Here is a 57,671-nt window from a genome sequence, read left to right as displayed (position 1 = left end):
GATTACCTGTTGAAGCCTTTTTCCTACGAGCGATTTCTGAAGGCTATCTCCAAAATAAAAACAACTGAGGAAAATGATCCTGTCCGCAGTTATTTCTTTGTCGACAATAACCGCAGTACGGAAAAGATCTACCATGACGACATCCGTTATATAGAAGCGGTGGGCGACTATATGAAAATCTACCTGGAAGACAGGTATATACTGCAGCGTAGTACTTTAAAGGCGCTGGAAGAGCAGTTGCCGGCCGGGGACTTTGTGCGGGTACATAAGTCGTATATTGTTCCGGTGAAGAAAATTGTTGCTATAAAAAAAGACACCGTGTATCTTTCCAAAACGCAGACGGTGCCGGTCAGCCAGTCTTACAGGGAGCAGCTGATCCGCAGGTTTAAAGCATAAAAAAAGCAGCCGGGGTACGGCTGCTTTCCATATGTGAATTTAACCAAGAAAATTGTCGAGAAAAGACTTTAATCTTGCGAGCGACTGTTCTTCGCTCTCTGTAGCAGTATCGATCACAACGGAGGGATTCAGCGGCTCCTGAAACTCATCCGAAATACCTGTGAAGTTCTGAATCTTACCGCTTCTGGCGGCCTTATACAATCCTTTTACGTCTCTATGCTCACATATATCAACGGGCACCTGACAAACACCTCAATAAAAATATCGTCCTTAAAGCACCTTCTGGCCGCGGTTCTGTCTTCCGCATAAGGTGAAATGGCTGCTACAATAGGGATAATTCCCGATCGCAAAAAAAGGCGGGCAACTTCCGCCATCCGCCGAAGGCTTTCCCGGCGGTCTTCGCGTGAAAATCCAAGATCGGCATTTAGCCCGCTGCGAATGGCGTCGCCGTCTAAAATGATGGAAGCGGTTTGTAAAAAGTCAAAATGCTTTTTGAGTCCTGCCGCAAGTGTAGATTTCCCTGCACCGGACAGCCCTGTTAACCAGACAACAAATTTATCAGCCATAACGATGACAGGTATATGCTATAGGTCCATTAATTTCATTCTGATGGAATCCAGCGGGCTATTCACATTTAAGATGGTTCCATCGCTGTTTAGGAGAAAGGAATAAGGCACTGTAGTAATGTTAAACTGTTTAATATTTTCGGTCCCTTTCAGTTCCAATAGATGGCTGGCCTTAAATTTATTTGTTTTAATAGCCTTTAACCAGCTATCCCTGTTTTCGTCTATCGACACCGCAATTAAGTTGAATCCTTTCCCACGGTATTTATCATAAAGTTGATTCAGTTCCGGGACTTCTCTTATGCAGGAGCCGCACCAGGACGCCCAGAAAACAACCAGCGTATATTTGGAATGACGGAAGGCCGTAGGGGCGTCTATCTCCTTTCCATTATCGTCCTTCCCATAAAGCCGGGCAACCTTATTTCCGGTTTTTTCGGCCGCCGACCGGTACCGCAGCAGCTCCTTATTGAGCAATTCGCCATATTCACTGCTACGAAGATCCGCCGGCAGCTGCCTGTAAACTGAAAAACCAGTTTGAGGGTCCCACCTGGCTATTTTTGCCTCGAGCGCCGCATAAACGGAAATCAACGAAAAAGGTGTATCTGAAAGGAAACGCTTCGCTGCGTCGATTTCATAAAACCGGAACCGGTGTTCGAAGTTGTTGACGATATCAGATAGCGAATCAATCAATTTTCTGTCGTCGTTTTCTATCGCCCGGACCAGCTCCTCCCTGACTTTCGTTCTTCGATCGTAAAACAGCTTTCGGGTGCTATCTCTCAGATACATATAGGACGAGAGTTGCTTTTGTAAAGGCGAAGAGGAAGCCACGGCAGGATAAGCTGGCAACCCCGGCGTTTTAGCGTTTCGTATATCGGCATTTATATAAGTAGAATCGGCTTTCCCGTCGACATAAATGACGATCGGCCAATTTGTCCTGTCCGACAGGTTATAAATATCAACGTTTAGCAACCCTGGCTTCAACAAGTCACCTTTAACAATAACGGTTTGTTCATCTGTTTCCAGCCGGATGTCCGATGGTACAACTTTAATTGCGGCATAAGCATTGCTTGCCGTAATCCTTGTCTTTCCAAATCCCTTAAGCGAAATTTTTAAACTAAAAACCAGTTGTTGTTCAGACGGGCGTTTTATTCCGTCCCTGCAGGAGAACAATCCTAAAAGTCCAATTAAAATCACAACTACGGGCACCGTGAAAATTCGCATACTATAAAGTATTAACAACTTGGTTGGATTGCAAAATCCGGTTTATATAATTCTTTGATAAGGTCCAGGTGTTCTTTCGAGTCAATTTCAAATCGCGTCTCCGTTCTGTTTGACCGCTCTTTCCTGAATGGTATGCTGTACCGGTGGAGAAAGTCATTTAGTCCGGAAATAGGAACAATATGGTCCACGGCACCAGGAGAATAAAAGTCCGACTGTCTCCTGATATGCTCATCCTGTGACAGGGGATCTTTTTTCCCTAATTCAAAAGTGGCAAACTCCAGGAATCGCCCGAAGCCACAGTCTGTATGCAAATTTAAATAATGAAAATAGGTCCTGTATTCCTTTTCAATACAAAAATACTTATAGGTTGAGACAAACCGCTCCACGGGATCTCTCCAAACTGTAAATTTTATTAACTTTCCATTTTCCTTCTCATAATTGTCTATCTCATTTACGGGAACCAGGTATCCCGATTTATCGGTAAAGCCAATCGTCTTGTGCGTCTGTTCCACCGATTCCATCCAGTCGCCCGTTTTGTTAAAAATGGCTACTTTTTTAAGAAAAGAGCAGGAGTTTTTGGATACGACAACAAAGGCGAAGTTTGTATTGGGTATAAGACAAAAAAAGTTACCCATAAAAAGACCAGGCAAAACGGCGCCGTCGGGGATTTTCATAGTGTCACATTGTATAAATCAGTAAAAAAATGTAAGGATACAGCAGGATCCGGGCCTGCTTCAACCCTTACTATGCACCTGAAGTTATATCAGGATGCAGAGGCGGCTATGAACAAACTCAAGCGCGCTCTGCATCCTGGATTAAAGGCAGTTTATTATGCCCTTCTTATTACCAATCGCATCTTACTCCTGTAGAACCATTGTTAATGCACCACTGGGTAGCTTCTTCACAATCTTCCTTACCGGAGTTTGTGCCATCAGCACATTTCCATCCGTTGGAACATGTTTCAGTTCCATCACAATACGGATTGGTCAAAGGGGCAGTACCGCCTAAAATATTCCTCAATTGTTCCCTTGACAGGAATTCACCGGGATACTGGTTCGTTTCCTCTAATTTAAACTTTTCCATAACGATTTTTTTTGTTTAATAAAAAAACGCTCTCAATTTTAGCCTGTGACGCAGTAACGGCTGCAGGATTAAGAGGAGCTCACTCTATACACCCGCTTAGCGCTAATATTTTAAGGGACTATCCTACCAGGCAGTATTCGCCCCAATTTTCGATACAAAATCCACCGTTCCCGACGGAGGCCGATAAAACTCCCAGGCAATGCATGGGAGAGCTGAACAGATGGGCATGCGACTCCAGCGCCAACTGATAATATTCTTCGCCGATCAAATTATCTTTATATAGTTTACAAACAAGCGACAAATCCATGTCAGCAACCGGCGTCGAAGAAGAACGTATTGAGATGTATTGCCTTGACTGTTCCATCCAGCTATCAAGATTTAAAATACTTCCTGCATAAAACCGCGCATAAGCTAACTGTATAAGCGGACCTGACAACCGTGAGGAAGTGTCGTTATACTTCTTCAACAGATTATCTGCAACATCGATACACCTGTATATTAACCGTTCAACTGTTTCGATATTCAATTTATACTGCCATACCTTACCGCTATAAATGATCATCTGACTAAGGTTTATTATCGCAGCCGCATCATATTCATGCTCCAATGCACCTAATTTCGTCTCCATTTCATCCGTTAAGACGACCAGACACTCCTGATGCGACAAGGTTTTTAGCCTCGGCGTCAAATGATTTTTGCTACGGTATCTGCTCAACAGGTACAGTGACAGCCCCAGTATTCCGCTATCGAGCCGCAGGCTTTTACCTGGCTCATACATCACCGTCCGATACACTCTTGTGTCAAGTTCTTCCAGTATTTCGTCGGTATTGATTTGGAGATATTTATTCTGAGACAGCCATTCTATGGCCCATCCAATACCAGTAAGCCCGTCTCCAAAATAAACAGTGCCCACCTTTGATATATTACTTCCCAACTCCTTCAGCAACCAATCCGCTTTCGATGCAAAAATGTCGTTTCCGGTATATGAATGAAGTGTGTAACACAAAGCAATCAACCCTGCTTTACCGGAATACAATCCATAACCTTGTGTACTGTCAGCATTTAATGCTCCATAGTATCTTATGGCATTTTCTATGAAAACATCTGTACTCATATTTCCATTTTTGGGGATAACAACCAATCCCATGATTGAATATATTCTTCCAGTTCAGCCTTTCGCATATTGCAGACTTTCACATACTCTTCCATATATTTTATACGCCGCTCTCTACAAACATAACCAGAGTTTGTTCCTCTCGGATGAGGCAAATGGTACACTGGTCCGGAAAGATGCATCACCCTGAAACGTAAGATGGTCATCCTTTTACGTCGCTCCATATCTTCCGGCCCCCAGCTTTCAATAAATTCGTTTTCCATTCCCGCGCTTACATAAGCTGCTTTTTTCAGAAATACCAACCCACCCACGCCTCTTTTAGTAGCCGGAAAAAACTTCTTTCTGTTCAGCGACAGTAAGGAAATGTCCTGCAGTTTCTCAAACATCTTTTTAAACAAAGGGTCTACCGCGAGTACTTCTCCATCGTATGGGATCACCATATCGGCCTGCCCTTGCCTGAGGAGTGCCACCGCGGCAGTCACCTGATCCTGATGCACTACGATATCGGTATCGCACAAAACAACAAACGGTGTTTTGGCAGCGGAGATCATCGCATTATTATACCTTGTACGGTGCAGGAACTTATTACTATCCTGCACAAAAACATACCGGCAACACGAAGGCAGTTTACCTGACTCAAGTCCTGGTACTTCGTCGGCTTCCAGCACAAGAATATTTGTATTGAAGTGCGTACTGATAAACTTAACGACAATAAGCAGGTTCTCCCGTCGTTCCATGGAGTCAATCTTCAGGGGAATAACAAATGTTACATCTTTCAGGTCCGGTAGCCCGTGAGATCTTTCCGCCAAAAAGAGTTTCATACACTCCACAACCGCATAGCCACAAAAGTCGCCGCTAAGGCCACTATGATCCGCATAATAAGGTGGGTAATGGATATAATCCGTTTTGCAGAACATCTTTCCCTCCTGATTATTACGTACTCCTGAATAATGAAGAATTTTCCGGTCGTACCATTTGGACATACGGTCGCCTGCCCAGCAAAAATCAAGATCATGGTGGATTCTCGGCTTATATCCGAACAAGAGCGCGTTGTATAGCATGGCCCACATATCAGCACACCATACCTGTATGCCCCGGTATCTGCTTGCAGCTTGTCCTGTGTCTTTATAATATTGCGCCGCTTTTTTGTTATGGAAGTCTTCCAATAACGCATATAATCCTTCACAGTCTTTCTCCAGTTTTTCCCAGAAAGCAACCTGTACATTACTGATCAGATACTGCGCTCCTCCCGCATGCTGGTCATGCGCGATGACTACATCGGGACTTATTCCAACAAGCGCGCACATACCATAAAACAGGTCAGTATCAGCCGTACTACGAACATAATTACTGTCCAGGTATGTCCGGGTATCAGACAAATACCAGCAACCTTCGCTGTTCATCTGAGAAAAATCAGGCAATTCGCGGAACAGGATATCGGAGTCGTGATAAAAAACAACCTCATCGCACAATTCGGGGAACTTCGTAAAATGCTGTTTGATCAGATGCGGCCTGAGAGAAGACAAGTAACGTTTTTTTATCCTCACATCCGGGTAAGTATAGAAGGTCGCCGCAGTGTTTTCCTGCATCAATTTTGCAAATTCCTCACTCAGTCCCAATTGCGGGTCATACCCTATCAGCACATGTATTTTCTCTGCGGGTATACCTAATTGTCTGAAATTAAAAACCTGCAATTCCAATTGCCACAAAAAGTAATAATTACAGGGTTGAGCTGAAAGAAATATCATAAAGTGGAATTAATTGGCTAAAATCAGGCTGACAAAAGGTACTTCAGATCGTCTACCTGGTAAGACGGCGGTAGTTGCCGACCATTGAAGAATATTGTGGGTGTATACCTGATATCCATTTTTGTACACCACTCTCTCATATCTTTTAATTTATCCCCGTGCTCCGGCAGGTCAGGCGTAACAGGAAACCGGGTGGAAAAAAGCCGATAATCCTTCTCTTTAGCGCTATACCACTCATCCAGCGCCCGATTCAGCAATGTCTTATCAGCGAGCTCAGACAGCGCCATAAAATGGCGCACAGGTAACGCCGCTTTGTCATTATCCGTTGCAGTAAAAATGATCTGTACCTGCAGGTCATCCGGATACTGACGAACCAGATGTTCTATTTCAGGATGTATCTCAGCACAAGGGCCGCAATATGGATTACATACTTTAATAAGCCTATTGGCGGCCTGTGGATTACCAAGAAGGATACCGAGACCCTGCGTATTCTCTGTAACGGCTTTCTGCCCGGACGACAATACTTCAAAAACGGCCTCGTTTAATTTGAGCTGCTTAAATGCAACTTTATACTGTGCCGCTTCCTTCTCCGTTTTCAGTAAAACCCTGACGACAACAACCAGGAAAAAAGACAATGCATAATTTACAGACAACGAAATCAACAGCGTAGGTGGAATATCTGATACCCCTGCACCGGAGAGCCATTCGTCAGACATCGCTATAAACGCTTGCAACAACAGGATAACCTGAACGGATACACATAACGAGCACCACTTTTTAAGCACCCGCCACTGATAATAAAAAGAATATATCGTAAAAGCAGATGCGGCCAAACTGAGTAACGACAAGATAAGCAGCGACAATTTTCCAGTCACCCCATTCGTCAGCATAAAGGCGGCGGTACCTGTAAAGTAGGCAATACCCAAGGCGCTCCAGCTTACGCCCGCAACACCATTACCGGCACTGGTATGCACGCTACCGCAGTTATTGCTTCTACAAAATTTTTTGAGCGCAACGTTGAAATTGCCCAGCTCCAACATCAATAACATAGTTGAGACAATTGCACCTATAAGCGATAAAACCAGGAAAGTCAATGGGAACAATGCCGGGCGCCCGTCCTGAAATATTACGGCAATACCCGACACCAGCGTCAGCAAAGGAAAGAAAACTGCCCCGGCCAAAATAAAAATATTGCGCCTCCTTTCAACTTTCTGATTTTCATTATATCCTTTCTCTATCGCATTTTCCTTCGAGGTAACAACCAATACAATGCCTGTCCAAACAGCAGCAAAATCATCAAGATGAATGCGTACCCAATTGCCTTTATCTGTGTCGTAACAGGTAACGTATCCTGCATCCATTTCACGTACAACTGAAAAGGTATATCCGGAGATTGACGTCGATCCGGATTGTACAATAAATGGTGATCTGATCGTCAACAATGTGCTGACATTAGTTTTCATTACATAGTTCACAACACCATATTCGCGCAGCACTTCGCTGATGCTAAGCAGACTGGGATAGTCGGGATGTTCTTCCAGTTTTAATTTCAGGTTCGTATATGTATAAGAGATATTCAGGCATTTCAGGAGTTTCAACACGGACGTAATAACATCACCTTGTTCGGCGAAAACTTGTGGAATATTCATGGATAATAATTATTGTTCTGTTATATTTTAACAGCTAATCATCGAATGGCATAGATAAAATACGGGTCACACAAAATGGCGTCTAACTTCCATTGTTCCTTGAAAATACAGGCTTTTCCTCCTTCAGTACGGCTGACATGCCAATGATGATCAGACTGAATGTTGGCCAACCAGAAGTCCTCTTACTGGAATAAAATATCAGGTGGAAATATCAGGTTAACATTTCCTGGTTATTTATAAGAGAAATCAACTATGGTCATTTTTCGGGCTAATGAGTTTTCAAATGGTTTTTCTGACAGTTCTCTATTGAACTCACAGGCTAACTAAAGATAAAATGAAAAAATAATTTTACAAATTTTTTTGCGCTATATACTTTGGAAAATAAAATTTATATTAAATGAATAATCGTATCTAGTTAACCATACTAACCAGATACGACTATTCTGGTATCATCGCCAGTAGTAAGGCTCAACACCTCGTATTATACGACGAAGGTAGTTGAGCCTTAAAAATTTGATTTGTTGTTTGAAGTTTTCTACATCGGACAGCACCTGCTAATCTATCAGCGGCATTTGTGCCACCCATTGCCTGATGAGGGCTACGCCTTCCTTATGGATCACGGTGCGGGCCAGTTCCGGCATGGCGGTACCTGGTTCGGCACTGTTCATGCGGTGAACCAGGATGGAGTGCAGCGGGTCGCCGGGAATGACGTCGTAGTTGAGTCCTCCTGCGCCGCCGCCGGCGGATACCGGTTGTTTCATGATGCCGAGGTGGTCGTTGCCTTTCTGTTCATATTCGAGGAAGAGGCCTGTATTAAACGCATCGCCGCCTTTGGTGTGGCAATGGGCGCAGTTGACATCGAGGTAGGCGCGTGCGCGTTCGTTGACCGTGTAATGCACGCTGTCTTTCCAGTCCGGCAGTTGCGGGATGGCCGTTGCCGGCAGCCCCTGTAACATACCGGCGGAGGCCCATTGCTGCAGCTGGCCGGTGGTTTGTCCTGCCAGTGTGAAATTGAGGTTGCGTGCTTTCGGGCCGATGGGCGTCAGTACGCTGTTGTTGATATGGCAACGTTTACAATCGTTGGTATTGGGCATCTGGTATACGGTGGAGATTTTTTCTCCGCTGTCGTCCAGCAGGGTGATGGGGATCTTTTTGCCCAGTATCCATTTTACGGCTTCGGTCTGCTGATCGTTCCAGAGGTAGTTCATCACCTTCCAGTTTTTATCTGCCGGATCTTTGAACAACAGGCGGGTTTCTATCATCACCTTTTTGTGTTCCGGGCTGGTGTAGGCGAAGTTTTTAATGATGAAGGTGGAGTCCGGGAAGTCCAGCGGCCCCTGGGCCGTGTATTGTGCCGCTTTGCCGTCGGGCAGCACTACAAAGCGGTCTTTCACCGCGTAGTCGGTAAACAGCGGCGTTGACAGGTCATAACGCACTACGCCTTTTCGGGGCGTCAGTGTCTTCAGATCGCCGGTAAAAAATCCGTAGTCAGACAGTTTTTCTTTAAACTGAAAGCCGGCATTGCCCTGCCGGTCAGGTTGCTGCTGGCAGCTGTTGAACCATGCCAGCAAAAAAACAAACATCAGTAACAGCAAACAAGGCTTCCTCATCTCGCTAAAAAATTAAACAAAAAAAATTACTTGCATAAGAACGGTGTCACCACTGTATCGGGGCGCCATTCTTTGGAGCCCATCTGTAAGGCATGCACATTCACAAACAGGTTGGACTGTTTTTGACTGATGCATAGGGAGTCGGGGTTGGCGGCGGTACCTTTTGTCAGCACGTTACTGGTAATACCGTCGTAGGTAATGAAAGGCAGGCGGGCATTTTTACGGGCAGGGTCCTGCGCGTTGAGCTGTTGCTCGAGCGCTACCAGTATTTTACCGGTATGGTGCTCATAGACAGCTGGTGGAAAGCTGTCACCCACCTGCATTTCATTGTCATGGATGCGAATGTTCCTGGGTATAGGGTCATAGTGATCATTTATTTTAGCGCCCGCGTTGGCGTCAATAAAAAAGCCGGACACCACGGAGATGGCGCTGGAGTTGTTATTGATAATACGGTTGTTGTACAGTTCAATATCGGAAGCCGCCAGTATCACCACTCCGCTGCCGGGAGCAGCGTTGCCCACGCCCCAGGTGGAACCGAAGCTGCCTGCTTTGGCGAAGTTGCGTTCGTTGTTGTCGTGCAGGTGGTTGTTATAGGCCTTCACATGGCCGCCGCGCTGTGACAGGTCGGGCAGATCAAAAATGAGGAAGCCGGCGGTGTTGCCGTAAAAGTCGTTGTCGTACACCTGTGCGTTGGAGGTATTTTCAATTTCGCAGCCAGCCACGTTTTTATAGGCTTTGCAGTTACGCACGATGGCGCTGTCGGTCTGTCCTACGTAGATGCCTGCATCGGAAGCCCCTTCCGCGTAGCAGTGTTCTATCAGCACATTTTTACACATCACCGGGTAGATGGCGTAGCCGCCGCTGGTGGAATCTGCTTTTGACCATATGGCATTCAGGTGGGTGATGACCACCTTTTCACTTTTATTTATTTTGATGAGGTCTCCTTTGGAATCCTTCAGCGTCATGTTGTGGATAGAGAAACCTTTCACGTCCGTTACGCGGATACCTTCGCCGCCCTGGCTCTGGGAGGAGAAGTCGAGCACCGTTTTATCTGGGCCGGCGCCCTCTATGCGGATGTGGTTTACCTGGGCAATGCTGAGGTTATCGAATTTATAGGTGCCTTCTTTCAGGTAGATGCTGCTGCTGTCTTTAATGGAGAGGAAGGCTTCGGCTATTTTGGTTTCTTCACCGGGGCCGAAGGTGAGTTTGGTCTTGTATCCGTCCTTGTCTTCCTGCGACGAGTGGCATGCCGCCAGCAGGCCCGTCAGGGCGAGGGTCAGGATAGCATAACTGATGTGTCGTTTCATATGATTTCCATTTTTAAAAATGATTAAAATACGTTGTAGGCAAAGCTGATATAGTACATCGCGCCTATGGCCGGGCTGCCGAAGCCGTTGCGGTAATACACATTGGTGATATTGGTGCCGCCCAGTTTGATCCTGCAATGTGCCTGCAGCAGCCGGTAGCTGATCTGCGCATCGACCACGGAAGAGGCTGGCACATTGCCGCTGCCGAATCCTATCTGATAGAAATAACCCGGGCGGTAACGGAAAGTTGTGCTGAAAGCAAAACGTTCTTTTTTGCCAAAGCCGGTATTGCCAAAGTCGATATTGAATTTATAGTTGGGCGTATTGAAATTGTTGACCTGACTGTTGTTCCTGTTTTTGAGGAAGTCGGACGAGAAGTTCACTTTCGCCATGAAGTTGCGCGACATGTCTACCGCCACGCTGGCGGCATAGCCGTAGGTGTTTACCTTCTCTGCGCCGTTGTACGCGATGTTATAGGCCATATAGGTGCTATGGTCTTTAAAGGCGGCCGGATCGTCGGTACCGGGGGTATTGGCCACGTTGACGTAGCCGATGAAATTTTTCCAGGTGGCGTAGTAGCCCAGCACATCTATCAGCACCCGTTTGGCGATCAGGGAGGAGTAACCTAACTCGAAGGCGTCTACCGACTGCGGTTTGATATCGCTGAGGGTAAATTTCTGCAGGTCAGCAGGGTTGTTGCTCTGCTGGTATTTGGTGACGCTTTCCAGGGTATAGGCCGGGTAGCGGTCGAACTGGTAAACGCCGTTGAGCAGCCTGGAAGAGCCGCCGGAGGCGAAGCTGTTATAATCCACCGGGGTGCTTTGCAGCGCCTGGATATTGGAGGGGAAGCTATAGGCGTTTTGGTAGGAGAAGCGGATGAAGCTTTCCCTGTTCACCTCTGCTACTGCCGATGCGCGGGTGGTGATGCGGGGTTTTTCGAAGAGGGTGTTTTTATCGTAGCGGAAGGCGGCGCTGAGGCTCAGCTTTTCCTTCAGCACTTTTTTGGTAGCGTGGACATAGGCGCTGTATTCCGCTACGTCGATGGGACCGTCGCTATCGGGGAACAGCGTGCCTTTGGAGTCGAGGCGGTACAGGCGGTAGTTGAGGCCGGCGATCAGTTCCGCGAACTTCACGAGGTGGGTGAAGTTGTATTGACCTTCCACGTTATACAGTTTGCTTTTATCGAGGAAGAGCGTACCTCCTTTGGAGGTAGGCAGGGAAGAGATGCTGTCTTTCAGGTGTTGGAACAGGGGGCTGGAGGCGTCGGGACGGCCCTGGTCCGCGAAGGCGCGGGCGATGTTGCCGGCGTCGGCGTAGCTTTTACCGCCGGCCATGGCTTCCAGCAGGGCGCCGGTGTACTGCGGATACCATCCGTCGCCGGTGGCTGGGTTGAAGCTGGGTTTCCAGGCTTCGTTGATCAGTTGGGCCGTTGGGCTGGCGATGATGGTGTTACCGGAGTTTTCGCGGGTGGTATAGCCTCTCAGGAACCAGTGTTCCGCTTTCAGCTCCGCACGGTACTGGCCCAGCTGGAAATTGGTGAGGGCGTAGCGGGTGTCGTTGCTGTATACCGCGTTGCCTTTCCCGAAGGTGCCGGAGATGATGGCTTCCAGCTGTGGCCGGATCTTATACCGCAACTCCACGTTGGCCTTCAGTAATTTGGCGTCGTTGCTCAGATAGCCGTATTCCGGGTAACCGGTGCGGGCCACATAGTTGCTGCCTTTTTCCAGCAGCGGGTTGATGATGGGCGCCAGCTCCGGTGTCTGGGCGAGGGCAGCCTGGAGGAACGGGTTGATGTCTACGGATGTTTTGCTGCCGTACATATTCACGCCGTTGTAGTTGGGGTCGGTGAGCGGGCCGCCGGGACCGTTGGTATTGGTGGTATCGGTGGCCATCCATTCTTTGGCCTGTATGTACTGCATGTTGATTTTAAAAGCGAATTTATCGTTCACTTTTTTGGCCCAGCGGATGGTCCAGTCGTAGTAAGGGGAAGGCCCGAAAGGGTCGTTGGATTTGCCTTTACTGACATGGTTCACCCCCTGGGTGATCTGGGCGCTGAGGCCCTGATATTTGAACGGGTCTTTGCCGGTCATGACGAGGGTACCATTGAGGCCGCGGGAGCCGTAGAGGGCGGAAGAGGCGCCGGACAGCACTTCCAGGTTGTCCACATCCAGTTCGGTGAGGCCGATGGCGGTGCCGAGGGGAAAGTTGAGGCCGGGGGCCTGGTTGTCCATCCCGTCCACGATCTGGGTGAAATTGGTATTACCGCTGGTATTGAAGCCGCGGGTGGTGATGGTGGTGAAGGTGAGGCTGGAGGTGGTCACGTCTACCCCTTTGAGGCCCTGTATCATATTAAAATAGCTGGGCTGGGGGGAGTTGATGATTTCCTTGGTGCTGATCCGTTCGATGGTGACCGGCGATTCGATCTTTTTCTGGGTAAAGCGGCTGGCGGAGACCACCACTTCGCGGCCGAGCACTGATACGGGGGTGAGTTCTATTTTCAGTGGCCCGGCGCCGGTGACGGTGACTTCTTTGGTTTCAAAGCCAAGGGATGAAAAAATCAGGGTGACGGGGTACTGTTTTTTGGCGGAAAAGCGGAAGTTGCCCTGGTCGTTGGTGTAGTCGCCGTTAGGCGCTTCTTTCATGGTGACGGATACGGCGGGGACCACCTCTTTAGTGTCCGCATTGCGCACGTTGCCCGAGACCGTGATCTGGGCCTGCGCCAGATGGAAAAAACCCATCAGACAAATAATGGTTGATAATAAGACTTTGATCATCAGGGTGGAATTTAGACAGGTTGACAAAGGCGATATTACCAAAAACACCCGTGGCAACATGACCACAGCGGCGGGTTTGGGGCGAAATCGGGCACATATGGGGCGAAATGAGATTTTTGGAATTGGGTTATTTCGAGATTTTGGAATTTCGGGATTTGATGGCTATTGAGCAACAGGCCGCTGGTAACGATTAGTGGCTATTGGCTATTGTGTATTATTTACCGGAATATCTTCGAGGGGGTCATTTGTTTCGCAGCCGGACATCAGCCGAAGGCTGACTGAAATACCGGCAGGTAGGTCCCGGATACGGGAACGGGCGTATCTTCCATTCCTTCCACCTGTAAAAAGTAACCTTTTGAATTTTTCTTAAAAAGTACCACTTTCGACAGGTTGACCAGGTAGGAACGGTGTGCCCGGGCGAAGCCACTGGCGGTGAGTTGTGTTTCCATTTTTTTGAGCGGTACCCTTACCAGTTCTTTACTGACGGCGGTACCGTTGCGGTAAAACACCTGTACGTAGTTATCTTCCGCTTTGATCATGAGTAGTTTGGCCGGATGTACCGACAGGGCGGTTTTGCCCTGTTCGTCTTTGATCTGCAGGCAGTTGTCCGGTAACATTACAGGAGCTGCCGCCGGCATGCTGACTACCGGGGCCACTGGTCCCGCTATTTGTGATACCCTGTTTTCCAGTGATTTCAGCTGCCGGTATTTCTCACGGGAGAAAAACCAGAGCAGGGAGATCATATACGGGAGAGGCATGATCAGCGCGGTATACCGCAGGGTGCTGACAAACTCGTTCCAGGTAAAGAAGAAGGTATCGGTGAGCAGTACGTCCACGAGGGTAACGATGGAGGCTACCAGCACAATTTCGCCCAGCAGCCAGCAGAGGTAGGTGGCGTTGGTGAGGCGGCGGCGTATTTTCCAGCCTGCCAGCAGGAACTGGGAGATGGCGAGCCCCACTATGCCGCAACCGGTAAAAATGCCGAAGAAGGTCACCAGTGGCAGGTGCTGTCCTTCATACCACATATTGATATTAAAGGGCAGGAAAATATACATGAAGCAAAAACTGAAAACACTGCAGAATATGATCAGTTCAATCCTGTTCCGCACCGGGTCCAGTAGACTGAAGCGGGGCTGGTCTGCGATCAGCGGGAGTGTTGGCAAGCTTTTCATACCATGATGGATTTCGAAAATTAAGATACGAAATTGCACGCAAAGAAAATAAGGAGCGCAAAGAAAACAAAGGACAACATTTTAAAGTTTTGGGATGATGACTCAGGCCGAGAAAAACAGGAAAACTTTATTTTCTTTGTAAGGAATCTTCTATATGCAGGAAACATTTACCCTTCCCAGGTGGTTCCGGACCTTTTGTTATGTGGCCGCCATCTTGATGATATGTATGGGCGCAGAAATGGTTTACCTGGAGTTTACCGAGATCAAAGGGCAGAACATTATTTTCATGGGTTTTGCGTTTTTTTTCCTGGCCTGGTCCATGTATGCCTATACGCGGCTGAAGCTGGTCCTTGGTCCGAACACCGTGCGTTTTAGCGGCGGCTGGCGGCCGCATCATTTTAGCTGGACCGACGTTACCAGTATCGACATGGCGCGCGTAGGGCGTTACCGTGAAGCGCAGTTAACCATTTGTTATGGTGACCGTAAATTGCGGCTGGACCGCAGTTTCTTTCGTAAAAAGCCTTTCGCCGACATCCTTGACAGGGTGGAACGTTATGCGCCGGCAGGTGTTTTTACCGCGGGCTACAGGCAGATAACAGCGGAACTACGGGCTTAGAAGACGGGCTCCTCTCCTGCTTTCAGCTCCTTTCCCTTTTGTAGTACCGCTTTGGCAAATACCGCTTCCGGCAGTGCTTTGAAGCCTTTTGGCGCTTTATGGGCCGGCCCTTCATAGATGCCGACAAAACGTTTGTTGTAAGTACGGCGGCTCACGGGGTCGGTCATACGAAAAAACTGCGGGAACCATCCTTTCACGGCCCGTGTATCCTTTACCGGTTGTTGCCTGCCAGCCAGCAGTTGAGCCAGCGTTATCTTCTCCACGGCTGCCGGCGAAAAGAAATAGATCTTTTTCCCTTTCAGCGTGTTGCCGGCTTTGAATACGCCGGCGTGGTGCCATTCCGTAGCGAAAGGCGCCAGTTCCTTCGCCGATATTTTCTCGTTGAATTTCTTCGTCAGCATACGGGCCACGTCACCGGCTTTCAGCAGCCCTTTTTCTTCCGCATCCTGGTAGTTTTCGGATTTCCCCTGCCGCAGATATTGGCTCATTTTCATGGCGGCAAGGTACGATTTATTTGATCGGGTAACCAGCCCTGTAACGGCCTTTGCGCACTTTTTCGAGTTTGCCGGCCAACAGTTTCCGTTGCAGGGGTGACAGGAGATCGAGATAAAGACGGCCTTCCAGGTGGTCATATTCATGCTGTATCATCCGTGCGGTGAGGCCCGCACAGGTCCGCCGCCGCGGGCGCAGGTCCGCGTCCTGATATTCGATGGTAATGCTCCATGGACGGCGCACCGGCGCCCACAGGCCGGGGATGCTGAGGCAGCCTTCTTCGTCCTCCCAGTCCTCCGCGGAGACGGCCGTTATCCGCGGGTTGATGAATGTTTCCCGGATGCCGGCGCCGTCAGGGAAAAGCCGGGCGCGTTCTTCCGGACCGAGTTGGTTGAAGGTGGACCGGCTTTCCACGATAAACAGCCGCAGCGGCTGATTGACCTGCGGCGCGGCCAGTCCCACCCCGCGGGCACCCGCCAGCGTCTGCCACATATTTTCCACCAGTTCAGCCAGCCCGGGGAAATCCGCCGGCACCTCCGTACAGGGTGTTCGCAGTATCGTGTGGCCATAGGCCATAACAGGGAGTATCATGTTTTTAACCGCAAAAATGCCATCGTGCCGCGTAACTGTGTAGTAAAAATTAGACATTAATTTATTTCCCAGGCCGACGTTCCGCCTTTACTTTTGCACTATGCCCGTAACGCTGTACCAATACATGCAAAGCCTGGAGATGATCCGCCCGTCCGCCGCACTGTCACGGCTGATCACCGGCTTTTATGTACTGCCCGCCGCGCGCCTGGAAGACAGCTGCCTCGCCGTCAGCGACGGTATGCCCGCCGTTGCGTTTCTTCCTCATCCCGAAGACCGCATCACGTTCACCACCGGCAACCGCACCGTTACCCTTGCCGGCGCCTGGATCAGCAGCCAGTACCTGGAAAAGACCACGCTGCAGCTGCAACGGCCGGAGGGCGAACTGCTCATCGTCCGGTTCAACCCCGTGCTCTTCTACCAGCGCTGGCCCCTGCTACCCGCCCGCCTGCAACAGGGCGCCGCCGGGAGCTTGCCGGCACTGCTGGGCCCCGAGAGCACCACACTGCTACAGCAGCTGGCCTCAGCTACCTCCACAACGGCTAAGATACACGCCACAGAAGCCTGGATGGCCACACAGCTGCCGGAACAGCCGGGGCATAACAGCCTGCTGGAAACCGCCTTTTCGTATATCTGTCAGCGTAAGGGCCTCACGACCGTTAAAGAATTAACCGCTTTCCTGGGCGTTAACTACAAATGGCTGGAACGGAACTTCCGCTATTATACCGGCCTGCCTCCCAAGCTATTCCTGCGGCAGCACCGTTTCGTGCAGGCCTGCCTGGCGCTGCTGTACGCCCGCCCGGTGGACTTTATGGCGGTCGCACTGGAACATGGATACTATGATCAAAATCACCTCATCAAGGAGTTCAAACAGTTTACCGGCATGGCGCCGGGGCGTTTCCGGGAGGGGCTTCCTGAGCGCCGGTGATGGCAGGGAGGCTTGCCATTTTGAGGTTTCCCCGGCAAAAAAAAATTGGATTTTTAAAAAAATCGTGTTTACTTTGTGGCCCCGAACAAAAACGGGATGTAGCGCAGCCCGGTAGCGCGCTTCGTTCGGGACGAAGAGGCCGCTGGTTCGAATCCAGTCATCCCGACTTTCCGCTTCTCAACGAAGCTCAAAGCCTGTAAAATCAATGATTTTACAGGCTTTTCCTTTTTAATTCGCCTCAAAAGCCCTTTTTATTGAATTCATGTGCGACCCAAAAGGTACAAATACGAAATGTAATTTTGGTATCCTTTGTCATTGCCACACATTCTATTTCAGGGCGTTGCAAGATGCTCAAATGAACTCAAAATCCCTCATTTGATGTCACTTTTTGCTTGACAAGTAGCAAGGATTTAGAGCGATTGACTAACGCAAAAAAACTGACAAAAAATGCAAAGCAATCACGGCTTTGGGGTATACTTCTACCTAAGAAAAAACCATGGTAAAAAACAAACCGGCCTCCCTCCTCTTTATGTCCGGATCAGCGTCAACAAACAGCGCACTGTTCTGGCGTTGAAAGAAGAATTATAGAAGAATAGAATTGCCTTTGTCAGTCTCAAATCTCCTTCACCCCTAATTGCTGTAAAAGCGTCATTGCGTCGGCCACCGCCCAATGCTCTACTATTTTTCCATCCTTCAGTCGCAGAATAACTACTTCCTCGTAAGCGATTTTATTGCCGGTTGGGGGTATGTTCATAAATTCCCCTTTGTGGGTGCCGGTGGCTGTAAATTTAATCATCACCTTGTCACCCTCGGCAATCATGTCATTGTGAATGAGCTTAAGGTCGGGAAACGCATTGCGAAATATCGTCATGGTACTGCGAACCCCTTCTGAGCCCGAAGGTTGGCCAGGAAACGGGTCGTGTGAAATGACATTGGGATCAACCAATTCTTCTATGATGTTGAAGTTGCCTTTGTCATGGAGCTCACTGAAGAACCGTTGGCAGATTTCCTTGTTTTCTGTGATTGTAGCCATATCTGAAAATTTTCTTTGATTTCAGACAAAGTTGGCATTTGCCGGCGGCGCAAAATTGTATCGAAACGACAATTTACCGTAGGAAGGTATCGGCGTATCTTTTAGGCGAGACTCCTGTAAACTCCTTAAAATCTCTATTAAGATGTGCTTGATCGTAGTAGCCGAACTGGTAGGCCGCCTGAGTAAAACTTGAGGTTAGTTGATTGGATTGAATCGCCTGGAAGAAAAGTTCAAACCTTTTGAGCCTGGAAAACTTCCTGACTGAAAACCCTGTCAGGGTTTTAAAGTCTCGCTCAAATTGCCTTCGGGATAGAAAGAAGGAGCCCAATTGGTTGCTAATTTCGGAGGGTTCGGCCAGAAAATCAACGGATGCAATTAACTTTTCGAGCGCACGAAATTTAGTTTGTACTTCTCGTTGTTGCCCTTTCAAAAAGCGTGTAAAAGTGTCCGCTTTTTCCTCCATCGAATGTGAAGAAAGTATGAGTTCTGTCAATCTATCGCCGCTACAGCCCAATAGGGTACGTAAGTCAACTTGGTGCCCGGTGATTTCGGAAGCCGGGACTCGCAGCATATGGAACACGAAAGACGACTTCAACTTTATACCAAAAATTGTAGCTTGTTTCGATGTTGTGCTGTACCTGTTGAATGATGCTTTTTGACCGTAGATGATTCCATTTTGAGCAATTGTCTTTTCAGACAAGCTATCTTTGAAATAGCCCTTATTAAAAAAGATCAAATCTACTGCCGTTGATGCAGGTGCGAGGTATTCAAAACTCGTTTGGCGGGTTGAATCAAGACACACCTCACCCTCCCAAAAGTAATCTACAAGTCCCCGGATCTCAGTGTCTGGCCTGGTTATTTTATAGCTACTCCTGTTCATTACTTTGTTGTTGCCGTTGCCTGTTAAGAAAGATCCACTTAAATCCGCGGTTGTTGTTCAAATGCCCCAGAGTTAGTCTCGAAAAGTGATAGTTGAGATCCCTGAGCTTGTGTTCAATCCTGGACACGGTAAACCAGAGATTGGGGGCGTTTTTATGTCTTTCAGACATTCCTTCCGGAAACTACCATTGAACGATTTGGATTTTTTCATGGCAATTACCTCCATTTTAAAGTTATCAATAATTGCCTATTTTCTCTAATTTTAAACTACCCGATTTTACAGTACAAGCTCAAGAAATACCTTATGGCTCAACCGTTGGTTTTCACAGTTGAGCCATAAGGTATAATCTATTTAAGATCCAACTATCTATGATACCTGCTCTCAGTTTAAATGAAACAACTGCTTAATTTGAGGGTCAAGCAGTAGCACTTCTATAAGCTGATCTCCAACTTTAGTATCCGCATAGGCCTGACTGGTAAAGAAATGAAGGTATTTGGACTCCATAAGGTCATCTAGTTCCTTATTTTTAGCACCCGAAACGGAAAGAATAGATTGGTGATATTCCGATTTGAAGGTTTGGGTTTTGGCATCTATTTTCCCTTCATTCATAAATCCCTTGGCTTTCTTAAAACAACGGCATGGATTTTCCGGATTTATTAACCCACACTTATGGTCCATAAATTGAAAAAGATCAGCCTTAGCCCGGGACAATTGCTTTCTGAAATTCTCCGGCGTAATATCAAGTAACACAGATGCAACGGATGATTTAAGGTTAAATATACCACCAAGTATGAAGACAATCCGCTGCTGCCTGTCCAGGCATAGCAACATGCCGGATATACAATTGTTGCGCACGTCCGTAATGTAATCACTATATTGTTCCTGTTCTTCTACGCTCATATCGTCACCATCGCGTACTTCATCGATATAGACGCCAAGTTGATTAAAAGAAATCACTTCCTTCTCTACCTTTTTGCGCTTACAACTGATAAAATGATTCATGACCATGCGATACAACCAAGTGCGAAAACTGCTTTTACCATTGAATAAACTAAGCCTGGTGACCATTTTAATGAGAACCTCCTGTGTCAGATCAGCGGCATCATCAGCATCCTTTACCAGTTTGAGCGCAACGTTATAAATGAACCGCTGGTGACGGCCAACCAGTTTTTCCATGGCTTGTCTTGAGCCTTCACAAGCCTGCTGCACGGTGATGATGTCCTGGCTCTCATCGTACTTTTCGATAAATGGATGCATGTCAAATATTTACGGTGAAACATTTCAGAATAACCACAAGTTATTCAATAAAAATTAACTTCGGCCTGCAGCCAATCCGCCATCAATATCCAGGACAGTGCCTGTAATCCATGCCGCTTCATCAGACAATAAAAACACGATCGCATTAGCGACATCCTTTGGTTGGCCGTTTCGGCCTAACGGGTGGATACTGTTAAATCCCTTATAGGCTTCTTTCACACCTTCTTCCGACCCCATCAGTTCGTCTAAAACACCGGTTTCAACAATCCCCGGAGCGATAGCGTTTACGCGGATCTTATCATCCGACAACTCCATGGCCGCATGTCGTGTAAAAGCCTGCAAAGCTGCTTTGGCCATTGAGTAAGCTGATGTAGGCATTCCTTTGACCGCATGTTCTGCCCAGTATGAACCAATGTTAACAATGGAACCACCACCGTTTGTTTTCATTTTCTTTGCGACTGCCTGCGTAATAAAATAAAATCCACGATTGATATCCAGGAGAGCGTCATAATCCTCGCGGGTGCTATCCAAGAATGGTTTAGGTGCAAAAATGCCGGAAGCATTAACCAGATAGTTAATTGATCGACCATCTTTTTCAAGTATAGAAATGTAATTAGCCACCTCTATGTCTGAGGTAAGATTAAGTCTTACTCCGGAAACTTCGCCGAATGCACTCAATTCGGTTAGTGCTGCATCAACACTCGCCTGGCTTTTACTAATGACAATCACTTTAGCGCCATGCTCCAATAATAACTTTGCTGTGGCTTTGCCCATGCCGCTTGTTCCGCCGATTACAATGGCTGTTTTTGAATCGAAAGATGACTTTTTCATATTTGCTTTTCTAATTTGTTTGTCTCTTAGACGCAAATTGTGAATACTGTGACAACCTGAACGACATATTGACATTCAGGTTACTCTGTTATTCCCAGTCGCGTCAATCCTCCACTATGGATTACAAACTCTCCCAAAGCCTCCAGACATTGTAAAAATGGGTTCGATAATTGTCCACCTCGCCCGACTTTAATTAGCTATTTTTAAAATAGTAATGGGTTATTGATTTTCCGAACCATCACAACTGCTCCAAAACACGCTTCAATTTGTTTTTTTATCTCCGCCGCGATCTTGTGTAAGTCTTTATTTAGTACAGCCTTCATAGATACGATTGGGTTTATGGCTGACACTTCAATCGTACCTGGCTTTTTTTCCTGAACAATTATATTACAGGGAAGCATAGCACCAATTTTGTCTTCTGCTAACAATACCTGATAGGCAAACGGCGGGTTACATGCACCTAATATTTTATAGTTGTAAAAATCTTCACCAAGCTTTCCCTTTATAGGGATAATGATACCTTTGCAGAACAATAGGGCATGCATTATGCGGATCAAAATATTAGGGGCCATAGGCGAGATCGCTGTAAGCCAGCCGGCATACCAAAAACATTCCGGCATCATGGTTGACGGCCAAATCTTGTGCGACATGGGAGAGAAAGAATACCTGTCATATGCTCCCTCATTTGTGCTGCTGACCCATCTGCATCCTGATCATGCCTATTTTATTAATGAAAAAGCGAGTTTTGATTTTCCGATGCTTGTTTTTGCGCCGGAGCCCTGGCAGGAATCAAACATTCGTGTAATATCTGATCCTTTTGTTCAAAACGGCTATAAGATAACCCCTATTCCGACCATTCACAGTACCAGGGTTAAATCGCAGGGCTATCTGATAGAAAAAGGGAACTGCCGGCTCTTTTATACAGGCGATATGATCAGCATTCCCTCATCATACCACCGCTTTCTGACAGGATTGGACGCTGTAATAACGGAAGCCAGCTATTTCAGGCGGGGCGGAATGGTAAGAAAAAACAGCGATGGCCGCCTGTTTGGTCACACAGGCGTTCCCGATCTCGTTGATTTCTTCAGAAAATATACCAAACACCTGATCTTCACACATTTTGGATCCTGGTTCGTAAAAGATCCCACAGCAGGAAAAAAGAAGATCTCCGGGTTGGCTGATGATAGTCTTACACTTGATGTGGCCGCTGATGGGAAAGAATTTATGATCTAAAAATCATTATTTATCTGACATCCGTCATTTATAATTCTGACGACCGTCATTTATAATAATGAGGCGCTTTGATACATTTGAATATGGACCGTTTTAATGAAATAGTAAAAATCCCGGTAGACAATAAATTGTTGGAAGGTGAGCTGGTAATTCCTGAAACGGCGAACTCCATTATCATTTTTTGTCACGGAAGCGGCAGCAGCAGATTTAGTCCGCGAAACAAAACGGTGGCGTCCAAATTGCGGGAATATAATTTTGGAACATTACTATTCGATTTGCTGACAAAAGAAGAGGAGGCAGCAGATTATTACACGCGATTCAATATACAACTACTTGGTAACAGGCTCATCAGTGTTACAAAATGGCTGGAGAATTTGCCGCATGCCCATCATTGCCAATTAGGATACTTTGGTGCGAGTACCGGAGCGGCAGCCGCGCTAACTGCCGCCTCCGCTTTACCACAAATCCGAGCAATCGTCAGCCGGGGTGGAAGACCGGATCTTGCCGCTAACATACTATCAACAATAACAGCACCCACGCTGCTTATTGTAGGCAGCCTTGATCATGATGTGATAGCATATAACCATTTCGCCTATGAACGACTGCAGGGACCTAAAAAACTACTTATCATAGAAGGTGCCGGCCACTTATTCGAGGAAGGAAATGCTATGGATAAAGTAGCTGAAGATGCCGCGATATGGTTCAATCTCTATCTTCAGGTACATATATAACCTCGTCTCAACTAAATGTTAAATTATGTTTAGTAACAGGATTACAGCCGCTCAGCAATTAGCTCCTTTGCTAAAAAAATATAAAGAACAACCAGGAGGATTGGTATTGGCGGTACCCCGCGGAGGAGTCCCCATTGCCTATGTAATTGCTAAAAATCTGCATCTCCCCCTCAGTCTTGTGCTTACTAAAAAAATTGGCCATCCTGCCAATGAAGAATATGCGATTGGCGCTGTTAGCCTGACAGACCGCTATCTTGTATCGCACAAAGAAGTTTCCCCTGCCTATATCGATGAAGCTACCACGCGCATCCGCAAGCGCCTGCGGGAAATGTATCATATGTACCTGGGCGACCGCCAGCCAGAACCGATCAACGGAAAAACAGTCATCGTTGTAGATGATGGCATCGCCACAGGAAATACACTATTGGCCACAGTCAAGATGTTACGAAAAGAAAACCCAGCCAAAATAATAGTGGCGGCTCCGGTAGCTTCACAAAATGCCTACGCCATGTTATCAAAAGTGGTTGATGAATTGATAATATTACATATACCAACGCTTTTCCGGGGAGTCGGGGCGTTTTATGATGACTTCGCACAAGTAACAAATGAGGAAGTAATTTATTACCTGGCAAAAGAACGCACATAAGGACCGCGTCCAGGCACACTTATGTCACTTACAATATCTTTCACTATTAAACTCCAAATGGAAATGTTTCCGGCATCTGATGGCCGTCCGGTTGAATATGCAAAGGATGCAAAGCCGAAGTTTCGTCCAGGTAAATAAAAGCATCATACCGTAACGGGAGTATGGTAGGAACATAATTTCCATATTGTTCATATTGCGGATGATAAACTACGCCAATGGCCCGATGCCCAAAATGATTTTCCAAAAAGACATCCTGATTAAATTCATTCATTATCAATAACTTGTTATCATTATTGGCAGTATGTAACAAATGTTCCCATGATCCTCCGAAAGCAGGCGGAACTTCGATTTTTCGCATAGATGCTCCCCAACTGCTACCTGCGATTACATCCCCTTTATAAGAACCAAAACCTACTAACACGACCTTATCGTCACCATATTTCAACCTGGCCAGCTCCCCGATATTAAACATTCCTTCCCAACTCATACTAGTTGCCCGTGCATCTCCCACATGGGTATTATGCGCCCATATAATGGCTTTGGCTTTTTCACCATGAAACTTCAGGAGCCGGTCAAGGGTCTGAGCCATATGATCATCACGGATATTCCAGGCATGAGCTCCGCCATGAATCATTGCGCGGTAATATCTTTCCGCGTCTACCATCACCAAAGCATTTTGTTCAGCATTAAATACATTTTCGTGATCTGTATTATAAGAGGGAAGCTTAGCGCGGATCTCTTTCAGCAAACGAACTACTTCATTTTCGCATGATTCCGGTACGAATTGCGTTGCTCTTGCATATGACTGACCTTCCTGGTACCGATAAGGTTCAAAACACTTAAATACCTCTTCGGCAATTTTCAGCGTCTGAGGATCTTTTTTCCCCAGGTATTGCATAATACTCTCCATACTTTCCCAAAGGCTATAGACATCCAGCCCGTAGAATCCTGCCTTTTTGTTTAAAGGCAACGCCAGGTTATATTGTTGCAACCAGTCTGCCAATGCTACAACTTCCCAATTGGCCCACATCCAGGTTGGCCACCGGTTAAAGGAATGAAGCACTTTGAATGCACCCTTTCCTTCATCTGCATAATTTTTTATATACCTGTTAAGGCGGTAACAATCAGGCCAATCTCCTTCTACTGCGATAAAATTGAACCCTTTTTCTTCGATCAGCCGTCTCGAAATATAACTACGCCAGTTATAGTAGTCGTGTGTTCCATGAGATGCTTCACCGAGCATCACAATCCGTGCGTCGCCAATCCTTTTAAACAAAGGGTCAAGGCTTCCCTTATCTGTTAAAGGATAAGCCCGTTGCTTAATGATACCGGTTACCTCCTCTGATTTGGAGGACCTGGCGAAATAATCAGACATTTCTTAACTTTTCTCAAAGAAAGCTCATTTTTTCTATGAAATAAATGAGCGGTATCATGCCTTTGTACGACAGAAATCATATTTTAAACAGCAGAAGGAGACTATCCATCGGCGTGCATGCTAATTCGCAAAAAGCACACTCGTCGCCACCTCGTAAAAAGCATCTCCCTTCTTTATAAACGGCGGCGCTTCTCCCCAGGTCTTATTAGAAACCAAATACACGGTAAATACGTTTTTCACCGGCAACGGGCTTATACCCGGGGGAGAAAATGCCAGGTTGGAATAATTGGTCCCTCCGTAGTTAAGCAGTGGCTGCCCGGTATCACTGTTGATGAATTCGAATACATAGTTGTAACCAAATTCGGGTGCAGGGTTGGGCAGACCGTCCGGCAGGACAGCGTATCCAGCCTTGTCGATGGTGTTTTTTACATCTTTAATGACGCCAACTTCTGTCACCACCTCGTTCCAGTCCGCATCAAAATAACTTACTGACACCTTAATATCCGTATGCTCAAAGGGAATAAGGTCTTTGGCATAATTGGCTACTTTTAGTTTGATGTGCCCGGCCGGGGCAGCGTTTACCGTGTCCTGCCCGGCGGGGTCGACAAAAGCGACAGGGGCATCCATCGTAGGCTGGAATAACGTATAGGTTTCTTTGGAACCGGCTTTCACATCGATCATTTTTTCAGCGACTACTTTTCCATTGCGGGTATCATAGAACTCAAATTTTCCCTCCCCGGCTACCACCTTGATCTTTTTTGTGCCTACATCCCATGCGATCGGGTGACCGTTGTACCTGACGGCAATAAATACCCCTTCCCCGTTGTTTCGCAGGGCTGTTTTATCTGCATCAAACCAGACATCAACAAACGTTGCGAACGGATTCACATAGGCCGCTTTCCGGCAGGAAAAAAGCCCTGTTAACAATACCATGGCAGCGATGATATGTTTAGTATATTTTTTCATTCAAAAATGATTTAACAATAATTAAAAGCTGTAGCTCACGCTCATACTGAATCGCTGGCCATCTTTTCTGCGATAGGTGATGATGTCACCATCTTCCTTACGGTATTTGATCGACCTGCCCGCCTTTAGTATAAAGAACCTGGTATCATCCGGTTCATAGTCATGGATGTTCATATAGTAGCGCGTCCAGTCATTCAGCAGGTTAGTCAGGTTCAGCTTCACCTCCATCTTCTTCTTTAAAAACCGGGCGTACAGCTGAGCATCCAATTGTTTGGGCGCCAGCTCATATTCCACTCTCGCCATATTCACGTTAGCTAAATTGGTACGGGGACCACGGTGGTTGTAGCTTACCGTAGCACCAAAATAGTCGCCCCAATAGCCAATTCCCAGATTCAGCAACCAGGGAGACTGCCCGATCAATGGCCTGTCCTGGTTGGGGTAGCGGCTCTGCACACGCTCGGCTTCCTGTGTCTCAGGGTTATTGATCCATTGCCAGTGACTCAATACATTCACTTTAGACTGGAGCAACGTTGCATTCGCATAGATAAATAAGTTTTTCACCCATTCCCTGCCGGACAGGAACGTGAGATTCTTCCGGATCTCCAGCTCCAACCCGAAATTGGTGGCATTCTCCATATTGGCAAAAGTATAATTGGACGCTTCTGAATGCACCAGCTCGATGGGCTTATCCAGCTTTTTATAGTATCCTGTCAGGGAAAGGATCTCACCCGGCGAAGGATACCATTCAAACCGCACGTCCATATTGTCGATCAACGTGGATTGAACATGTTCACCGTAGACATAACCGTTTAATTCAAAATCATACATCCCAAACATACCAATCTCCCGAAAATCCGGTCGTATGACGGTCTTCGAATAGCTTCCCCTGATATTGATCTCCGGCGTCAGGCTGTAGGTCGCATTCAACGAAGGCAGGAAACGCCAATTATTTTCTTTAACGCCAAACCGGTGTCGCTGCACATCATTCGGATCCGGCTCGTCCTTGTAGGCCCTTCTGTAGAGCTCTTCCTGTTTCGAGGTTAAATCAAAATATTCCGCCCGGACGCCATATACCAACCGGAGCCTGTCCCCCAGTTTCTGATCAGCCATCAGGTATAGCGCGTGCGACATCATTTTACCATCATAGAACCGCCCTCCCAACGCATCCGCATAATAATAGGCCTGACCATCGCCATTGCCCATATTTTCGGGGGACAACAACTGATCATAACTTGTTTCTATCGCAGGAGCTTTCTGGTTGGTTGTACCGGATGCCCACGACCTTGTCCAGGGCGCCATTTTGTATAGATCCAGCGATCTGTTTTTTGACCAGGCCTGATATCCGAATTTTACCAGTGTGGACACGGCCTTCTTTTCACCAAATTTGCGCGAAAATGCAGCGCTCCAATGGTAGTCCGTTTCATCGATGCGCGTCCACATTCGCCAGTCCTGGAAAGCGCTGCCATTGGAGGCTGCGCTATGGGTCATTAAACCAGGCGTCTGAAAATAGGGCACGTCTCCGATAACGGTCGTCAACCGGTAAGAGAGCTTACGCTCATCCAGGATCTGTTGCCTGATTTTATTAACGGTCAGCATGCCTTCGGCCTTAATCTGCCAGGGCAACTGATATTCGCCGGTCAACTGATGCTGCTGCAGGGACATGGCTTCGGGCAACTGATAAATAAGTTTGCTGGCTACCGGCTCGGAATCGTCATGAGGTTTCTGGACCGACTCATTATAATTATCGCTGTAGGTAGTCGCGTAGATATTCTTCAGGACAAGCTTAGCGCGCTTTCCCTGCCACCCTATATTCGCTACCAGGCCGGCGTTGCTGTTAAATCGATAAGATGTACCGGCGCCTTTGTCACCGATACCGGTACTGTCCAGGTAATTCCCTTTGGTCGAAGATCGCAGGTTATTAAAACGCACGATGTTTTGCTCATTCCTGAAGTTGACAGAAGTGACAAAACCAAAGCGGCTCCCGTTTTTCAGGTCGTACACACGTCCAAGTGATAAACGCATATGCTGATTGGGAGCAGCTTTATACCTGTAAGGCTTCAAAGCGTCATTGTTCAATTTTTTGGATTGAGCAATGGCGTCAAGGTCATTGTATTTTACGTCATTGCCAAACTCCATCGGGTTGAGCGGCATACCGTTCAATTCGGGGTCTGCCAGGTTATAGCCAGGAGGGGCATCCAGCTGCGACGCCCTGTTATTCCACAGCCACGTTTTGATACCCTCCGGCAGTTTGGATGATTTGTCAAAAAAGCCGAAGTATTCGCTGGTATTCCGTTTTCCCAGCCGGTAGAAGTCTTTGCCGGTCGTCTGCGAATTCCCGCCCAAACCATATTGAATGGTGGCAAAATTCCGCTCCGGAATATCGATAGTATTCACTGAGACCTGGCCGCCAGAAAATTCTGCTGAAACATCGGGTGTTGCTGTTTTATTCACCACCACGGAACCTACCATCTCTGTAGGGATAATATCAAAGGAAAAGTCACGCCTGTTCTGAGAAGTACTGGGAATCGCCACGCCGTCCAGCATCGCCTGGTTGTAGCGATCAGACATACCCCGTACAATCACGTTCCGGTTGTTGACAGTCGTCAGCCCGGTAACACGCTTCAGCACCTGCCCCATGTCATTATCCGGCGTGCGGGCTATCTGTTCGGAAGAGATGCCATCGGTAACGGAAGCGGCATTTTTCTGCCGGGCGTATAAGCCTGCTACACTTTCTTTCTTATAACTGCCGGTAACAACCACCTGGCCGAGCGTTTTTGTAGATGGCGCCAAAGTAATGTGCAGGCTGGTCAACTGCCCTTCTTTCACTTCCACCTGCGTAATGCGCCTGGTCTGGAAGGAGATATAGGTCACCTCTACGGTATAAACGCCCGGCGCTATACTGAAACTGTAGCTGCCGTCTATGCCGCTTTGTACGGCCTGGTTACGCTGCAAAATTTTTACCGTTGCTCCGGGAAGCGGCTGCCCTCTGTCGTCCAGTATTTTACCGCCGATACGGCCAGGCTGCCGGCGGACCGCCAGGGGTAAAGTGTTTACCGCTGCTACCGGCACATCGGCTTCGGTGATGACCACCATTTTATTGTCAATGGTGTAGCTGTAAGGCAACCCCTTGAAAAGGATACTGAGCACCTGTTCCAGGGTAGCATCCTTCACCTGTATGCTGACCGGCTTTGCCCGGTTGAACAGGTGCATATCGTAAAAAAAATCATACTGCGCCTGTTTTCTTATATCCTCCAGCACAGCGTGAATAGTACTGTTCTGCCTGTTCATGCTGATGCGCTGGGCGAAGGTATGCGCACTCACCTGCATCAGGAAACAGGTAAGTAATAACATGGTGATCTTCATAGCACGCATGCATTGGGAAAAATTCATACTTTTGTTAGTGTTAAATCGTATTGAAGATGATTGTTGTCGCAATGTCCTCGATAAGCTTTTAACGATCCGGCCAGAGGTGTTCCACCACCTTTGGCTATTTTATTGACAGCTTATCCGTTATATAATTTGTATCAATCTGTCACGATCAACCTCCTTTTTTTAATGGTGACTGTTGCTTTTCGGGTAGACTGTATCATTTTAACGATAGCGGATAATGGCTGTGAGCGTGATACCATGCCGTTGAAGCGCAGCTTGCCGATATGCGCAGGACATTCCGCTTCTATGTCATACCAGCGCTCCACCTGGTGCAGTATGCTTTCGAGCGTTTCACCCCCGAAAACGAAGTCACCGTTTACCCACGCCAGTTGTTGTTGGATGTCTGCCTGTTGTACGTGCAGTTGCTCTGCCAGAACGGCCTGCTGACCGGGCTTCAATAAGGTTGATTGCCCGTCTTTTGATTTTATTTTGACGCTGCCCTCCACCAGTGTTGTCCTGATGGCCGTTTCATCACGGTAAGCATTGACATTAAAATGTGTCCCCAATACCTGTACTTCCTGCCCTGCCGTTTCCACGAAAAAAGGGACGTTGCCTTTGCCGCCCGGCAGGCGCATTTTTTCGATTTCAAAATAAACCTCGCCCGTCATCTTTACCCGGCGTTCCTTTTCCGAAAAACGTACGGGATAACTCAGGGAGGATGCCGCATTGAGCATAGCGACAGAACCGTCCGGTAAGGTTACCCGGTATTGACCACCATTGGGTGTAGTAATAGTGTTCACCGCCGGCAGTATTGATTCCTGTTTTTCGCCCGTATGGTAACGGATATTACCGTTCGCATCTTTTTCTATGCGTACGCCGCTTTCCGTGGCAATGAGGCCATTTTGGGCATCTCCAAGGGAAATAACCGAGCCATCCGCCAATGTGAGGCGGGCCTTGTTCCCGCCGGGCAGGACCTCCTCCTGCTGTGCAAGCCGGTCGTTGCTGACTTTCCTGTCCCACAGGAACCAATATATACCGGCCGACAGTATAAATCCGACCACAAGCGCCGCTGCTGCACGCCTCATATAATAAAAACGGAAACGCTTTGTACGACGGGCCGCTATGTGTTGGTCGATCCTCTCACGTATGTCAGCCCCAGGTTGCTCCTCCGGAGCAGGCGACGGACCTTCAGCCGCCGCCGCAATTTCCTCCTCCAGGAGATGGTCGTACGCCTGCCTGAGCGCCGCCTCTTCGCCGGGACTGAGCGCTTGCCCGCCGGCATGTTTCTGTAATAGCTTCCTGAATATCTCGTTGTCCATCTTTCAATGTTGTACAGAAATGATGCATCCCTCTATATATACAATCCGAAAACAGGGAGTATCCCTTGGTGGACAGGGTCACTTTTTTTAAAAAAACACAACATGATAACTTTTAGCCGGAGATAGCTTAAAGATAAAAGAACAGCAGGAAGAGGGTTGCTCTGCCGATACCCTGGCGTATGCGCCTGAGGGCTGTAGTAACGTGGTATTCCACGGTTTTGGGAGAAATATTCAGCTCCGTGGCGATACGTTTGATGGAAAATTCTTCCCGTTTGCTCATGGTGTATACCCTGCGGCATTGTTCGGGCAGATTGTCCACGCAGGTTTCCAGCTGCAACTGTAGTTGCCTCGTCCTGATGGGTTCATCCGCCTCGCCGGCAAGCGGTTCGGGGAAGCTGGCCTGCTCAAGGCTTTCGTTAGCCTGCAGTTGTTTCAGGTTCTTGAGGACCAGGTGGTAGGAGGTGGTGAACAGCCAGCCTTTAATATTGATATGCAGGATAGTATCCCAGTTTTCCCAAAGGCGGACGAAGGTGTCCTGTACGATGTCTTCAGCGGCCTGTTCATCTTTTAAGATACGAAAAGCGGTCCTGTACAACGGTTTCCAATGACGGTTGTAGACCTGATCGAACGTAACGGCCTCCTCGCGTTGAGACGTCGCTGCCGATCGGGAATATGCCGTATTGCTCGTTTCCACTGTTTTTGCCTTTGGTCGGGGTCAAAATTATCGGATAGATGTCAGGCATTATATAACAGGCTATTAAGTTTATATTAATTTACGAACAGATCCTCCGTTACAACACCCTTCTTCCATATTCCGGCGCCGGATAAGCGCCGGGAGTTTTATACCGTGTAGATCTCCCCTTGTGATACCAGGCTTCCAATCCCGAAATCATCAACGCCATATAGTGAACAAACCGCTCCATATCTTTTTGATGAACACCAAGGTCAGGAAGATGCTGCTGCAATTCCATAAATTCATTTACATACTCGTCATGGATACGCATAGCTTCCTTACAGGCCTCTTCTATGGAGACTTTATACTGATGTCTTATCACCAGGATAATATTGAGCACTTCTGTATCGATCGCCAGTTCTTTTTCAATGGAAGCAAAATCGTTTTGGATAGCTATGATACGGCACATGAGCATCTTAAGCCGCCTGATAAAGGGATGCGCCGATATATGGTCCGGAACAATAAAATTAATCGAAGGTTCCAACGGATCGCCATAGGGGTACATAGCAATAGAGTACTCGCGGACCAGCAGCAGATTATTCAGCGAAGGGAACTCCTTTTTCAGCTTGTAAGGCGTTTCTTCCATCATCCCGTAGGTAATATAGTCATAAAATGACCTGGTCCAGCGCCGGAACCAGTGGCCAACGATAGATATGTGGCTGTTAAAACCGGTATACGAACACCTCGATTGTCATTTTGCCCGTTTCGCATTCCATTGAACGCTACCCAGGGAAATATGCCCTTATTTTGTATCAAACAAAACATCCATGAAAAACAAAAAAACGAAGGTAATCCTGGTGGTCTTCACTGTTTTGCTGCTCGTGCAATTTGTCAGGCCCAACATCAGCAACCAGTATCCTTCCACGCCGCCGGAAACCTTTCCGAATGACGTAGCGGCCATCCTGCAACGGTCCTGCTATGACTGTCACTCCAATACCGTTCATCTCCGCTGGTTCGATCGTATCACGCCTGTCAACTGGCTGGTAGCAGATCACGTAAAACGTGGCAGGAGCGTTTTAAACTTCTCCCTGTGGGATAAAATGGAAAAGCCGGAACAGGCAGCTAAACTCTGGGAATCGGTAAACCAGGCGATTGCCGGGGTGATGCCCCTGGAAAGCTATACCTCTCTGCATCCTGAAGCAAAAATCACGGCCGGCGATCTGCAGGTCCTTAAAAAATACGTCATTACGCTTGCTCCCAAACAACGGCCGGACACCGCTAAAAACAAAACACAGGAAAATCAATACTCCCAATGGGTTGCTTCCGCAAAAAATACCCCGGCGAAACTGCCGGAAGCGCCTAACGGCGTACAGTACATCCCTGAATACAAGGACTGGACGCCCATCAGCACCACCCTCCGGGTGGATAACGGCACCATCAGGATCATTTACGGGAACGATATCGCCGTGAAAGCCATCCGGCAGCATCAAACCAACCCATGGCCCAACGGCAGCATCCTCGCCAAAGTAGCGTGGGACCAGTTGACTACAGCAGCAGGAAACATCACCGCCGGCGCGTTTAAACAGGTGGAATACATGATAAAAGACAAGGAAAAATACGCATCGACGGAAGGCTGGGGATGGGCGCGGTTCAAAACGCCCGCGTTGAAACCTTACGGCGCCAACGCCCTTTTTACGACTGAATGTATCAACTGCCACCGTCCCGTTAAAAACAATGACTTCGTTTTCACCGCACCCATCCAACATTAATATGAAACATACACTCTTCATTTGCCTGCTGCTACTGCTGACCGCCTGCCGGCAAAAACCGGCCGAAAACCGGAACGATGCCGCTGCCATCCCCGCCTCCTTTGGGCTCGAGACGATGCATCTTAAAACAATTACCACTTTTATCAATCCTAAAGCAGGAAGAACAAGCACGCTCTTCGGCAATGCAGCCGCATACGCGGCCCTGAAAGATACTACCGCCATCGTTGAGGGTGAAAAGAAACTGGTGCTGGTGACCTGGACACTGGCCGACGACCCGGTATGGTTCGGAGCCATGACGCCCGGCGAATTCCTTTCCATTGAAACACTCTCCACTTCAAACCTGCGCAGTGCAGGACCCGCTGCAGACTATCAAAAGCTGGACGGCCGGTCCTTAACCAGGGACAACACCATCAGTGAACAGCAAAAGCGGGACAGGATCCATCTGATGTTATCGCTCCAACCCGCCATCACACCATAGTCAAAAAAAGAGATTACCTTTCATCGTTATAACACCAACACCGGCACAAAAATGAGATGGAACAACCATATTTTCCGGGTACCGTCCGGTATCATCTGGCTAAGCTCCCTGTTTATGGGGATACTGGCGTCGATACCTAAAATCCTTCAGTTGAACATCACTTTCAAGGAGCTTGCGGCAGACGCGTCTATCGCGTTTTTATTCTCTCTTTTTGTATGGTATATCAACCTGTCTTCTTTACCGAGGTTCTCCATTGTCTCCATGGCCAAAGCGAAGATCATCAGGAAACTGGCCTTCAGCCTGCTGCTGGGCATGGTGGTCATGGTTATTCTCGTACTTTTTCACCAGCTGATGTTCCCCCGTTATTCCTTCTCCTCTATGTTTATGATGTACCAGTTCAGAGGTATCCTCATCAACCTCACCATATCCATGGTCGTCTTTTTCCTTTACCAGAATTCTGACGCCCAACAGGTGAAACTTCAGATGGAAAGATTAAAATCGGAGAACATCCACGCACAGTACGAGTTGCTAAAACAGCAGATCGATCCGCATTTTCTGTTCAACAGCCTGAACACCCTAAAATCCATGATCGATATCCAGGACACAGATGCCGGCGACTTTGTCGTTAAACTATCAGACTTCTACCGTTTCTCGCTTGAAAGCACAAAAGAAGATGTAATACCGCTCTCCAAAGAAACGGAAGTACTGGAAGCCTACCTGTTTTTGCTGCATTCACGCTATGAGGATAGTATTGTGGTCCGCCTGGAGATCGATGAGCAGTCCATGCGCAGTTTTATCCCTCCTTTCACGCTGCAGCTGCTCGTGGAAAACTGTATCAAACACAATGCTTTTACTAAAAAGAAGCCTTTGTTTATAGATATTTACACAGAGAATGATTACCTGATTGTTAAAAACAATTACCAATTCCGGGAAAACGAACAATCTGCCGGCGTTGGGCTGGATAACATCAAAGGGAGATATGGCTTCATCACGCAACAGGAAGTGGCCGTTATTAAACCGGAAAGCCATTTTATCGTTAAACTACCGCTGATATATGAAAATACTGATCATAGAAGATGAGGTGAAGACGGCCAGCGCGCTGACACGGCATTTACTGGCGGTAAGGCCGGACACCATCATCGCAGGCACGGTCCAAAGTGTAGAAGAAGCGGTTTCATGGTTCGGCCGGAAAGAGCCTGTTGACCTGATCTTCATGGACATACAGTTAACCGACGGCACCTGTTTCGACATCTTCAAATCAGTACAGGTAGAGGCTCCCGTTATCTTCTGTACCGCTTACAGCGAATACACCACGCAAGCCTTTAAAAACAATGGCATTGACTATATCCTCAAGCCCTTTACCAAAGCCGATATAGAAAACGCCCTGCTCAAAGTGGAACATTTCAGCAGTTTCTTTCAACGCACGGCACAGGCAGACACCCGGCTGCTCGACCTCCTTAAATCCATCACAGGAGAAAAGCAGGGCAAAACCAGCTTCCTGGTATTTCAGCAACACAGTTATATCAACCTCTCCACCAGCGAGATAAAATACTTTTATAAATCGGCGGCCGGCGTTTTTGCCGTAACGGACGAAAACCATGAATACCCGGTGAAAGAACCGCTGGATGAAATACAGCGCCTGCTGGCGCCACAGGACTTCTACCGGATCAACCGCCAGTACATCATCGCCTTTAAAGCGGTCCGGGAAGTACAGCACTATTTTGACCGGAGGCTGACCGTCACCCTCGTTATTAAAACACCTGAAAAACTCATCGTAGGCAGGGAAAAGGCTACCGCATTTTTACAGTGGCTGGGCGACAGATAACCTGCAACACGCGGCAATGTGGCCTCCGGCCAGTTTGCCCCGAAAAACAAAAAACTGGACCATAAACCCGCTGGCCAGGCTCCCTATTTTTACATCGACAATTATTCCTAACATCAAAAGTCAAAAAAATGGAAAAGTCGATTTTCTATCATGCAGGATGCCCTGTCTGTGTGAGCGCTGAACAAGATATCATTCAATTAATCGGTGAGCAAAAAGTGGAAGTCGTGCATCTCGGCAACGACAGAAAACGCATCGCCGAAGCGGAAGCCGCAGGCGTAAAATCTGTACCGGCATTGTTAACGCCGGCCGGCCATGTGTTACATATCAACTTTGGCGCCTCCATGGCAGACGTAAAAGGTTAATCCAACCGGTAATAAGACCCTTGTTGCCCAACCTGTCGCCGCAGGTTGGGCTTTTTTTCAGAGCAGTGCGGACAACACTTTGATACCGTCGCGCAGCTGTTCCTCCGAGAGTGCCGCATAGCCCAGCCGGAGGCCATTGACCGGCGTTCCGTAACTGAAGCTTTCCGGCGTAATGATCAATACCCCTTTTGCCTTCAGGCTTTCGGAGAGTTTAAGCCAATCCACTTTCATTCTGGGCACCAGCCAGAACGCCAGTCCCCCTTCCGGTACCGTATAATGTGTTTTCTCTGATAAGTATTCGTCCAGCAAACCGGCTGTTATATCCCGGACCGTTTTGTAATAATGTGAAGCCTTTTTTATATGCCGCCTGATGGTGCCGTCTTTAATGAGTTGCAACACAGCATGCTCCATAATGATATCGCCCTGCACATCGATGATTTTACGGAGCGCACCTACGCGTTCCATCATCGCACGGTCGCTGCTCACCATATAGCCTATACGTAAAGCCGGCGCCACTACCTTGCTGAGGGTCCCGATGTATACATAGTGCTGCAGTTCCGGGAAACTGCACAATGGCAATACAGGACGTTGTCCGAAATGAAACTCATTATCATAGTCGTCTTCCAGTATTTTGAAGCCATGCTCATTGGAAAGCCTGATCAGCTCCAGCCGTCGTTGCTGGCTTAATGTTACCGTGGTGGGATATTGCCTGTGCGGCGTGATATAAACTGCTTTTATTTTACGGGACCGGAGATACTTTTTCACATCAGCTATTACTAATCCTTCTCCGTCAACCGCTACCGGCAGCAACCTGGCGCCGGCGCTTTCAAACGCGTTCCAGGCCGGCTTATAGCCAGGGTTTTCCACCAGCACGTAATCTCCTTTGCTGAACAGGCAGTGTGCTGCCAGGTACATCGCCATCTGGCTGCCCCTGGTGATACAGAGGTCGTTTTCCCGGACGCGCATACCACGCTGGTGATTGAGCATCAGGGCGATTTCCTTTCTGAAAGAGGTCTCTCCATAAGGGTTTACGTACGACATGGCCTGCCACTTCGCTTTCCGCTGGAAAATTTCCCGGTACGCCCTCGCCAGCGAGGCTACCGGCGCTATTTTACTGCTGGGGTGGCCGTCATCGAACTGTACGCTGAACCTTTGCTGTCCGTGCCCCGTGGCGGCAGGAGCCTCCTCCTGTTGTCCCCCGGTCCGGGGAAATTGTTCGGCCACAAAAGTGCCCTTTCGTTCTTTTGACACGATCCATCCTTCTGTCAGTAGTTCATTCAACGCTTCCACGACCGTGTTCCGGTTCACCTTCAGCAGCTGCGCCAGGTCACGGCTGCCCGGCAGGGCATCTCCCGGTTGCAGTCTCCCCGACCGGATATCTTTCATAACAGCATCCGCAATCTGGAGATAGATGGGCCGGCCGGCCTTTTTATCCCATTGGATGGTAATCTTCCACCGTCTTAACATCTGCGCACTATTTAAAAAGTAAAGACGGTGCAACCTACCGGAAAAAGTCGTCCGCCGCAACCGGACCAGCGGTATTTATTAATTCTGGACCATCACTGCTGCTGATAAATTTACTGCTGCCGCCGTTTTTCCCGCAGTAAAAGTATTATCTTGTTACCATGAAGCCAGGCTATGTCATACATCCTCTCGGAGATCACGCTGCTATCCTGCAATGGGAGCAGGAAATAAGCATGGCGATACATCAGGAAGTGATGAAAATGTATCATTGTCTCCATACTTCACCGTCTCCCTACCTCCTTGACCTGATACCGGCTTATGCTTCTTTAACGATCGTATATGATGCGGCGCAGATCAGGAACAACGAGCGGGTACCGGGGTTACAGTGGCTGACGGCCTATATTGCAAAGAAAATAAAAACGCAGGAAGCCACCACCGCGCCTGCTCCCCGCGAGCTGCGCATCCCGGTATGTTATGACCCTTCACTTGGCCCTGACATCACGGAGATGGCCGCCTCCAGGAATGTAACCATTGCGGATATCATCGCATGGCATTCACAGACAATATATACGGTATACCTGACAGGTTTCCTGCCGGGATTTCCTTACATGGGGAAAGTATGTGCAGCGCTGGAGACGCCGCGCAGGCAGCAGCCGCGGCTACAGGTACCTGCCGGCAGCGTCGGCATTGCAGGAGCGCAGACAGGCATCTACCCGCTGGCTTCCCCCGGCGGCTGGAATATAATAGGGCAAACACCTTTGCGGATGTTTGACGCTACCAGCGCCGACCCCTGTTATTGCCATCCGGGCGACCGTGTACAGTTCATCCCGGTCACCCTCGAAGTTTTCAGACAGATACAACAGGAGCAATGAGCATCGTAATAGTACAACAGGGCATTATGGACACCATACAGGACAAAGGCAGATATGGTTTTCAGCACCTCGGGATCAATCCCGGCGGTGTCATGGACCGTATAGCCATGGCCGTTGCCAACGGGCTTACCGGTAATGCGGCAGGCGAAGCGTTGCTGGAATTACATTTCCCGGCCGGCAAATACCTGTTTGAAGCCCCTGCCCTGATCGCCTTGTCAGGCGCCGACTTCGGCGCTACCGTCAACGGCCGGGCCGTACCGCTGCATACGCCGCTGTATGTTCCCGCAGGCGCTACGCTTGCCTTTGAAAAGCTGCGTAGCGGCGCGCGCTGCTACCTTGCCGTCCGCCACGGCTTTTCACTGGCACCCTGGCTTGGCAGCTGCAGCACGCACCTCAAGGTGGCCCAGGGCGGCTTTCAAGGCAGGGCCCTCCGTAAGGGGGACAGGCTTCCGCTCAACAAAACGCCGCAGCATGCCAGCGGCCCGTCAACGGAAATACTTCCCTGGACGGCCGCCACCGGTCACCTGTATAATAAACAGGACACCATCCGTATTTTGCCCGGCGCCTGCTGGGACATGCTGGATGCTCCTTCGCAGCAACAGCTCCTCACCGGCAATTTCCGCATAGGGCCACACAGCGACCGTATGGGGTTCCGGCTGAACGGGGCGTCCCTGCGCACCAGCAGGAAAGAAGAGCAATTGTCTGCCGGCATATGCAGGGGGGCCATACAGCTCCTCCCCGATGGCCAGCTGATCATACTGATGGCAGACCACCAGACCACCGGCGGCTACCCGGTAGCTGCGCATGTCATCACCGCCGATATGCCCGCGCTGGTGCAGTACCAGGTGGGGCAGTCATTACAGTTCAGCATTGCCGGCAGGGAAACGGCAGAAAAACTGCTGTGGCAACAGGAGAGAGCGTTGCGCTACCTGCAGCATGCAACGCAGTTACGTTTGGAAAAATGGTTATCACCATATGAAACATATTGACCTTAATTGTGACATGGGCGAAGGGCTGGACAACGACGCGGCCATTATGCCCTTTATCAGCAGTGCCAATATCGCCTGCGGTTATCATGCCGGCAATGCCGACACCATGAAAAAAACGGTATCGCTGGCAGCCAATCATCATGTAGCCATAGGCGCCCATCCCGGCTTCGCAGACCTGGAGAACTTCGGACGCAGCGAGCAACAGCTGTCAGATGCCGCGCTGTACGACCTGGTGTCCACACAGGTATATGCCCTGCAGATCATCTGCCGCGCACATGGCGTACCGCTGCAGCATGTAAAACCACATGGCGCCCTGTATAACATGGCCGCCCGTACGCCGGCGATGGCCGCCGTTATCGCAAAGGCCGTAAAGGATGTCGACAGCCGCCTGCGGCTCTTCGGGCTGAGCAGCAGCGCCCTGATCAGCGAAGCAGCGGCGGCCGGCCTGAAAACGGTCAGCGAAGTATTTGCGGACAGGACCTACCAGGATGACGGCTCGCTGACACCCCGTTCCCAACCCGGCGCGATGATTGAAAATGAAACACTGGCCATCCAACAGGTACTGCAGATGGTCACCCGGCAAGAGGTAACTGCCCGGTCCGGAAAAACAATTCCGCTGAAAGCAGAAACCATCTGCATACATGGCGACGGCCCCCATGCACTGGAATATGCCCGCGCCATCCACGCCGCCCTGCTTCATCATCACCTAACGATTCAACATCCGTGAGTAAACAAAAATCTTCCGCCATCATGGGCGCCGCTTTCCTGATGGCCACCTCAGCTATCGGTCCGGGCTTCCTGACACAAACCACCGTTTTCACCTGGCAGCTGGGCGCCGCCTTCGGCTTTGTGGTGCTGATCTCCATCTTACTGGATATTGGCGCGCAGCTCAACATATGGCGCGTGCTGGCGATCACGGAACGCCGCGCACAAGACCTCGCCAACGACCTGCTGCCGGGACTCGGTTACCTGCTGGCCGCACTGGTAGTACTCGGCGGACTGGCATTCAACATCGGCAACATCGGCGGATGCGGACTGGGCATACAGGTCATCACCGGCATGGACACGATGTATGGCGCACTGCTCAGCTGCGGTATTGCCCTGTTTATTTTCTGGATAAAAGAGATGGGGTATATGCTCGATCAGTTCACCCGCTGGCTGGGGTTACTGATGGTATTACTGACCGTCTACATCGCTGTCAGCTCCACTCCTCCGCTCGGAGAAGCCGTCCGGCAAACCTTCTGGCCTTCCGTCATCGACACCAAAGCGATCGTCACGCTGGTAGGCGGAACCGTCGGCGGATATATCAGTTTCGCCGGCGCGCACCGGTTGCTGGATGCGGGCATCAGCGGGACGGGCCAGTTAAAAATGGTCAACAGGAGCGCCGTCAGCGGCATCATTATCACCGGTATTATGCGCTCCGTGCTGTTTCTCGCTACGCTGGGCGTAGTCGCCAAAGGCTTTACGCTGGACAGCAGCAATCCGCCGGCATCCGTATTCCGCATCGTAGCCGGTATGGCCGGCTATCGCTTCTTTGGCGTGGTGATGTGGTGCGCAGCGATTACGTCTGTGGTGGGCGCCGCCTACACCTCCGTATCTTTTCTCAAAACATTCCATCCATTGATACAGGTGTATGAACGCTGGATCATCTCTTTCTTCATTGTATTCTCGACCATCGTTTTTGTCTTCCTCGGGAACCCGGTACAGCTTTTAATTACAGCCGGCGCACTCAATGGCCTTATTCTGCCGGTAGCGCTGGCAGTCATCCTGGTAGCCTCGGTAAAAAAGAAACTGATGGGCGCCTACAAATATCCGGTGTGGCTGCAGGCCGCGGGCTGGTGCGTGGTGCTGATCATGGGATGGCTCTGCGCCGTTACACTGATGGCATGGTTAAAATAACCGGCGCGGCCAACAGCTTTAATATTTCAGTGACTTTGTCAGGTTCAGCCAGATCCGCCGGAAAATAGACTGGTCTTCGGTAATAATCTCCGCATCCGCCAGGATGCCCGGCTTCAGCTTAATCACAGAATCTGCGGCTGTCCTCACCAGCGCCACCCTGGAGAAAAACAGGCTGTCCCGGACAGGGATATCCGAAATATAATCCACCTTTCCTTTCAGGTAGCCATATTCCTGGTAGGGATAACTGCGTACCCTGATCATCACCTTCTGTTCTTTTTTTACTCTCGATGATGCCGCCTGCGGGATCAGCACCTCGCCGTAGTAATCGTTTTTCCCGGCATTGATGTAAAACAGGATGTCGCCCGTTTTATGCAGCTGGTTTTCCTGTAAGAAATCTCCATAAACCAGATAGCCGGCAGAAGGAGTGGTGATGACATATTGTTTTTTCCAGTTCTCCGCATCGCTGATAAAAGTATTCAGCGACTGGTAAAACTTTTTTTCTTCTTCGATAATCTGGTTATCTATCTCGGACAGCTCTTTGTCTTTGGCAGACAACGCGCTCCGGTTACTGATAAGCGTATTCTCCATCTGCGGGATCACCTGCCGCTTGGCAAGCAGTACCGCTTTTTTCCGCTGCAGCTCCAGCGGGCTGATGATCCGCTTTTCCGCCAGCAGCCGGTACTTTTCATACTCCGCTTCCGCGAGGGCCAGCTCATCTTTCTGCAGTTTGTAGATCTCTTCTGTACGGGCGTTCTGATCGTTTACATACTGCACCTCGTTCTGTATGAAGTGTTTCCGCTTCTGTAATATTCCCTCTCTGTTGACTGCCTTATAGTTGAGATAAGCCGTATAGAAATTCTGATAGCTGCCCTGCAATTCTCCGAGGTCCAGCTCTGTGGGGGCCACAAGATCTGTGAGGTCCTGCATGGTGGTGCCGTTGTTGCGTATTTCTTTCAGCCGGCTCAGGATGTCGATGGCCTGCCGGTGCTCCGCGATACTTTCCACATAGGCGATGTCTGTGTTTTTCTCCACCCATTGCCCTTCCCGGGCCAGTATCTTCACGAGGTTGCCGTTCACCTTACTGACGAGCGCTTTGGGTGCATTACTGGTGTTAAATTTCATGGATACCTGTACCATTTCAGGGTAACGGATAAACACTGAAAGACCGATGATGAGCAACACCGTCAGCAACACGAAGGATATGCCCCTTTTCATGAGCCAGGATGGCGGCTTGGTGATGATCTCCTGGAGATCTTCTGAATGGATATCTGCTTCCGGGTAGTTTTGCTTTGCCATGATCTTAATTTCCCAGTTCCAGCTGGTTTTTTACCAGCTCAAAATATTTTCCGCGTTTAGCCGTCAGCTCCTGATGCGTACCTTGCTCTACGATATTGCCTTTCTCCAGCACGATGATGTTATCGGCATTTTTTACGGTGCTGAGGCGATGCGCCACCACAATCACCGTGCGCTGGTCAAAAAAACGGTCCAGCTTTTCCACGATGGCTTTTTCATTGTTGGCGTCCAGCGAATTGGTGGCTTCATCGAGAAAGATAAAGACGGGGGCTTTGTAAACGGCGCGGGCTATCATCAACCGCTGCCGCTGGCCCTGGCTGATGCCTTTTCCGGCCGTACCGATTTTGGTCGCCAGCCCGAAAGGCTCCCCGGCAATAAAATCTTCCATATTGGCGATATGCACCGCATGCTGCAGCCTGTCGGCGTCGGGGAACTCATCATTGATAGCGATATTTCGCTCTATCGTATCCGCATATACGTAGTTGTCCTGCAACACGGAGCCGCAACTATCTCTCCAGACACCAAAATCAATCTGGTCCAGCCGCTTTCCGCCTACCAGTATCTCGCCTTCTTCGGGGTTATAATAACGCAGCAGCAGTTTCAGGATGGTTGTCTTGCCGCTGCCGCTGGCGCCTACGATGGCCGTAGTTTTACCCGCAGGGAAGGTTAGATTCAGCTTAGTAAATACCGGTTCATTGCCTGCACCATAATAGCGGAAGGTGACATTGCGCAGCTCTATGGATGCATCGTTGGGCAGTTTGGTCAGGTAGTCCTTTCGGATATCCACTTCTTCTTCCGTCTCGTAGATTTCATTGAGGCGTTCAAGACTTATTTTTGCATCCTGGTAAGACTGCAGGAAGCTCAACAACGACTCTACCGGGTTACTGACCATGCCTACGATATACTGGACCGCCATCATGCCTCCCAGGGTAATTTCACCGTCGATCACCGCTTTGGCCGATATGTAGGTGATGAGGATGCCTTTCGCCTGGTTGATGGCCATCGATCCGACAGACTGGTACTGAGACAACGCCAGGCTCTGTACCCGGAAACGGAACAGTTTGGCCTGCAACGTCTCCCATCCCCAGCGTCTCCGCTTTTCGGCGTTGTTCAGTTTGATGTCCTGCATGCTCTGTATCATCTCCACCATGTAAGTCTGGTTTTCGGAAGATATCTTAAACCGCTTGTTGTCCAGCTCCCGCCGGTACCGCATAAAGGCCAGTATCCACGCGGTATACAGCGCGGTGGATATGATAAAGACCAGGAAAATGGTTTTATTGTAGATGATCAGCAGGCTGCCGAAAATGAGCATGTTCACCAGTGAAAAAAGGGTATTCAGCGTACTGCCGGTCAGAAACGCCTCGATGCGTTGCTGATCGGCCATGCGCTGCATAATGTCGCCATGCGTTTTGAGGTCGAAGAACCCCATCGGCAGTTTCATGATCTTGATCAGCAGATCTGTCAGGATGGAGATATTGACCCGGGTACTGATATGCAGCATGATCCATGAGCGGATGAAAGATACTGCAGTACTGCCCACAAAAAGCATCAGCTGCGCAATCAGGATGAGGTTAATAAAGCTGATGTTTTTTGTATTGATACCGATATCCACTACCGACTGCGCCAGGAAAGGCGCTATCAGCGACAACAGGGTGCCAAGCACCATTCCCAGTATCAGTTGCAGGAATAAACGCCGGTATTTATAGAAATAGGTAAATACCTTGTTCCACCCTAAAGCCCGGACAGGCTCATCTTCATCGATCTGGTAAAAATCAGGGCCGGGACTGAGTATCAGCGTGAGCCCGTCATGCTGGTCTTTCACAGAGAACCAATGTGCTTTGAACTCCCGCTCATCGTAGGAAACCAGTCCGCCGGCCGGATCGGAGATATAATATTTACCTTTCTTAATCTTGTATAGTACCACAAAGTGCTTCTGGTCCCAGTGGAGGATACAGGGCAGCTCTATCTGGCTCAGCTGTTCCAGGTTCAGGCGTGCGCCCAGCGTACGGAATCCCAGCTTTTCAGCGGCTTCAGAGATGCCCAGCAGGTTAACGCCGTTTTTTGTTGTCTGACAGAGCTTCCGTATTTTATGGATGGACACCAGCTGTCCGTAGTATTTGAATATAATACGCAGACAGGTGGCGCCGCAGTCCATCATGTCCATTTGCTTGTAATATGGGAAACGTTTCAGCATGTTTTTACTTGTCTCACTTCAGGCCTGTCCTGTTTCAAACTTCCGTTACTATCGCCACTCTGCCCGGGACCAGCGCAAACGTCCGGCCGGCACGGACAGATGCGTTATCTCAGGCCGTTCTGCAGCCGTTTGAAACACACTTGTGCGTGCTATATAGTGTCTCCGGTAATCCGCTGTTGGTAAAGTTGACTTTCAGGTTTTCCGGCAAAAAAGGACAGATATTAAAGAGATCATGCTCTTTCCTGTGGGCAAACATCATCAATAGGGTCATAGTAACGGGACAAAATAATTTTTCTCAATATAAAAAACTTTTTATTCTAAATTCGTTTTTACTTAACAAATAAATAACATGAAAAATTCCTAAGTGGTTATTTCGCTGAAACCTATGCCCTTACTAAGTTGACAGCGAAATATTTTCCCCGGACACCTATAGAAAAACACCCTGTTACCACCCTTAAAAGAAGAAGAATTTAATGCTGAACATAAATAATGTGAACAGATGCGAAACGCCCTTTTGTTAACCTTCCTTGGCTGTGTTATCAACAGCGCTGCTGTGTGTCAGGCAAAACTGAACCTGGACCAGTCCTTTTCCTTATTGCTGACACAAAATGAAGACGTACGCCAGGCCAACATCACGGTATTGCTTGCCAGGGTGGAGGTGAAGGACGCCCGTAACGGCTTTCTTCCCACGCTGTCTTTCGGTGCAGGCCACACTTATAATCTCGGGCTTGCCTTTGACCAGATCGCCGGGCAGCTGGTGACCGGCAATAAATGGACGAATACCGCCAATGCGAATATCAGTACGCGCGCCACGGTGTTCCAGGGATTCAGCCAGATCAGTAAACTCAAACAGTCTTTACTGAGCCTGGAAAGCAGGGAACTGCAAAAAAACCAGCTTAGTCAGTCGCTTAAACTGGAACTGCTGTCCAGGTATTTCGATGCCACGGCCAGCCGGTCGCTGTATGAAGTCAACCTGAAACAATTACATTTTGCGCAACAACAACTGGAAGAAGAACGCACCAAATATGAACTGGAGACCAACACGCTGGTGGATGTAACGCAGGCAGAAAGCCAGGTAGCCAACAATGAGCTAAACAGCATTGTCAGTAATACGGCGTACAACAGCAGCCTTATTTCTCTCAAACAAATGCTGGGAATACCGTTGACCGACTCCGTATTCCTGGAAACACCCAACCTGGAAATAACGGCGCCGGGCGGGCAGCCGTCCGCTGGTACGCCGGCACAGGACCCGGCCGTCAAACTGGCCGAACTGTCCGTTCGTCAGTCCGCTTTGAATTTAAAATATGCGAAAGCGCCCTATTACCCTACGCTGAGTTTCTTCGGTGCATACGGCACCAATTATTCTTCTGTTCGCAGGGATTTCGGAAGCGATCATTACATGCCTTTCTGGACGCAGGCCGACCAGAACAGGTCCCTGAATTTCGGTTTATCGCTCTCCGTGCCTGTCTTCGACGGCTTTAAAACGCGCAATAACATCAGCAAATTAAAACTAGACCTGGAAAACAAACAATCTGCGCTGAATAAAGTAAAAACAGAGCGTGAGAAGGTGCTGTTACTCGCTATACAGGAATATCAGAAATCAGTGAAGGAATACCAGGTATTGCAGGTGCAGCATCATGCGCTGGAAAAAAATTTTTACGCCATGAAAGAACGGTATGACATTGGTGAGACCAGCGCGATGGAATACAATAAAGCACTGCTGGATTATAATGTGGCGGAAATCAATGTGATCAAAGCTAAATACACGCTGATGTATAATACGGAAGTCATCAGGGTGTTAAAAGGAGAAAGGTAATTTAACTAAAAACGGGGCTGTATTGCTACAGCCCCGTTTTTATGCAGAAGAATTTTACTTCTTGGCCGCTTTCAGGCTAAAACCGATTTCAACATCTTTGCTGATCATCCAGTTTTCAGGGCTGCCTTCTGTTTTGTAGTTGATTCCCCAGGCAGATCTGTCGATCACAAACTTCGCGTTGGCAACAACGTCGTTTGCACCTACGGTAACCTGTGCAGGGAAAGTAATGTTCAGGGTGCTGTCTTTCAGGGTCAGGTTGCCGCTGATAAGATTAGTGGCGCCCGGAAGCAGGCTTTTCTGTTTGGTGCTGTCGTAAGGAGCTACCCCGGTGATCACGAATTTTGCGGACGGATACTTCGCCACGTCAAAAAAGTCACCGCTTTTCAGATGGCCTTCCAGGTCGGCGGCTTTCTTTTCCGGCTCAGTAATAGAGGCAGGGTCTACTGCCAGCGCATTCAGGTCAACATTAAAGCTGCCGCTGCTGATAGCGCCGTTTTCTACATTGAGCGTACCATCGGTTACTTTGATAGTACCAAAACGCGGAGCAAATCCACCTTTGTGGGTGGCGCGCCATTGAACGGCAGTTGTAGCAGTGTCAATTACATAGGCTGCGCCGGTGGCCACAGCCGCTTCTTTTTTTTCTTCCGTTTTTGCCTGGTCGGTAGAAGCGCCGCCACCACAGGCAGCCAGCGTCAGCAGCAAGACAATTGCAGGTACTGTTTGTTTCATAAATAAATTAAGTTAAAACTATAAACGCCTCAATTTAATTGATTAGATTCAAATAGCAGCCAAATACATCGAAAAATATCAATATCTAACAATTTCATTACATTCTGTTCCTGTAAACCCCATGGATGCATCCACAGTTTGCCAGGGCAGCGCTCTGCGGATTATGACTATATTCGCGCCGAACATATCATAGTTATGGATGAGATAACAGCTTTCCTGCAGGCAAAGGCCGGCCCCTCTTTTCAGCCGGATGACCCGGAGTGGGCCGGTCTTATCGATAGCGCCGAGGTCCGCACCTATAAAAAGAACGCCATCATTCTCAAAAGGGGCAAACGCAGCGAAGAAGTATTGCTGACAGCAGCGGGCATCGTGGCCTCCGAATTCAGCGTGGAAGACAAAACCGTTATCGGCCGTTTCTTTCTCCCCGGTACCTTATGCACCAATTTTGACAGCCTGCTGACGCAGGTCCCTTCCCGGTTCCAGATCATCAGTATCACCCCATGCACCGTCATCAGCATTCCCGCCGTTGAATTTTTGCGGCATTATTACCGGAGCAACGGTCCCGGCGTACTGTTCAGAAAAATGATACTGGAGATCATGGCGGAAGACATCTGGCTGACGGATATGAAACTTCTCTACAGCAAAGAAGAAATGGTACATCAGCTGCGGGAACACTACCCCGATATTATCCGGCTGGTACCTTACAAATACATCGCTATGTACCTCGGCATCACCGCGGAAGCCTACAGCCGCATACTTAAAAAAAGCCGGTATAAAACTTAACGCTGATCAAGTTTTTCAATCTCCCGTCAGGTCTACATTTGAGCTGTCAACATTCATCATTCCCTAAAAAGAAGAGCATATGAAAAAAAGTACAGCCCTGGAAAAAGAACTGTTTACGGATATTGATCAGCTGCTGTCTGCCAGGCCGATGCTGCTGGAGACGGGCATCCGCCGGTTGTCCAACGGCATGCTGCAGGTGTCTGTCAGGACAGACCTTCATGGTTGCAGCGGCCGTATGGTAAACTGGTGGTTTACTTTTTTCGAGACCACGCAGCATATCAAATGGTGGCATCCGCATGACCATGTGTTACACGGCGGCTGGGACCAGCACTGGAAACAGAACGAAAATTACATCGGTGCTACGATCCATGCCACCGAGTCGCTGGGCAGTATTCCGCCGGTACCTGCCACGATCAGGTTCCATCATCCGGCGGAGGTGTTCAACCCGCATCTGCTGGAAGTGGCCTATGCCCGCAACGAGGTCTCTGCCGCCGTATATGCCCGCATCGGCTTTGGGAAAGACACCCCACTGGATGCCGATGGCGATCCGCTGGACGGGTATATGTTCCATATTCTGCGCGATACGCCATGGGGTTGCGTGCTGCGGAGCCGTTTTTATCTCGGCGCCGCTGCCCCGGATGCGCAACATGCCGTTCCTGACGAAACAGGCTTACAGCTGATGGTGCATTGTTATTCTGAATTCAGTTACCTCTCCCGCTTCCTGCCGTCACTGTATTATGCAGAAAACAAAAACGGCGACAAAGCTCCGCTTCCCTGGTAGCCTTCCTTTCATGCTTACATAATACTTATGCAGAAACTGTCTGTAGCAGGCACCACTACCCTCCTGCTGACCAGCTGCCTTACCATTATGGTGGGCACAGCCATCGCGCCATCGCTCCATCTCATAGCACCTCAGTTACATATGGGTGCTATGGGCAGCTGGCTGATCACCCTGCCGTCGCTGGGTGTGGTAGTGTTCTCTCCCTTCACCGGTGTTTTTATAGACCGGAGAGGTGCCTATACCGTTATGCAGGCGGGACTTGCAGGCTACGGCCTGCTGGGCATTGCGGCCATATTTCCTCTTCCGCCGTTGCTGATACTTTGTATACGCTTTTTGCTGGGCGGCGCCACCGCGGCCATCATGTCTGCCGGCACCGCGCTGCTGGCCATCCATTTCCAGGGTACAGCGAGGTTAAAAATGATGGCCCTACAGGGAATGGCCATTGAACTGGGCGGTGCATTCTTTCTTGTGGCAGGTGGCATGCTCGGTGATATCGATTGGCGGTTGCCCTTCTGTATCTACCTGCTGGCATGGGTATTATGGCTGCTGCTCGCAGGCTGCGTGCCTAAGCGCCCGCAGCCCGGGATTACAGCGGATTCCGGCAGCCTGCCGGCAACAACGGAGCTGTATCCGGTCGTAGCCGGAGCGGCAGCCGCTATGTTACTATTCTTCACCTGTATCCTTGAGTTGCCGGGGTTACTGCATCAGCGTGTGCAGTTCAGCGCCACGCAGACCGGCTGTTATATGGGCGCTATCTCTCTCCTGGCGGTAATGGCAGCCGGCTGTCTAACGGTAACGGTAAAACGTATTTCAGAACGTTTGACGCTCGCCACCGGCTTTGCCCTCCTGGCCGCGGGCAACCTGTTGCTGAACAGCGCCGGTCAGCCCGCGCCGCTGCTGCTGGCAGCCGTATGTCTTGGCGGCGGTTTTGGATTCACCATACCGCTGTTAAATCATATGACCGTCAGCATGAGTACCGCCGCAAACCGGGGCGCCAGCCTGGGATATTATGCCATGGCCGTTTTCGGCGGGCAGTTCCTGGCCGTCTTCATCGTGATGTTGCCGCACCTGTTTCTGTTCACCGGCATCGGCGGACTTATCATCTCCCTGATGATCATCCTGTCAACAAAAATTAAACACTCCTGAAATATTTTTTATGAAACCAGAAGAAGCAAATCAACTCCTGCAGCCCGGCTACCTGCCTTTTGAAGCCGGCTACCAAAGGCTGGACAATGGCATGCTGCTTGTCGCCGCCCGCAGCAGCCTCCTAAACGTAAAAGGCCATATGATAGACTGGTGGTTCAGCTATGTCCACACCACCGAACAATACAAACAATGGCATCCGGAAGACCATGTGTTCAGCGACTGGATCGGAGAGCGCGGCACCGGCAGGTATATCGGCGGCACCCACATCGCCTATGAGCGCCTGGGCGGCGAGACCGTACACAGGCTGAAAATCAATTTCCTTCCGCCTTCCGAACTGCTGGACACCGACCGTTTTGCCGCCGCCGGCGTAAGCACTGCGGTACATGCACGCCTGGGGGAAGCCGGCGCTCCGGGATGGACGGCCAAAATGGTCCACTTCGTCCGTGATACGTCCTACGGATGTGAAATGAGAAGCCGCTTCTGGCTCGGCTGCTTCGCCGGTAACAACCTGCAAAATGACTACGAAACACGGGTACGCATATACCCTGACGAAATAGGGAAAGGACTGCAGCAACATTGCCATGAAGAAATGAGCATCCTCGGACAGTTTCTGCCGGAGCTGTACAGGGCGCATCATCAATAAGTGACAGCGCTGCCGGCAGCGCTGTCGAAAGATCTCGTGCAACTGGTGATGATTGCCTCTCCTATGGCCCAATAGATCATCCGGCACCTGAATAAGACCGCTGCCAGCGGTCTTATTCAGGTCTCAGCGCACTAACGGTACCGGCTACCCCTTCTTCCTGCTGATCATCCTGCCCAGCTCTTTGCCGGCTTTGGAATAGGCTACGCCAATGCGGGGGCCGGTGGCAAACTGCCCTTTTCCGGCTCTCACATCGTCCATGATGATCTTGCAGATAGATTTTTTCATGTTGTCTTTATCGAACACCTCCACATCCAGGTTCACGCCCGCTTTATGGGAAGAGATACCGACATTGTACCCGGGCTCGATGAATTTGGTGGTGACCACCATAATGTATTTAGTGGCAGCCGTGCTGTCGTCCGTCAGTTTTATATCTGCGGATTGGGTGAAAGACTCTTTGAACTGCGGCTCGTAGTATTTTTTCCGGTCGCCAAGCCATGCTTCCTCCCAGGCTACGCCCGAACCGGGTTCTTTAGCTTCTTTTTCCGCTTTTTTCCTTTTGATGTAGTTGGCTTCTCTGCCTTCTTCGCCGACCACCAGTTTGTTGTACATAAAACGGACCTGCATGTCCGTAACGTCTTTCAGGAAATCCAGTTTGCCTTTAACCAGGTCCTGGGCTTTCAGGAGGCCCGGGGCCAGAACAGCCGCCATCATCAGCAGCAGGGGAATAACTTTTTTCATACAGTTACAGGGATTATTTTCCTAAAGATATAAAAATTTATCTTCAGGCTATCCGGTATATAACAAGCCCTCTTAACATTCCTTTATACCTATCCGTTAGCAATGTGTTAAAGCTGTAAGTCCGTTTAATTTTTTAAGCATATCCGCAGTCCAAGAAGTGTACTTAAACCAAAAAACGATGAAACGGATCTTCTTACTGGTTTTCTTACTCGCAGCAGTAATCACCAGTGCTTCAGCAAACGTACCCGGCGGACACTTCAGGGGAGGTTACGGCCACACCGTCATTGTTCATGGTGGTTTCTACAGCCCCTTTTACGCCCCATTCGGATACTATTACGGCTACCCTTATTATACCGCGCCTTATGTGCCTACCAAACTGGACATACAGATTACCGGTATTAAAAATGATTACGCCGACAAGATAAAATCTGTGAAGCTGGACAACAGCCTTACCCGGCAGGAAAAACGGGAACAGATCAGGGAATTTAAACGCGACAGGAACCTTGACATCCTGAATGCGCAAAGAGACTACTACAAATCCTAAAAAAACCAAACCGCCCGGGGGCTTTCCGGGCGGTTTTCGTATATGGTCAAACGTATGTTCAGACTTTCAGCGATCCTCTGAACCCTCGCACGGCATAATAGGAAGAAGCGCCATTGTGATAGGTGAAAACATGGTCGTAACGGCGGTCACAAAACAGCGCGCCGCCAAGCTTTCTGATCGCTGGCGGTGTTTCCACCCAGCTGGATGTTTTAAGGTCAAATTTTCCCAGCTGCTGTAATTCCCGGTATTGTTCTTCGGTCAACAGGGTGATGCCAATAGCCGCCGCCATGTCTACCGCATTATCTGCCGGCTTATGTTCTTTCCTGGATTCCAGCGCTTCCCTGTCATAGCAGACGTTACGGCGCCCTGCCGGCGTTTCCGCCGAGCAGTCATAAAAAATGTACTCACCGGCCTTTTTGTCGAATCCCACTACATCCGGTTCGCCGCCGGTTTCCTCCATAATATGCAGCGTCCATAGTTTGTCGGCCGCTGCTGTGAGCCTTGCTTCCACGTCGGCCCATTTCAGCCCTTTATGCCGGGGCATATTTTTCTCGAAACGTGTTTTCAATGTAACCAGCAGCGTGACCTGCTGTTCGGTTGATAATTTCTCTTTTTTGCTTTTACCCATAGTACAGCGTTTTGGATGATGAAGGATCACCACGTTGGGGAAGCGTGTCGTATCCGGTGAAAATAAGATCGTATGCCCAAAGATAACAAGCCTGCTAAAACCGGACAGATTTGTTTTAAAAACGAACAATATAGAAAATTCCATAAATCGTAATTGTTTATCTTTAAATAAATTAATTTGTGGCATATTATTCAGGCACGCATACTGACCGAACTGCTTTTTCATGTTAAAGAACTACTTCAAAACTGCCTGGCGCAGCCTTATCAACCATAAGGCGTACAGCGCGCTGAACATTTTCGGGCTGGCCATCGGAATGGCAGTAGCATTATTAATCGGATTATGGGTGTTCTATCAGTTTTCCTACGACCGGTTTTTGCCGGGATACCGGAATACCGCGCAGGTGATGTACAGGACACTGTACAACGGAGACATCCTCACACAAAGGTCTACCGCCTACCCCCTGGCAGAAGTACTGAAAAAAGAAGTTCCGGGCGTTCAATATGTGGCCCAAACGGATTGGACAGCCCCGCATGGGTTGGTGGCAAAAGAGAAAAAGCTGTATCTGAATGGCGTAACAGCCAGTCCCGACTTTTTGAACGTATTCAGCTACCCGCTACTACGGGGGAAACGGAGCGACGCGCTCAACGATATGCATTCCATTGTACTGACAGCATCCACCGCGAAGTCGCTCTTCGGAGAAGCAGATCCCATCAACCAGATAGTACGCCTGGATAATCAGATCGATTTAAAAGTGACCGCTATATTGCAGGACGTTCCGGCTAATTCCACTTTTCAGTTTCACTACATCATACCGCTGGACTATGGGCTGAAAATACAGCAATGGGGCACCCGGTGGGGCAATAACAACATTCAGACGTTTGTATCCCTCGGTCCGCACGCTTCCTTTGACCAGGTATCTGCCAATATGAAAACGTTGCTGAAAAAATACAGTGTGGAGGAATACCGTATTACCAAAGCGGAGGTATTTATGCAACCGATGAAACAATGGCACCTGCAGGCCGATTTTAAAAACGGCGTTGTGTCCGGCGGGCTGCTGGACTATGTGAAGATGTTCAGCCTTATCGGGCTACTGGTGTTATTGATTGCCTGTATCAACTTTATGAACCTCTCCACGGCGCGGTCAGAAAAAAGGGCACGGGAAGTGGGCATACGAAAAGCGGTCGGTTCTCATCGCAAGGATCTCATCTTCCAGTTCCTGATAGAATCGTTGATGATCACATTGTTCTCCTTTGTGTTGTCGCTGCTGCTGGTACAGCTATCGCTGCCTGCTTTCAACAGCCTCACCGGTTCAGCGATCCGTGTTCCCTACGACAATGCTGTGTTTTGGTGCATCCTCGCAGCCTACGTGCTTTTAACGGCCTTGCTGGCGGGAGGAAGACCGGCCTTCTACCTCTCATCCTTCCAGCCCGTAAAAGTGCTGAAAGGAAGCGTTCACACCGGCAAGGCGGCCACGCTGCCCAGAAAAGCGCTGGTAATACTGCAATTCACCTGTTCCGTCGCGCTCATGATCAGCACGATCGTGATCTATCAACAGATACAACACGCTAAAGACAGGCCCACCGGCTACAATGCGCAACGCCTCCTCATGACTGACAACAGTCCGGACATGAACCGTAACTATGAAGCGCTGAAGAATGCGTTGCTACAGACCGGCGTGGTGTCCAGCGTTACAAAGTCTTCCAGTCCGGTTACCGGCATATGGGTCACCAACAACATCAGGGAGTGGCAGGGCAAACAACCCGGCGAATCGATGGAGCTTGGCACCACAGCCGTTTCCGACGCCGACTATTTCAAAACCATGGGAATGGAGATCATCGCCGGAAGGAACTTCACCGGCGTCCGCAGCGCCGATTCCGCTTGTATGGTCCTGAATGAAACAGCTGTCAGACGTATGCGCCTGAAGGACCCTGTCGGCCAGACCATACGCTGGAACCAGCCGGAACTGACCATGAAAGTGATCGGTGTCGTCAAAGACGCATTGATGGGTTCTCCTTATTCATCGGTGCCACCGTGTATGTTCCTTTATAATCCTGACTGGGCCAACGTTATCACTTACCGCCTCGAAGCGGGTGTCCCTACTGCCAAAGCACTGGCTGCGCTGACGCCCGTTTTCAACAAATACAACCCGTTCTATTCCTACAAATACCAATTTGTGAACGATGCGTACGCCGATAAATTCAGGTTTGAAACACTGGTAGGCAATCTGGCCGGAGTGTTTGCTGCGCTGGCCATCTTCATCTCCTGCCTCGGCCTCTTCGGGCTGGCGGCTTATATGGCCGAACAACGCACAAAAGAAATCGGCATCCGGAAAGTACTGGGCGCTTCCATCTCGCAGGTATGGCTGTTGTTATCCAAAGATTTTGTGGCCCTCGTAATGCTGAGTTGCATTATGGCCGCCCCGGTGACCTGGTACCTGCTGCAGCGGTGGCTGCAACAATATGAATACCGGATCAATATCGGCGCCGGCGTATGGCTTACGACAGCACTGATGGCCATCGTCATTACCATCGTCACCGTGAGTTTTCAGTCCGTCAGGGCTGCATTGGCCAATCCGGTGAAAAGCCTGCGCGCAGAGTAAAAATAGTCCTCCCCTTCATTCAGGAACAGGTCCATTTTTCCCGCGGATGGCTTATAAGCGGACAATTCCTTATATTCAGCCCTTCATTAAAACACTTTCATCCGCCATGGACCAATATCTGATTGAACTGATCGACCGCATGAACGACAGAAGCGACTACCCTCTTCCGGCAGGCGTAAGCAGCAGCACAACGATCTCCTGGGCAGCGCTCAGAGAAGCCGAAAAGCTCGACAACATCACCTATATACCACAGCTGATCGCTTTCATCAATGCTGAAAAAAATACGGACCGGCGCAAGAGCGGTTATTTCATCCTCGGACATATTGCTGAAAATACCAACAACCGGGAAGCGATGGAGTTTCTTATCTCCCGGATACCAAAAGAAAAAGACAAATATCTGTTGTCCTCCATACTGGACCAAATCGCGTATCTCGAAAAGCCGGCCGGCACCGACCTCACTGTACTCATCCAGGCGGTAAAAAGCAATGCCTGGCAGATCAGGCAAAGCGCGATCAAAGCGCTGGCCCGCTCCGCGGAGAAAACGGCAGAAGCAACACTGCTGGAGGTCATCAGCAACAGCAAAAGCGAATACGACCTGATATATGCCAACACGGCCCTGTCCACCTCCGGCTCTGCTGCAAGCCTGCCGGCGCTGGTAAAACTACTGGACCATAAAAAACAGGATGTCACCGGTACCGCGCTGAGCGCCATCCTCAAGTTGAGCGACGCTTCTTACCTCGATCTTTTCCGTGCACAGCTGGAACAGGGAAAAAACAAATTTACCGCCTTGTACGGCGTGGTTAAATATGGCGATGAACAGGTAGTGCCCGACCTGGTCCGGCGGGTGAAGCAGCTGGTAGCCAAACAGCGCGCCATCGAAGCTATCAGCACCGGTGGTAAAACAGAAATTATCGTTGCCCTTGAATTCCTGGTACAGCATGTTGCCGGTAATCCGGAAATCAAAAAACTCTACGAACTACTAAGCGGCAAAAAGAACGGATTGCTCTGGGACAGAGAAAAGGAATGGTTACAAACTTTCCAACATCATTTTAAATAACGCTTACGCCGGTTGATAAGTATGTGCGACCACTCCTCCGGGGAAAGCCTTTATACCTACCAGCTTCAGGTCAAGCGGCTTTGAAAGTCCGTTGAATATCGGCAGCCCGGTACCTAAAGCGGCAGGATGTGTCATAAGGTGGTATTCATCGATCAGGCCCGTCTCGATCAGGCTCCGCATGAACCCGGCGCCGCCATGCGCCAGGATAGGCTTTCCCGGTTCAGCTTTGAGCGCCCTGATACCTTCAGCAAGATCGCCGTCAAACACACGCGCCTCTGCCCAGGTAGCTGCAGCAGGCGAAAGCTCCGTGCTGGTGGGAAGCCCATTTTCCGCATTATACTTTCGGGTGCTTTCCACCGCAGTCGTTGTGAGTGCCGGATCAAAACCTGCAAATCCTTTCCGGGTAAAGAGCGCCTTGGGTATCTCGTTCATCGGCGCTGCCAGAGGCATGGGTGAAGTGGGCCAGTAAGACGCCATGTCCTGGAACGTCCTGCTGCCCATAATATGTAATCCGGCAGACCGGCAAAGGTCCACCAACCATGCCCTTGAGGCTTCATCAGAAGATTTGAAGATCCAGTCTACTTTGCCATCGGCGGTACCAACAAAGCCGTCTACAGAGAGAGACATCTTCATCATTAATTTACGCATGATCAAAAGATTTTGTTTCCCAAAAGTAAGACGCGCCTTTCAAACATACGTGGGGGTAAAGCGACAATAGAAGGGTTGATTCCGCCATTACTACTGATGCATCGGCCAGGAAGGGATTTGAATACATACCGTGGCTGGTGAGGAACTATTCCCTCACCGCCGTTTTATCCTGTAAGATCATTTTCGCGATTTCGTCTTTGCGTTTGAAGCTAACGCCTCTGTGGTCCTGTATATACCGGATGATATCGCGGGCTGCTTTTACCATCTGCGGCGTGCCGCCGATACGGTCATGGAAGCTGATGGACATCTGCCGGCGGCGTTGCGCGCTCTCTGCATACAGTTGGTCAAATTCCATCTTCACCTGTTCAACAAACTGACCGGCTGAGAAATTCTTTCCTTCAATCAGCAGGATATCATTGCAGCGCAACGTGTAAGGCACTACGGCAAAGTCGTGTTGGTTCACCTGTATTACAAAAGGTTCATCTCTGCTGAGGTCATCGATATGATAAATAAAACCCAGCTCCTGTAATATCTTCAGGGTATTCTCTCCCCGGCGCAACCAGTTGGCGTTATAGCCGACCGGCATTACGCCCGTCACCTTTTCTACCGCGTCGGCTCCGTCTTTAATGAACTTCTTCTCCGCTTCGTAGGAGAGATTGTACTGCGAACTCCAGTTCATGCCGTGGGCAGCCGCTTCATGGCCGCGGCGCACGATCTCCTTCGCCAGCTCCGGATGATTCAGCACGGCGGTGCCTACCATGTGGGAAGTCACTTTGATGCCCAGCTGGTCCCAGTTGTCCAGCATCCTGGGAATACCTTCCTTATAACCATACTGGTACC

Annotated in this window: 54 protein-coding genes, 1 tRNA gene and 1 pseudogene (2 of these 56 only partly in view); 24 read left to right on the top strand and 32 right to left on the bottom strand. The window is 49.2% G+C overall.

Annotated elements, in window-relative coordinates:
• On the top strand, positions 1-396 hold the 3' portion of the coding sequence (locus HF324_RS10670) for a LytR/AlgR family response regulator transcription factor (protein ID WP_168802459.1). It extends 282 nt beyond the left edge of the window; the window shows 396 of its 678 coding nt (coding positions 283-678); its start codon lies beyond the left edge, outside the window; it ends in the stop codon at positions 394-396.
• A gap of 39 nt (positions 397-435) precedes the next feature.
• On the opposite strand, the pseudogene cysC reads toward HF324_RS10670, so the two are convergent.
• The 11 genes and pseudogenes from cysC to HF324_RS10615 all read right to left on the bottom strand — a co-directional run bounded on the left by cysC (position 436) and on the right by HF324_RS10615 (position 14,637).
• A pseudogene (gene cysC, locus HF324_RS10665) lies at positions 436-962 on the bottom strand (adenylyl-sulfate kinase).
• Positions 963-980: 18 nt separating this feature from the next.
• Positions 981-2,180 carry a TlpA family protein disulfide reductase gene (locus tag HF324_RS10660; RefSeq protein WP_168859750.1) on the bottom strand — a complete coding sequence of 400 codons (1,200 nt, stop codon included), beginning with the start codon at positions 2,178-2,180 and terminating at the stop codon, positions 981-983.
• Between the two features lie 11 nt (positions 2,181-2,191).
• The gene (locus tag HF324_RS10655) at positions 2,192-2,854 is read right to left on the bottom strand and encodes a sulfotransferase family 2 domain-containing protein (RefSeq protein ID WP_168859749.1); all 663 of its coding nucleotides are present in this window, start codon (positions 2,852-2,854) and stop codon (positions 2,192-2,194) included.
• A 169-nt stretch (positions 2,855-3,023) separates the two neighbouring features.
• Entirely contained in the window at positions 3,024-3,263 is a 240-nt protein-coding gene (locus HF324_RS10650; protein WP_168859748.1) for a hypothetical protein, read from the bottom strand.
• A gap of 118 nt (positions 3,264-3,381) precedes the next feature.
• Positions 3,382-4,377: a lanthionine synthetase LanC family protein gene (locus HF324_RS10645; RefSeq protein ID WP_168859747.1), complete on the bottom strand. Its 996-nt coding sequence runs from the start codon at positions 4,375-4,377 to the stop codon at positions 3,382-3,384.
• Complete coding sequence (locus HF324_RS10640; protein WP_168859746.1) at positions 4,374-6,125, bottom strand: galactosyltransferase-related protein; 1,752 nt, start codon at positions 6,123-6,125, stop codon at positions 4,374-4,376. The genes HF324_RS10645 and HF324_RS10640 overlap by 4 nt, the downstream gene beginning before the upstream one ends.
• Positions 6,126-6,148: 23 nt before the next feature.
• Positions 6,149-7,774 carry a vitamin K epoxide reductase family protein gene (locus HF324_RS10635; RefSeq protein ID WP_168859745.1) on the bottom strand — a complete coding sequence of 542 codons (1,626 nt, stop codon included), beginning with the start codon at positions 7,772-7,774 and terminating at the stop codon, positions 6,149-6,151.
• Between the two features lie 554 nt (positions 7,775-8,328).
• A complete protein-coding gene (locus tag HF324_RS10630; RefSeq protein ID WP_168859744.1) occupies positions 8,329-9,384 on the bottom strand; it encodes an SO2930 family diheme c-type cytochrome in 1,056 nt (351 codons plus the stop codon).
• A 26-nt stretch (positions 9,385-9,410) separates the two neighbouring features.
• Positions 9,411-10,691 carry a parallel beta-helix domain-containing protein gene (locus HF324_RS10625; protein WP_168802457.1) on the bottom strand — a complete coding sequence of 427 codons (1,281 nt, stop codon included), beginning with the start codon at positions 10,689-10,691 and terminating at the stop codon, positions 9,411-9,413.
• A 23-nt stretch (positions 10,692-10,714) separates the two neighbouring features.
• The gene (locus HF324_RS10620) at positions 10,715-13,465 is read right to left on the bottom strand and encodes a TonB-dependent receptor (RefSeq protein ID WP_168859743.1); all 2,751 of its coding nucleotides are present in this window, start codon (positions 13,463-13,465) and stop codon (positions 10,715-10,717) included.
• 263 nt (positions 13,466-13,728) lie between these two features.
• Positions 13,729-14,637, bottom strand: coding sequence for a LytTR family DNA-binding domain-containing protein (locus tag HF324_RS10615; protein WP_168802455.1), 909 nt, complete (start codon positions 14,635-14,637; stop codon positions 13,729-13,731).
• Positions 14,638-14,791: 154 nt separating this feature from the next.
• On the opposite strand from HF324_RS10615, the gene HF324_RS10610 reads away from it, so the two are divergent.
• The gene (locus tag HF324_RS10610) at positions 14,792-15,253 is read left to right on the top strand and encodes a hypothetical protein (protein ID WP_168802454.1); all 462 of its coding nucleotides are present in this window, start codon (positions 14,792-14,794) and stop codon (positions 15,251-15,253) included.
• On the opposite strand, the gene HF324_RS10605 is transcribed toward HF324_RS10610, so the two are convergent.
• Complete coding sequence (locus HF324_RS10605; protein WP_168802453.1) at positions 15,250-15,747, bottom strand: hypothetical protein; 498 nt, start codon at positions 15,745-15,747, stop codon at positions 15,250-15,252. The two genes, HF324_RS10610 and HF324_RS10605, sit on opposite strands and share 4 nt — an antisense overlap.
• A 16-nt stretch (positions 15,748-15,763) precedes the next feature.
• Complete coding sequence (gene def / locus HF324_RS10600) at positions 15,764-16,336, bottom strand: peptide deformylase (RefSeq protein WP_168802452.1); 573 nt, start codon at positions 16,334-16,336, stop codon at positions 15,764-15,766.
• 100 nt (positions 16,337-16,436) lie between these two features.
• Between def and HF324_RS10595 the strand changes: the two genes are divergently transcribed.
• The gene (locus tag HF324_RS10595; RefSeq protein WP_168859742.1) at positions 16,437-17,261 is read left to right on the top strand and encodes a helix-turn-helix domain-containing protein; all 825 of its coding nucleotides are present in this window, start codon (positions 16,437-16,439) and stop codon (positions 17,259-17,261) included.
• A gap of 92 nt (positions 17,262-17,353) precedes the next feature.
• Positions 17,354-17,427 (top strand) — tRNA-Pro (locus tag HF324_RS10590).
• A 447-nt stretch (positions 17,428-17,874) separates the two neighbouring features.
• On the opposite strand, the gene HF324_RS10585 is transcribed toward HF324_RS10590, so the two are convergent.
• The 5 genes from HF324_RS10585 to HF324_RS10565 form a co-directional block, all read right to left on the bottom strand.
• Positions 17,875-18,294, bottom strand: a complete 420-nt coding sequence (locus HF324_RS10585; RefSeq protein WP_168859741.1) for an ester cyclase — start codon at positions 18,292-18,294, stop codon at positions 17,875-17,877.
• Between the two features lie 73 nt (positions 18,295-18,367).
• Positions 18,368-19,174 carry a helix-turn-helix domain-containing protein gene (locus HF324_RS10580; protein ID WP_168802449.1) on the bottom strand — a complete coding sequence of 269 codons (807 nt, stop codon included), beginning with the start codon at positions 19,172-19,174 and terminating at the stop codon, positions 18,368-18,370.
• 381 nt (positions 19,175-19,555) lie between these two features.
• Entirely contained in the window at positions 19,556-20,431 is an 876-nt protein-coding gene (locus HF324_RS10575) for an RNA polymerase sigma factor (RefSeq protein WP_168802448.1), read from the bottom strand.
• A 54-nt stretch (positions 20,432-20,485) separates the two neighbouring features.
• Positions 20,486-21,262 (bottom strand): SDR family NAD(P)-dependent oxidoreductase, encoded by a 777-nt coding sequence (locus HF324_RS10570; protein ID WP_168802447.1) that lies wholly within the window; start codon positions 21,260-21,262, stop codon positions 20,486-20,488.
• Positions 21,263-21,465: 203 nt separating this feature from the next.
• On the bottom strand, positions 21,466-21,912 hold the full coding sequence (locus tag HF324_RS10565; RefSeq protein ID WP_220101290.1) for a DUF302 domain-containing protein: 447 nt from the start codon (positions 21,910-21,912) through the stop codon (positions 21,466-21,468).
• On the opposite strand from HF324_RS10565, the gene HF324_RS10560 reads away from it, so the two are divergent.
• The 3 genes from HF324_RS10560 to HF324_RS10550 all read left to right on the top strand — a co-directional run bounded on the left by HF324_RS10560 (position 21,911) and on the right by HF324_RS10550 (position 23,872).
• Positions 21,911-22,495 carry an MBL fold metallo-hydrolase gene (locus HF324_RS10560; RefSeq protein ID WP_168802446.1) on the top strand — a complete coding sequence of 195 codons (585 nt, stop codon included), beginning with the start codon at positions 21,911-21,913 and terminating at the stop codon, positions 22,493-22,495. The genes HF324_RS10565 and HF324_RS10560 overlap by 2 nt on opposite strands.
• Positions 22,496-22,578: 83 nt before the next feature.
• Positions 22,579-23,226, top strand: coding sequence for a dienelactone hydrolase family protein (locus tag HF324_RS10555; RefSeq protein ID WP_168859740.1), 648 nt, complete (start codon positions 22,579-22,581; stop codon positions 23,224-23,226).
• A gap of 25 nt (positions 23,227-23,251) precedes the next feature.
• Positions 23,252-23,872: a phosphoribosyltransferase gene (locus HF324_RS10550; protein ID WP_168802444.1), complete on the top strand. Its 621-nt coding sequence runs from the start codon at positions 23,252-23,254 to the stop codon at positions 23,870-23,872.
• A 46-nt stretch (positions 23,873-23,918) separates the two neighbouring features.
• Here the strand turns inward: HF324_RS10550 and HF324_RS10545 are convergent, their stop codons facing one another.
• From HF324_RS10545 to HF324_RS10520, 6 genes are all read right to left on the bottom strand, one after another.
• Complete coding sequence (locus tag HF324_RS10545; RefSeq protein WP_168859739.1) at positions 23,919-25,247, bottom strand: erythromycin esterase family protein; 1,329 nt, start codon at positions 25,245-25,247, stop codon at positions 23,919-23,921.
• A gap of 120 nt (positions 25,248-25,367) precedes the next feature.
• Positions 25,368-26,213, bottom strand: a complete 846-nt coding sequence (locus HF324_RS10540; RefSeq protein WP_168859738.1) for a hypothetical protein — start codon at positions 26,211-26,213, stop codon at positions 25,368-25,370.
• Positions 26,214-26,234: 21 nt separating this feature from the next.
• On the bottom strand, positions 26,235-29,603 hold the full coding sequence (locus tag HF324_RS10535; protein WP_168859737.1) for a TonB-dependent receptor: 3,369 nt from the start codon (positions 29,601-29,603) through the stop codon (positions 26,235-26,237).
• A gap of 134 nt (positions 29,604-29,737) precedes the next feature.
• On the bottom strand, positions 29,738-30,901 hold the full coding sequence (locus tag HF324_RS10530; RefSeq protein WP_168859736.1) for a FecR family protein: 1,164 nt from the start codon (positions 30,899-30,901) through the stop codon (positions 29,738-29,740).
• Between the two features lie 127 nt (positions 30,902-31,028).
• Positions 31,029-31,595 (bottom strand): RNA polymerase sigma-70 factor, encoded by a 567-nt coding sequence (locus HF324_RS10525; RefSeq protein WP_168802439.1) that lies wholly within the window; start codon positions 31,593-31,595, stop codon positions 31,029-31,031.
• 97 nt (positions 31,596-31,692) lie between these two features.
• The gene (locus HF324_RS10520) at positions 31,693-32,223 is read right to left on the bottom strand and encodes a terpene synthase family protein (RefSeq protein ID WP_168859735.1); all 531 of its coding nucleotides are present in this window, start codon (positions 32,221-32,223) and stop codon (positions 31,693-31,695) included.
• 178 nt (positions 32,224-32,401) lie between these two features.
• Here HF324_RS10520 and HF324_RS10515 point away from each other — a divergent pair, with 178 nt between their 5' ends.
• The 5 genes from HF324_RS10515 to HF324_RS10495 all read left to right on the top strand — a co-directional run bounded on the left by HF324_RS10515 (position 32,402) and on the right by HF324_RS10495 (position 36,008).
• Entirely contained in the window at positions 32,402-33,343 is a 942-nt protein-coding gene (locus HF324_RS10515) for a heme-binding domain-containing protein (protein WP_168859734.1), read from the top strand.
• A gap of 1 nt (position 33,344) precedes the next feature.
• The gene (locus HF324_RS10510; RefSeq protein ID WP_168802436.1) at positions 33,345-33,821 is read left to right on the top strand and encodes a hypothetical protein; all 477 of its coding nucleotides are present in this window, start codon (positions 33,345-33,347) and stop codon (positions 33,819-33,821) included.
• Positions 33,822-33,872: 51 nt separating this feature from the next.
• A complete protein-coding gene (locus tag HF324_RS10505; protein WP_168859733.1) occupies positions 33,873-34,901 on the top strand; it encodes a sensor histidine kinase in 1,029 nt (342 codons plus the stop codon).
• Positions 34,876-35,646 (top strand): LytR/AlgR family response regulator transcription factor, encoded by a 771-nt coding sequence (locus HF324_RS10500; protein WP_168859732.1) that lies wholly within the window; start codon positions 34,876-34,878, stop codon positions 35,644-35,646. The genes HF324_RS10505 and HF324_RS10500 overlap by 26 nt, the downstream gene beginning before the upstream one ends.
• Positions 35,647-35,774: 128 nt before the next feature.
• Complete coding sequence (locus tag HF324_RS10495) at positions 35,775-36,008, top strand: thioredoxin domain-containing protein (RefSeq protein WP_168802433.1); 234 nt, start codon at positions 35,775-35,777, stop codon at positions 36,006-36,008.
• Positions 36,009-36,065: 57 nt separating this feature from the next.
• Here HF324_RS10495 and pdxR read toward each other — a convergent pair whose 3' ends face one another.
• On the bottom strand, positions 36,066-37,475 hold the full coding sequence (gene pdxR / locus HF324_RS10490; protein WP_168802432.1) for a MocR-like pyridoxine biosynthesis transcription factor PdxR: 1,410 nt from the start codon (positions 37,473-37,475) through the stop codon (positions 36,066-36,068).
• Positions 37,476-37,633: 158 nt separating this feature from the next.
• Here pdxR and pxpB point away from each other — a divergent pair, with 158 nt between their 5' ends.
• The 4 genes from pxpB to HF324_RS10470 are packed head-to-tail and all read left to right on the top strand — an operon-like array spanning position 37,634 to position 41,232.
• The gene (pxpB, locus tag HF324_RS10485; RefSeq protein WP_168802431.1) at positions 37,634-38,344 is read left to right on the top strand and encodes a 5-oxoprolinase subunit PxpB; all 711 of its coding nucleotides are present in this window, start codon (positions 37,634-37,636) and stop codon (positions 38,342-38,344) included.
• Positions 38,341-39,333, top strand: coding sequence for a 5-oxoprolinase subunit C family protein (locus HF324_RS10480; RefSeq protein WP_168802430.1), 993 nt, complete (start codon positions 38,341-38,343; stop codon positions 39,331-39,333). Before pxpB ends, HF324_RS10480 begins: the two co-directional genes overlap by 4 nt.
• Entirely contained in the window at positions 39,320-40,060 is a 741-nt protein-coding gene (locus HF324_RS10475) for a 5-oxoprolinase subunit PxpA (RefSeq protein ID WP_168802429.1), read from the top strand. The genes HF324_RS10480 and HF324_RS10475 overlap by 14 nt, the downstream gene beginning before the upstream one ends.
• Positions 40,057-41,232, top strand: a complete 1,176-nt coding sequence (locus HF324_RS10470; protein ID WP_258539477.1) for an NRAMP family divalent metal transporter — start codon at positions 40,057-40,059, stop codon at positions 41,230-41,232. Before HF324_RS10475 ends, HF324_RS10470 begins: the two co-directional genes overlap by 4 nt.
• A gap of 18 nt (positions 41,233-41,250) precedes the next feature.
• Here HF324_RS10470 and HF324_RS10465 read toward each other — a convergent pair whose 3' ends face one another.
• Both HF324_RS10465 and HF324_RS10460 read right to left on the bottom strand, forming a co-directional pair.
• On the bottom strand, positions 41,251-42,528 hold the full coding sequence (locus tag HF324_RS10465) for an HlyD family secretion protein (RefSeq protein WP_168802428.1): 1,278 nt from the start codon (positions 42,526-42,528) through the stop codon (positions 41,251-41,253).
• 4 nt (positions 42,529-42,532) lie between these two features.
• On the bottom strand, positions 42,533-44,719 hold the full coding sequence (locus HF324_RS10460) for a peptidase domain-containing ABC transporter (RefSeq protein WP_168859731.1): 2,187 nt from the start codon (positions 44,717-44,719) through the stop codon (positions 42,533-42,535).
• A 499-nt stretch (positions 44,720-45,218) separates the two neighbouring features.
• Between HF324_RS10460 and HF324_RS10455 the strand changes: the two genes are divergently transcribed.
• The gene (locus HF324_RS10455) at positions 45,219-46,535 is read left to right on the top strand and encodes a TolC family protein (RefSeq protein WP_168859730.1); all 1,317 of its coding nucleotides are present in this window, start codon (positions 45,219-45,221) and stop codon (positions 46,533-46,535) included.
• 54 nt (positions 46,536-46,589) lie between these two features.
• Here the strand turns inward: HF324_RS10455 and HF324_RS10450 are convergent, their stop codons facing one another.
• On the bottom strand, positions 46,590-47,264 hold the full coding sequence (locus HF324_RS10450) for a YceI family protein (RefSeq protein WP_168802425.1): 675 nt from the start codon (positions 47,262-47,264) through the stop codon (positions 46,590-46,592).
• A gap of 195 nt (positions 47,265-47,459) precedes the next feature.
• Here HF324_RS10450 and HF324_RS10445 point away from each other — a divergent pair, with 195 nt between their 5' ends.
• The 4 genes from HF324_RS10445 to HF324_RS10430 all read left to right on the top strand — a co-directional run bounded on the left by HF324_RS10445 (position 47,460) and on the right by HF324_RS10430 (position 50,617).
• Complete coding sequence (locus HF324_RS10445) at positions 47,460-48,047, top strand: Crp/Fnr family transcriptional regulator (protein WP_168802424.1); 588 nt, start codon at positions 47,460-47,462, stop codon at positions 48,045-48,047.
• Positions 48,048-48,126: 79 nt separating this feature from the next.
• Positions 48,127-48,828 (top strand): DAPG hydrolase family protein, encoded by a 702-nt coding sequence (locus HF324_RS10440; protein ID WP_168802423.1) that lies wholly within the window; start codon positions 48,127-48,129, stop codon positions 48,826-48,828.
• Positions 48,829-48,855: 27 nt separating this feature from the next.
• Positions 48,856-49,974: an MFS transporter gene (locus tag HF324_RS10435; RefSeq protein WP_168802422.1), complete on the top strand. Its 1,119-nt coding sequence runs from the start codon at positions 48,856-48,858 to the stop codon at positions 49,972-49,974.
• Between the two features lie 10 nt (positions 49,975-49,984).
• Positions 49,985-50,617, top strand: coding sequence for a DAPG hydrolase family protein (locus HF324_RS10430; protein WP_168802421.1), 633 nt, complete (start codon positions 49,985-49,987; stop codon positions 50,615-50,617).
• 144 nt (positions 50,618-50,761) lie between these two features.
• On the opposite strand, the gene HF324_RS10425 is transcribed toward HF324_RS10430, so the two are convergent.
• Positions 50,762-51,355 carry a hypothetical protein gene (locus tag HF324_RS10425; protein ID WP_168859729.1) on the bottom strand — a complete coding sequence of 198 codons (594 nt, stop codon included), beginning with the start codon at positions 51,353-51,355 and terminating at the stop codon, positions 50,762-50,764.
• A gap of 178 nt (positions 51,356-51,533) precedes the next feature.
• Here HF324_RS10425 and HF324_RS10420 point away from each other — a divergent pair, with 178 nt between their 5' ends.
• On the top strand, positions 51,534-51,899 hold the full coding sequence (locus HF324_RS10420; protein WP_168802419.1) for a hypothetical protein: 366 nt from the start codon (positions 51,534-51,536) through the stop codon (positions 51,897-51,899).
• 58 nt (positions 51,900-51,957) lie between these two features.
• Here HF324_RS10420 and HF324_RS10415 read toward each other — a convergent pair whose 3' ends face one another.
• On the bottom strand, positions 51,958-52,527 hold the full coding sequence (locus HF324_RS10415) for a DUF4256 domain-containing protein (protein WP_168802418.1): 570 nt from the start codon (positions 52,525-52,527) through the stop codon (positions 51,958-51,960).
• Between the two features lie 223 nt (positions 52,528-52,750).
• Here HF324_RS10415 and HF324_RS10410 point away from each other — a divergent pair, with 223 nt between their 5' ends.
• Together HF324_RS10410 and HF324_RS10405 are read left to right on the top strand one after the other, a co-directional pair.
• Complete coding sequence (locus HF324_RS10410) at positions 52,751-55,126, top strand: ABC transporter permease (RefSeq protein ID WP_168802417.1); 2,376 nt, start codon at positions 52,751-52,753, stop codon at positions 55,124-55,126.
• A gap of 106 nt (positions 55,127-55,232) precedes the next feature.
• On the top strand, positions 55,233-56,183 hold the full coding sequence (locus HF324_RS10405; RefSeq protein WP_168859728.1) for a HEAT repeat domain-containing protein: 951 nt from the start codon (positions 55,233-55,235) through the stop codon (positions 56,181-56,183).
• Positions 56,184-56,186: 3 nt separating this feature from the next.
• Here HF324_RS10405 and HF324_RS10400 read toward each other — a convergent pair whose 3' ends face one another.
• Both HF324_RS10400 and HF324_RS10395 read right to left on the bottom strand, forming a co-directional pair.
• On the bottom strand, positions 56,187-56,831 hold the full coding sequence (locus tag HF324_RS10400; RefSeq protein ID WP_168859727.1) for a dihydrofolate reductase family protein: 645 nt from the start codon (positions 56,829-56,831) through the stop codon (positions 56,187-56,189).
• Positions 56,832-56,976: 145 nt separating this feature from the next.
• A protein-coding gene (locus tag HF324_RS10395; RefSeq protein WP_168802414.1) for a polysaccharide deacetylase family protein crosses the window boundary here: on the bottom strand, positions 56,977-57,671 show its 3' portion. Its footprint extends 250 nt past the window's final position; only the last 695 of its 945 coding nucleotides appear in the window; its start codon lies beyond the right edge, outside the window — the gene reads right to left on this strand; its stop codon occupies positions 56,977-56,979.

Origin of the sequence: Chitinophaga oryzae (assembly GCF_012516375.2) — a bacterium.
Taxonomy (GTDB): domain Bacteria; phylum Bacteroidota; class Bacteroidia; order Chitinophagales; family Chitinophagaceae; genus Chitinophaga; species Chitinophaga oryzae.
This window is presented reverse-complemented; position numbering and strand designations above follow the sequence as displayed.

Excerpts from the sequence above, each read along its gene's own strand:
- HF324_RS10595 (WP_168859742.1), top strand. The coding sequence starts at position 16,437 with ATGCCCGTAACGCTGTACCAATACATGCAAAGCCTGGAGATGATCCGC.
- HF324_RS10545 (WP_168859739.1), bottom strand. The coding sequence starts at position 25,247 with ATGTCTGATTATTTCGCCAGGTCCTCCAAATCAGAGGAGGTAACCGGT.
- HF324_RS10520 (WP_168859735.1), bottom strand. The coding sequence starts at position 32,223 with ATGATGGAAGAAACGCCTTACAAGCTGAAAAAGGAGTTCCCTTCGCTG.
- HF324_RS10500 (WP_168859732.1), top strand. The coding sequence starts at position 34,876 with ATGAAAATACTGATCATAGAAGATGAGGTGAAGACGGCCAGCGCGCTG.
- HF324_RS10430 (WP_168802421.1), top strand. The coding sequence starts at position 49,985 with ATGAAACCAGAAGAAGCAAATCAACTCCTGCAGCCCGGCTACCTGCCT.
- HF324_RS10440 (WP_168802423.1), top strand. The coding sequence starts at position 48,127 with ATGAAAAAAAGTACAGCCCTGGAAAAAGAACTGTTTACGGATATTGAT.
- HF324_RS10405 (WP_168859728.1), top strand. The coding sequence starts at position 55,233 with ATGGACCAATATCTGATTGAACTGATCGACCGCATGAACGACAGAAGC.
- HF324_RS10660 (WP_168859750.1), bottom strand. The coding sequence starts at position 2,180 with ATGCGAATTTTCACGGTGCCCGTAGTTGTGATTTTAATTGGACTTTTA.
- HF324_RS10615 (WP_168802455.1), bottom strand. The coding sequence starts at position 14,637 with ATGAAAAGCTTGCCAACACTCCCGCTGATCGCAGACCAGCCCCGCTTC.
- HF324_RS10570 (WP_168802447.1), bottom strand. The coding sequence starts at position 21,262 with ATGAAAAAGTCATCTTTCGATTCAAAAACAGCCATTGTAATCGGCGGA.
- HF324_RS10645 (WP_168859747.1), bottom strand. The coding sequence starts at position 4,377 with ATGAGTACAGATGTTTTCATAGAAAATGCCATAAGATACTATGGAGCA.
- HF324_RS10640 (WP_168859746.1), bottom strand. The coding sequence starts at position 6,125 with ATGATATTTCTTTCAGCTCAACCCTGTAATTATTACTTTTTGTGGCAA.
- HF324_RS10510 (WP_168802436.1), top strand. The coding sequence starts at position 33,345 with ATGAAACATACACTCTTCATTTGCCTGCTGCTACTGCTGACCGCCTGC.
- HF324_RS10560 (WP_168802446.1), top strand. The coding sequence starts at position 21,911 with ATGGGAGAGAAAGAATACCTGTCATATGCTCCCTCATTTGTGCTGCTG.
- HF324_RS10555 (WP_168859740.1), top strand. The coding sequence starts at position 22,579 with ATGGACCGTTTTAATGAAATAGTAAAAATCCCGGTAGACAATAAATTG.
- HF324_RS10475 (WP_168802429.1), top strand. The coding sequence starts at position 39,320 with ATGAAACATATTGACCTTAATTGTGACATGGGCGAAGGGCTGGACAAC.
- HF324_RS10585 (WP_168859741.1), bottom strand. The coding sequence starts at position 18,294 with ATGGCTACAATCACAGAAAACAAGGAAATCTGCCAACGGTTCTTCAGT.
- HF324_RS10550 (WP_168802444.1), top strand. The coding sequence starts at position 23,252 with ATGTTTAGTAACAGGATTACAGCCGCTCAGCAATTAGCTCCTTTGCTA.
- HF324_RS10415 (WP_168802418.1), bottom strand. The coding sequence starts at position 52,527 with ATGGGTAAAAGCAAAAAAGAGAAATTATCAACCGAACAGCAGGTCACG.
- HF324_RS10425 (WP_168859729.1), bottom strand. The coding sequence starts at position 51,355 with ATGAAAAAAGTTATTCCCCTGCTGCTGATGATGGCGGCTGTTCTGGCC.
- HF324_RS10480 (WP_168802430.1), top strand. The coding sequence starts at position 38,341 with ATGAGCATCGTAATAGTACAACAGGGCATTATGGACACCATACAGGAC.
- HF324_RS10650 (WP_168859748.1), bottom strand. The coding sequence starts at position 3,263 with ATGGAAAAGTTTAAATTAGAGGAAACGAACCAGTATCCCGGTGAATTC.
- HF324_RS10435 (WP_168802422.1), top strand. The coding sequence starts at position 48,856 with ATGCAGAAACTGTCTGTAGCAGGCACCACTACCCTCCTGCTGACCAGC.
- HF324_RS10445 (WP_168802424.1), top strand. The coding sequence starts at position 47,460 with ATGGATGAGATAACAGCTTTCCTGCAGGCAAAGGCCGGCCCCTCTTTT.
- HF324_RS10610 (WP_168802454.1), top strand. The coding sequence starts at position 14,792 with ATGCAGGAAACATTTACCCTTCCCAGGTGGTTCCGGACCTTTTGTTAT.
- pxpB (WP_168802431.1), top strand. The coding sequence starts at position 37,634 with ATGAAGCCAGGCTATGTCATACATCCTCTCGGAGATCACGCTGCTATC.
- HF324_RS10605 (WP_168802453.1), bottom strand. The coding sequence starts at position 15,747 with ATGAAAATGAGCCAATATCTGCGGCAGGGGAAATCCGAAAACTACCAG.
- HF324_RS10420 (WP_168802419.1), top strand. The coding sequence starts at position 51,534 with ATGAAACGGATCTTCTTACTGGTTTTCTTACTCGCAGCAGTAATCACC.
- HF324_RS10530 (WP_168859736.1), bottom strand. The coding sequence starts at position 30,901 with ATGGACAACGAGATATTCAGGAAGCTATTACAGAAACATGCCGGCGGG.
- HF324_RS10460 (WP_168859731.1), bottom strand. The coding sequence starts at position 44,719 with ATGCTGAAACGTTTCCCATATTACAAGCAAATGGACATGATGGACTGC.
- HF324_RS10655 (WP_168859749.1), bottom strand. The coding sequence starts at position 2,854 with ATGAAAATCCCCGACGGCGCCGTTTTGCCTGGTCTTTTTATGGGTAAC.
- HF324_RS10580 (WP_168802449.1), bottom strand. The coding sequence starts at position 19,174 with ATGAACAGGAGTAGCTATAAAATAACCAGGCCAGACACTGAGATCCGG.
- HF324_RS10630 (WP_168859744.1), bottom strand. The coding sequence starts at position 9,384 with ATGAGGAAGCCTTGTTTGCTGTTACTGATGTTTGTTTTTTTGCTGGCA.
- HF324_RS10400 (WP_168859727.1), bottom strand. The coding sequence starts at position 56,831 with ATGCGTAAATTAATGATGAAGATGTCTCTCTCTGTAGACGGCTTTGTT.
- HF324_RS10450 (WP_168802425.1), bottom strand. The coding sequence starts at position 47,264 with ATGAAACAAACAGTACCTGCAATTGTCTTGCTGCTGACGCTGGCTGCC.
- HF324_RS10575 (WP_168802448.1), bottom strand. The coding sequence starts at position 20,431 with ATGCATCCATTTATCGAAAAGTACGATGAGAGCCAGGACATCATCACC.
- HF324_RS10465 (WP_168802428.1), bottom strand. The coding sequence starts at position 42,528 with ATGGCAAAGCAAAACTACCCGGAAGCAGATATCCATTCAGAAGATCTC.
- HF324_RS10625 (WP_168802457.1), bottom strand. The coding sequence starts at position 10,691 with ATGAAACGACACATCAGTTATGCTATCCTGACCCTCGCCCTGACGGGC.
- HF324_RS10505 (WP_168859733.1), top strand. The coding sequence starts at position 33,873 with ATGAGATGGAACAACCATATTTTCCGGGTACCGTCCGGTATCATCTGG.
- def (WP_168802452.1), bottom strand. The coding sequence starts at position 16,336 with ATGATACTCCCTGTTATGGCCTATGGCCACACGATACTGCGAACACCC.
- HF324_RS10540 (WP_168859738.1), bottom strand. The coding sequence starts at position 26,213 with ATGAAAAAATATACTAAACATATCATCGCTGCCATGGTATTGTTAACA.
- HF324_RS10495 (WP_168802433.1), top strand. The coding sequence starts at position 35,775 with ATGGAAAAGTCGATTTTCTATCATGCAGGATGCCCTGTCTGTGTGAGC.
- HF324_RS10635 (WP_168859745.1), bottom strand. The coding sequence starts at position 7,774 with ATGAATATTCCACAAGTTTTCGCCGAACAAGGTGATGTTATTACGTCC.
- HF324_RS10455 (WP_168859730.1), top strand. The coding sequence starts at position 45,219 with ATGCGAAACGCCCTTTTGTTAACCTTCCTTGGCTGTGTTATCAACAGC.
- HF324_RS10515 (WP_168859734.1), top strand. The coding sequence starts at position 32,402 with ATGAAAAACAAAAAAACGAAGGTAATCCTGGTGGTCTTCACTGTTTTG.
- HF324_RS10535 (WP_168859737.1), bottom strand. The coding sequence starts at position 29,603 with ATGAATTTTTCCCAATGCATGCGTGCTATGAAGATCACCATGTTATTA.
- HF324_RS10620 (WP_168859743.1), bottom strand. The coding sequence starts at position 13,465 with ATGATCAAAGTCTTATTATCAACCATTATTTGTCTGATGGGTTTTTTC.
- HF324_RS10410 (WP_168802417.1), top strand. The coding sequence starts at position 52,751 with ATGTTAAAGAACTACTTCAAAACTGCCTGGCGCAGCCTTATCAACCAT.
- pdxR (WP_168802432.1), bottom strand. The coding sequence starts at position 37,475 with ATGTTAAGACGGTGGAAGATTACCATCCAATGGGATAAAAAGGCCGGC.
- HF324_RS10565 (WP_220101290.1), bottom strand. The coding sequence starts at position 21,912 with ATGTCGCACAAGATTTGGCCGTCAACCATGATGCCGGAATGTTTTTGG.